We start from the raw sequence: 57,671 nt of genomic DNA, 5'->3' as shown, positions 1-57,671 counted from the left end.
CGCACCGCGTGGTGAATCCGCCCGGCGACAAGGCGCGTCAGCCGCGTTACTCGACGCCGTTCTTCCTGCATCCGAATCCGGATTTCCTGATCGATGTGCTGCCTTCGTGCATCACTCCGGACAATCCGAGCCGGTATCCGGAGCCGATTACGGCGCACGGCTACCTGGAAGAGCGTCTGGCCGAGATCAAGCTCAAGTAATGCTTGTCAGCGCGGAGCGGTCCGGCCGTTCCGCGCTTTGTAGAGCCGAGCTTGCTCGGCTGGTTTTGATTCATTGCGTGGGAAGGAAGAGCAGCCGAGCAAGCTCGGCTCTACAAAGATGCGTCGTCAGGCCATCCAGAAAAACACCGCCGCCATCCGCTTCTTTTCAAGAGTCTGTCCCCAGTAGCCCGTCGCACTGTGAATCAGGTTGGCGCGATAGACGAGCAGACGGTTGTAGCGATGCGGGATCGCGATGTCTTCGGCGAACGCATTGACATCGACGAAGCGCGTACCCAACGCTTCCACCAGGTTGTTGTGCGGCGGCTGCACGATGTTGCCGCCACGCTGGCCACCCGGTAGTCGCTGACGATAGAAGCTGGTGCCGCACTCATCCGGGACATTTGGATTCAAATAGAGCACCGCCGCATAGCGGCACAGAGCGCGTGAATCGGTATGCGGGCGGGGCTCGCACTCGTTGTAACCGACCACCTGCACGCAATTGTGGTTGAGCGTGCCGCCATCGCTCGTGGATTCGACCCATAGCTTCGTCGCACCCGTGGCCTTCTTCACCCATTCTTCCAGCGGCGCGAGTTCCGCCGGCTCCAACGCCGGCATGGCGCGCAGCCCCGGCCAGCTTTCCGGCTTGTGCGGATAACCCTCGTACCAGTCGGTGCGAGCCAGGAAGCGGGCGCGCACTTCATCGGCGTTGGGCAGGGCGTCATCCAGTACCCAGTAGTCGCGGCCTTCGGTCGGCTTGCGATAAGGCAACACGGGAAGGCGTTGTACAGGTGGGCCGGGTCTCATGTGCGGGTCTGCAGTGATGGATTTGCCTATTCTGGCAGCTTGCCGGCGGAGGAATCGCCTCGGGCGCTGGTAAACTGCGCGCCCTCCGCATTACCGAGAACCATTCATGCGCCGCAAGATCGCCGCCGGAAACTGGAAGCTGCATGGTGACCGCAAGTTCGCCTTCGAGCTGCTGGATGCCGTGGTTGCCGCCGGCGCTCCGACTGGGGTCGAGTGCATCATCCTGCCGCCGCTGCCGTACCTCGGCGAGCTGACCGAGCGCTATGGATCGAAGGGCCTGCAGTTCGGTGCGCAGGACGTCAGTGCGAACCAGAAGGGTGCCTATACCGGTGAAGTCTCGGCGGCGATGCTGATGGATGTCGGTGCTCGCTATGGTCTGGTCGGCCATTCCGAACGCCGCCAGTACCACCATGAAAGCAGCGAGCTGGTGGCCCGCAAGTTCTTCGCGGCCAAGGCTGCCGGCCTTACGCCGATCCTGTGCATCGGCGAGACCCTGAGCGAACGCGAGGACGGTCAGACCGAATGGCGCCTGCAAGAACAGCTCGCGCCGGTACTGAAGGACGGGGCTGCCGCACTGGAAGGCGCGATCATCGCGTATGAACCGGTTTGGGCCATCGGAACCGGCAAAACCGCGACGCCGGAACAGGCGCAACAAGTTCATGCATTCATCCGTGGCGAAATCGCCCAATACGATGCTAGAATCGCTGGCTCGCTACCGCTCCTGTACGGCGGAAGCGTAAAGGCCGACAATGCCGCCGCGCTGTTCTCACAGCCCGACGTCGATGGAGGCCTGGTAGGTGGGGCCTCGCTGGTCGCCGCCGACTTCAACGCCATTGTCGCTGCGGCGGCGTAACCTTCGAGTTCCTACGATGCTGTTGTTCCTCAACGTCATCTATGTGCTGATCGCGATCTCCATGATTGCGCTGATCCTGATGCAGCGCGGCGCGGGTGCGCAGGCTGGTTCGGGCTTTGGCGCGGGCGCGTCGGGCACGGTGTTCGGTTCGCGCGGTGCTTCGAACTTCCTGTCGAAGTCGACCAAGTGGCTCGCGATCACGTTCTTCGCTATCAGCCTGTTCATGGCCTGGAATGCGGGCCACAACCGCGGCGCCGGGGTTTCGGCGGCCGAGGAGAAGGGTCTGATGTCGAAGGTGCCCGCCGCTCCGGCTCCGGGTGGCGCGACGGTCCCGTCGGCCCCGGCCACGGTTCCGGCAGCTCCGGCTCCGACGGTGCCAACGGCGCCCGCGAACAACGCGGCTCCGGCGACCACGGCACCGGCTCCGCAGCAGCCGACGCAGCCTCCGGTTGGCGGCTGAACGCAGCAAACGCGGTACCATATGCAACTTCTCAACCCGGCACGGATAGCCGGGTGCCGGTCGGCGCCGAAGTTTCGGCAGCGACAGGAAGCTGGCCCGGTCGGCAAGTACGGGTGAGTGGTCGGATGGCCAGATTCAAAAAACGTTTCAAGCCCAGGTGGCGGAATTGGTAGACGCACTACCTTGAGGTGGTAGCGACTTAGGTCGTGGGGGTTCGAGTCCCCCCTTGGGCACCAAACTTCTGAAGGGGTTCGCACGGCGTGCGGCCCCTTCAGCGTTAGCCAACAACGGCACCCAGATGCCGAGCCAACGCCGCGTCGACGCGGCATAGCCGAGAGAACGCGAGTGCTGGCCGAATACCTGCCGACCCTGCTGTTCCTGATCGTCGCCGGTGGCATCGGCGTCGCCCTGCTGGTAGTGGGCCGCCTGCTCGGCCCTCAGCGCCCCTCTGTCGAGAAGCTCTCGCCCTATGAATGCGGCTTTGCTGCATTCGAGGACGCGCGCATGCAGTTCGACGTGCGCTACTACCTCATCGCCATTCTGTTCATCGTCTTCGACCTGGAAATCGCCTTCGTGTTTCCGTGGGCGCTGGTATTCCGCGAGCTCGGCGTGTTCGGGCTGGTCGAGATGGGCGTCTTCCTGGCGCTGCTGGTGATCGGTTTCGTTTACGTGTGGAAGAAGGGCGCGCTCGAATGGGAGTGATCCAGACTGTTTCGGGCCTGATGCACAATCCGCTGCCGGAAGGGCGGCTGGATGATCTGCTGCTGCCCGAAGACCAGAACCCGGTGATGCAGCAGGGCTTCGTCACCACCAACCTCGACACGCTGTGGAACTGGGCGCGTACCGGTTCGATGTGGCCGATGACCTTCGGTCTGGCCTGTTGCGCGGTCGAGATGATGCATGCCGGCGCCGCGCGCCTGGATCTCGACCGCTACGGCGTCGTGTTCCGTCCGTCGCCGCGCCAGTCCGACGTGATGATCGTGGCCGGCACCCTGGTCAACAAGATGGCCCCGGCGTTGCGCAAGGTCTACGACCAGATGCCCGACCCGAAGTGGGTGATCTCGATGGGCTCGTGCGCCAACGGTGGTGGCTACTACCACTACTCGTATTCCGTGGTGCGCGGTTGCGACCGCATCGTGCCGGTCGACATCTACGTGCCGGGCTGCCCGCCGACCGCCGAAGCGCTGATCTACGGCATCCTGCAGCTGCAGAAGAAGATCCGTCGCGGCACCAACTTCGGCGACAACAAGCAGGGCGTGCGCTGATATGGAAACCGCATCCTCTTTTGCCGAACGCCTTCGCGCACGTTTCCCCGAAGCGCTGGTTGCCGTTGCCGAGCCGCGTGGTGAAGTGACGATCGACGTCGCCGCCAGTGCGTGGCTGTCCGCTGCACAGGCGCTGCGCGACGAATTCGGTTTCGAACAGTGCGTCGACGTCAGCGGCGTCGATTACCTCAGCTACGGCAGCGACGAGTGGGACACCGACGTTTCGTCGGAAGGTTTCTCGCGTGGCGTCGAAGGCAAGAGCGCTGGCCGCTTCGTCTGGGGTGAAGCCCCGAACGGTGCCGCCAATGCGCCGGAACGCCGCTTCGCCGCGGTCGCGCATCTGCTCTCGTACCAGCACAACCAGCGCGTGCGCCTGCGCACCTTCGCCGAGAACGACGACCTGCCGGTCGTGGCCTCGCTGACATCGGTGTGGGCCGGCACCAACTGGTTCGAGCGCGAAGCGTTCGACCTGTACGGCATCGTGTTCGAAGGCCATCCGGACCTGCGCCGCATCCTGACCGACTACGGTTTCGTCGGTTATCCGTTCCGCAAGGACTTCCCGCTGATCGGCAACGTCGAAGTGCGTTACGACGCCGAGAAGAAGCGCGTGGTCTACGAACCCGTTTCGATCGAGCCGCGCGTACTCGTGCCGCGCGTGATCCGCGACGACGCGCGCTATGAAACCGCCGCCGGCGAAGCTGCGCAGAAGGCGGAGGTGAAGAAGTGAGCTCCGTGCTTTCCAATTCCAACGGTTCCGGCCTTCTCAATGCCGAGATCCGCAACTACACGCTGAACTTCGGTCCGCAGCACCCGGCTGCGCACGGCGTGCTCCGCCTCATCCTCGAGATGGATGGCGAAGTCGTGCAGCGCGCCGATCCGCACATCGGTCTGCTCCATCGCGGCACCGAGAAGCTGGCCGAGTCCAAGCCGTTCAACCAGTCGATCGGCTACATGGATCGCCTGGATTACGTGTCGATGATGTGCAACGAGCACGCCTACGTGCGTGCGATCGAAACGTTGCTCGGCATCGAGGCGCCGGAGCGCGCGCAGTGGATCCGTACGATGTTCGACGAGATCACGCGCATCCTGAACCACCTGATGTGGGTCGGTTCGAACGCGCTCGACCTCGGTGCGATGGCGGTGTTCCTGTACGCGTTCCGCGAGCGCGAAGAGCTGATGGACTGCTACGAAGCAGTCTCCGGCGCGCGCATGCACGCGACGTATTACCGCCCGGGTGGCGTGTACCGCGATCTGCCGTCGCAGATGCCGCGCTACAAGGAATCGCCGTGGCGCAAGGGCCAGTCGCTCAAGCGCTTCAACGAGTGGCGCGAAGGCTCGCTGCTGGATTACCTCGAGCGCTTCACCGAGGACTTCCCCAAGCGCGTCGACGAATACGAAACGCTGTTGACCGACAACCGCATCTGGAAGCAGCGCACCGTCGGTATCGGCGTGGTCTCGCCCGAACAGGCCTTCGCCTGGGGCATGACCGGCCCGATGGTCCGCGGTTCGGGCATCGCCTGGGATCTGCGCAAGAAGCAGCCCTACGCCAAGTACGCCGAAGTCGACTTCGACATTCCCGTCGGCGTGAACGGCGACTGCTACGACCGTTACCTGGTCCGCGTCGCCGAGATGCGCCAGTCCAACCGCATCATCCAGCAGTGCGTGAAGTGGCTGAAGGCCAATCCGGGCCCCGTGATCGTCGACAACTTCAAGGTCGCTCCGCCCAAGCGCGAAGAGATGAAGGACGACATGGAAGCCCTCATCCACCACTTCAAGCTGTTCTCCGAAGGTTACTGCGTCCCCGCCGGCGAAACCTACGCCGCTGTGGAAGCGCCCAAGGGTGAATTCGGCTGCTACCTGGTTTCCGACGGCGCCAACAAGCCGTTCCGCTGCAAGCTGCGTGCGCCAGGTTTTGCGCATCTGTCGTCGATGGACGAAATCGTCAAGGGCCACATGCTGGCCGACGTTGTGGCGATGATCGGTACCTACGACGTCGTGTTTGGTGAGATCGACCGATGAAGGCCACTGGCAATTTCGAAAACGCGCGCAACGTCGATCCGATGGTTGTGCTGTCGGACAAGACGCGCGCCCACATCGACCACTGGCTGAGCAAGTTTCCGCCGGATCGCAAGCGTTCGGCCGTGCTGCAGGGTCTGCACGCCGCGCAGGAGCAGAACGACGGCTGGCTGAGCGACGAACTGATAGCCGCTGTCGCCAAGTACCTCGACCTCCCGCCGGTGTGGGCCTACGAGGTCGCTTCGTTCTATTCGATGTTCGAAACCGAGAAAGTCGGCCGCAACAACGTCGCTTTCTGCACCAACATCAGCTGCTGGCTCAACGGCGCTGAAGACCTGGTCAAGCACGCCGAGAAGAAGCTGGGCTGCAAGCTGGGCGAATCCACCGCCGATGGCCGCGTCTACCTCAAGCGCGAGGAAGAGTGCGTCGCCGCGTGCTGCGGCGCGCCGGTGGTCGTGATCAATGGCCATTACCACGAGAAGCTCGACACCGCGAAGGTGGATGAGCTGCTCGACGGTCTGAAGTGAGGCACCGGTAGATGGCACACGGTCACCACGATTATTCCGAGGGCTATGGCCCGGTAGGCCCGGTTCCGCAGGAGCACAACGTCGTCTACACGACGCTGCACTACGAGAAGCCGTGGTCGTACGAGAACTACCTGAAGACCGGCGGCTACAGCGCGCTGCGCAAGATCCTGACCGAGAAGATCGATCAGGCCGCCGTGATCGAGATGGTCAAGCAGTCCGGCCTGCGCGGCCGCGGCGGCGCGGGCTTCCCGACCGGCCTGAAGTGGAGCTTCATGCCCAAGGGTTCGGGCACGCAGAAGTACATCCTGTGCAACTCGGACGAATCCGAACCGGGCACCGCCAAGGACCGCGACATCCTGCGCTACAACCCGCATGCGGTCATCGAAGGCATGGCGATCGCGTGCTACGCGACCGGTTCGACCGCGGCGTACAACTATCTGCGTGGTGAGTTCCACCACGAGCCGTTCGAGCACATCGAGGAAGCCCTGGCCGAGGCGTACAAGCACGGCTGGCTGGGCAAGAACGTTCTCGGCTCCGGCATCGATATCGACATCTACAACGCACTCGGTGCGGGCGCTTACATCTGCGGCGAAGAAACCGCGTTGATGGAGTCGCTGGAAGGCAAGAAGGGTCAGCCGCGCTACAAGCCGCCGTTCCCGGCCAACTTCGGCTTGTACGGCAAGCCGACGACGATCAACAACACCGAAACCTATGCCTCGGTGCCTGCGATCATCCGTAACGGTGCGGAGTGGTTCCTCAATCTGGGCAAGCCGAACAACGGCGGTCCGAAGATCTTCTCGGTGTCGGGCCACGTCGCCCGTCCGGGCAATTACGAGATCCGCCTGGGCACGTCGTTCGCGGAGCTGCTGCAGCTCGCTGGTGGCATGCGCGACGGCCGCAAGATCAAGGGCGTGATCCCGGGTGGTTCCTCGATGCCGGTACTGCCGGGCGAGACCATGATGGGCCTCACCATGGATTACGACTCGATCCAGAAGGCCGGTTCCGGCCTCGGTTCGGGCGCCGTGATCGTGATGGACGACACCACCTGCATGGTGCGCGCCTGCCAGCGCATCTCGCGCTTCTACTTCAAGGAAAGCTGCGGCCAGTGCACGCCGTGCCGCGAAGGCACCGGCTGGATGTACCGCATGCTGACCCGCATCGTCGAGAAGCAGGCCACGCTGGAAGACCTGCAGATGCTGCGCGCCGCCGCTGGCCAGATCGAAGGCCACACCATCTGCGCGTTCGGCGAAGCCGCCGCGTGGCCGGTGCAGGGCTTCCTGCGTCATTTCTGGGATGAGTTCGAATACGCGATCGTGAACAAGCGCTTCCTGGTCGACGACCAGCGCGCCGGCACCGTCGCGGAGAAGGTCGCCGCATAACATGAGCGCACAGCCCATCAATCCGAATCTTCCGCCGGACCACGTCACCGTCTTCATCGACGGCGTCGAAACGGCCGCGCCGAAGGGCTCGATGATCATCAATGCCGCCGACAAGGCCGGCATCGCGATCCCGCGTTTCTGCTACCACGACAAGCTCAGCATCGCGGCCAACTGCCGCATGTGCCTGGTCGAAGTCGAGAAGATGCCCAAGCCTGCGCCGGCCTGCGCCACGCCGGTGATGGATGGCATGAAGATCACCACGCGCAGCGAAAAGGCTCTGAAGTCGCAGCGCAACGTGATGGAGTTCCTGCTGGTCAATCATCCGCTCGACTGCCCGATCTGCGATCAGGGCGGCGAGTGCGAACTGCAGGACCTGTCGATGGGTTATGGCCGTTCGGTCAGCCGCTTCAGCGAACGCAAGCGCGTGGTGCCGGACGAGGACATGGGTCCGCTGGTTGCCACCGAGATGACCCGCTGCATCCAGTGCACGCGTTGCGTGCGCTTCACCGCGGAAGTCGCCGGTACTTACGAACTCGGCGGCATGTACCGCGGCGAGAACCTGCAGATCGGCACCTTCGACGGCAAGCCGCTGACCACCGAACTGTCCGGCAACGTCATCGACGTCTGCCCGGTCGGTGCGCTGACCAACAAGGTGTTCCAGTTCAAGGCGCGCCCGTGGGAACTGACCGCACGCGAATCGTTGGGTTACCACGATGCGCTGGGCAGCAACTTGTTCCTGCACGTGCGTCGTGGCGAAGTGCTGCGCAGCGTGCCGCGCGACAACGAAGCCGTGAACGAATGCTGGCTGTCGGACCGCGATCGTTACTCGCACCAGGGCCTGTACGCTGCTGATCGCGCGACCAAGCCGTTGATCAAGGACGGCGACGACTTCCGCGAAGCCTCGTGGGACGAAGCGCTGGCCAAGGCCGCGAAGATCCTGCGCGACAATGGCGCCGACAACCTCGGCGTGCTGGTCCATCCGTCGACCTCGAACGAAGAAGGCGCGCTGCTGGCCCGTCTGGCCGAGGCGCTGGGCACCGGCAACATCGACCATCGCATCTCGCAGCACGACCTGTCGGATGCCGCCATCGCCGAAACCTTCGGCATGCCGGTCGCCGATCTCGCCAATGCCGATGCGATCGTCATCGTCGGCAGCAACCTGCGTCATGAAGTCCCGCTGCTGCACGCCCGCGTGCGCAAGGCGTGGACGCGTGGCGCCAAGGTGCATGTCGTCAATCCGGTCGACTTCGATTTCACCTTCAACGCCGCGAGCAGCCGCATCGTCGCGCCGTCGCAGATCGCCGCGACGCTGGCCGATGCCGGCCTGCGCGATGCGTTGAAGGACACGACGCGTGCTGTCGTGATCGTCGGTGGCGTGGCCGAGAACGGCCCGTACGCCGCTGCGATCCGCAAGGCCGCGGCTGAATTCGCGACCGCTACGAACGCGAAACTGTGCCGCATCCCACAGGGCGCGAATGCTGTCGGCCTGGCCAAGCACGGTGTGCTGCCGCGTTCGCGCGATGCGCAGACCATGCTCGCGCAGCCGCGTTCGGCCTACGTCCTGTACGGCATCGAGCCGGGCCTGGATTTCGCCGATACCGCTACCGCCAACAAGGCGCTCAAGTCCGCGCAGGTCGTGGCATTCAGCCATTTCGCCTGCCGTTCCACGCGCGCCGTGGCCGACGTGATCCTGCCGATCGGTCTGCTGCCGGAAATCGAAGCGACGCTGACCAATCTCGAAGGTTTCGAACAGTCCACCGCCGCCGGCGGCAAGCTGCCGGGCGACGCACGTGCCGGCTGGCGCGTTCTGCGTGCGCTGGGTGGTGACCTGGACGTTGCCGGTTTCGACTTCACCGATCTGGCCGGCCTGCGCGCGGGTATCCATCGCCAGGACGTGCGTCCGGCGGCGGGTGCTGCCACGACGGTTGCAGGCGAAGGCCTCGAACTGGCGGTGAGCACCGCGATCTATCGCAGCGACGCCGTCGTGCGCCGTGCGGCCAATCTGCAGTCGCATCCGCTCAACGTCGAACCGCAGGCCGTGTTGCATCCGGCCGACGCGGACGCGCTGGGTTTCCGCGACGGCGTGATCGGCAAGTTCACGGGCGCTGCCGGCACGGCAACGCTGCCCGTCGTCGTCAGCGACAAGGTCGCGCGCGGCACGGTCTGGATTGAAAGTGGCCACGGTGCCACCGCGCCGCTCGGCGTCGGTCGCGTGCAGGCGGGGAGGGCATGATGCAAGCCGTTGATACTTTCCGCGACTGGATGGTCGGCCTCGGTGCCGGCGGCACGGTTGCGTGGATCGTGCTGAAGGTCCTGCTGATCGCCATGCCGGTGATCATCACGGTCGCGTTCTACGTCGTGTGGGAACGCAAGCTGATTGGCTGGATGCATGTGCGTCGCGGCCCGATGTACGTGGGCAAGGGCATCCTCCAGGCCTTCGCCGACGTGTTCAAGCTGCTGTTCAAGGAAGTCATCCAGCCCACGCGCGCGCAGCCGTTCCTGTTCAAGTTCGCACCGTTGCTGGCGCTGGCGCCGGCCTTCGCGGCCTGGGCGGTGGTGCCGTTCGACGCGAAGCTGGTGCTCTCGAATGCCAACGCCGGCCTGCTGTACCTGCTGGCTATGACCTCGATGGGTGTCTACGGGATCATCCTTGCCGGATGGGCTTCGAACTCGAAGTACGCGTTCCTCGGTGCAATGCGCGCCGCCGCGCAGATGGTGTCCTACGAAATCGCCATGGGCTTCGCCATGGTCGGCGTGCTGATCGCCGCGGGCAGCCTGAACCTCACCGACATCGTGATGGCGCAGTCCGGCAACGCCGGCGCGTTCGAATGGTTCATGTGGCCGCTGGCGCCGCTGTTTGTGGTGTATTTCATCTCGGGCGTGGCCGAAACCAACCGCGCGCCGTTCGACGTGGTCGAAGGCGAATCGGAAATCGTCGCCGGTCACATGGTCGAGTACTCGGGTTCGGCGTTCGCGCTGTTCTTCCTCGCCGAATACGCGAACATGATCCTGATCAGCTTCCTGGTCTCGATCTTCTTCGTCGGCGGCTGGCTGAGCCCGTTCCAGGGCCTGGGCATCCCGTTCCTGTCGGTGGACGGCTGGTGGTGGCTGCTCGCGAAGGTGTTCTTCTTCGCCAGCTGCTTCATCTGGTTCCGCGCTTCGTTCCCGCGCTACCGCTATGACCAGATCATGCGCCTGGGCTGGAAGGTGTTCATTCCGCTGACCATCGCGTGGATCTGCGTCACCGCGCTGCTGGCGTACTTCAACGTCTTCACGCCGGGGCAGTGAGTACAGGCATGAATCGCATCGTTTCCTATTTCAAGAGCCTGCTCCTGATCGAGCTGTGCCAGGGCCTTTGGCTGACGCTGAAGTACCTGTTCAAGCCGAAGTACACGCTGATGTACCCGATGGAGAAGACGCCGCAGTCGCCGCGCTTCCGCGGCATCCATGCGCTGCGCCGTTACCCGAACGGGGAAGAGCGCTGCATCGCCTGCAAGCTTTGCGAAGCCGTGTGCCCGGCGCTGGCTATCACCATCGACTCGGAGAAGCGTGAGGACGGCACCCGCCGCACCACGCGTTACGACATCGACCTGTTCAAGTGCATCTTCTGCGGCTTCTGCGAAGAGTCCTGCCCGGTCGATTCGATCGTGGAAACCCATATCCACGAGTATCACTTCGAGAAGCGCGGCCAGAACATCGTGACCAAGCCGCAGCTGCTGGCGATTGGCGACCGGCTTGAGGCCGAAATCGCCGAACGCCGCGCCACCGACGCCGCGTTCCGCTGAGGCCTGCCATGGATTTCGTGCAGATTGCTTTCCTTGCCTTCGCCGCGATGGCCACCATTGCGGCACTAGGCGTCATCACCGTCCGCAATCCGGTACATGCCGCGCTGCTGCTGGTGCTGACCTTCTTCTCCGTTGCCTGCACCTGGATCATCTCGGGCGCCGAGTTCCTCGGTATCGCCCTGATCCTGGTCTACGTCGGCGCGGTGATGGTGTTGTTCCTGTTCGTCGTGATGATGCTGGACATCGACGTCGCGCCGTTGCGCGAGGGCTTCGTCCGGTATCTGCCGGTCGGGCTGATCGTTGCCGTGGTGATGTTGGCCGAGATGCTGACGCTGATCGGCGCCAAGGCCGCGATGGCGACGCCGTTCGCCGACAACGCGGCCAACGCCGGTGACATCCCGAACACTAAGTGGCTGGCGCAGGCGTTGTTCACCGACTTCATGCTGCCGTTCGAAGTCGCTGCGGTCATCCTGACCATCGCCGTCATCGCCGCCGTGATGCTGACGCTGCGTCGTCGTCCGGGTGCGCGCCACCAGGATCCGTCCGCGCAGGCACGCGTACGTGCCAGCGATCGAATCCGCATGGTCAAGATGGATGCCGTGAAGCCGCAGGCTCCGGCAACCGGTGAGGAGACCCAGCCATGAATCTGCTTGGTGAAGGCGTGGCCCTCGGCCACTATCTGGCGCTTGGCGCTGCGCTGTTCTGCATCAGCATCGCCGGCATCGTGCTGAACCGTAAGAACGTGATCATCCTGCTGATGTCAATCGAGCTGATGCTGCTCTCGGTCAACATCAACTTCGTCGCCTTCTCGCGCCATCTCGGCGATGCGGCGGGGCAGGTGTTCGTGTTCTTCATCCTGACCGTGGCCGCAGCGGAAGCCGCGATCGGTCTGGCGATCCTGGTCACGCTGTTCCGTAACCGCCGCACGATCAACGTCGGTCAGATCGATTCGCTCAAGGGCTGACCCAGAGTCGCTGACAGCCCCGCGGCACCTCATGTCGCGGGCTGCCTAGAAAGCAAGCATTGGAAAACCGATGGCCATCTCCAAAACCCATCTGCTGATCATCGTGCTCGCACCCTTGCTGGGTGCGATCCTCGCCGGCCTGTTCGGTCGCCGCATCGGCCGCATCGGCGCCCACAGCGTCACCATCACTGGCGTTGCGGTCAGCTGCGCGCTGTCGATGTACGTGCTGTGGCAGCTGGTGTCGCAGGGCGCGGCGCCGTTCAACGAGAACGTCTACACCTGGTTCCAGGTGGGCGGCCTCGACGCGCATGTCGGCTTCATGATCGACAAGCTGACCGCGATGATGATGGTCGTGGTGACCTTCGTGTCGCTGCTGGTGCACGTCTACACCATCGGCTACATGGAAGAAGACCCCGGTTACCAGCGCTTCTTCAGCTATATCTCGCTGTTCACCTTCTCGATGTTGATGCTCGTCATGAGCAACAACTTCATGCAGCTGTTCTTCGGCTGGGAAGCGGTCGGCCTGGTCTCGTACCTGCTGATCGGCTTCTGGTTCAAGCGCCCGACCGCGGTGTTCGCCAACCTCAAGGCGTTCCTGGTCAACCGCGTCGGCGACTTCGGCTTCCTGCTCGGCATCTCGGCCGTGCTGTGGAAGTTCGGCACCCTCGATTACGCCACCGTCTTCGCCAACGCTCCGACCATCGTCGGCCAGGTCATTCCGGTCCTCGCTGGCCATGAGTGGTCGGTCGCCACGGTGATCTGCATCTGCCTCTTCATCGGCGCGATGGGCAAGTCGGCGCAGGTGCCGCTGCACGTCTGGCTGCCGGACTCGATGGAAGGCCCGACCCCGATCTCCGCGCTGATCCACGCCGCGACGATGGTCACCGCGGGCATCTTCATGGTCGCGCGCATGTCGCCGCTGTTCCAGCTGAGCGAAACGGCGCTGAACTTCGTGCTGTTCGTCGGTGCCACCACCGCGTTCTGGACCGGCCTGATCGGTATCGTGCAGAACGACATCAAGCGCGTGGTGGCGTACTCGACCCTCTCGCAGCTGGGCTACATGACCGTCGCGCTGGGCGTGTCCGCTTACTCCGCGGCCGTGTACCACCTGATGACCCACGCCTTCTTCAAGGCGCTGCTGTTCCTCGGTGCCGGCTCGGTGATCATCGGCATGCACCACGAGCAGGACATGCGCCGCATGGGTGGCCTGCGCAAGTACATGCCCATCACCTACATCACGATGGTGATCGGCACGCTGGCCCTGGTCGGCACGCCGTTCTTCAGCGGCTTCTACTCGAAGGACACCATCATCGAGGCGGCCGCCGAACACGCGCACGAAGCGCACAACTGGGTCGCGACCTACGGCTACTGGGCCGTGCTGCTCGGTGCCTTCGTCACCTCGTTCTACAGCTTCCGCCTGCTGTACATGACCTTCCACGGGAAGGAACACTTCCATGATCCGGCTCCGGATCATTACGTGGCTCCGGAAGCGGACTCGACCGAGCACGAGGAAGCGCTGGCACACGAACACGGCGACGACCACGGTCATGGCCACGACGACCACGCGCATACGCCGCACGAATCGCCGTGGGTCGTGACCCTGCCGCTGATCCTGCTGGCGATCCCGTCGATCCTGATCGGTTTCTTCACCGTCGGCCCGATGCTGTTCGGCACCGACATGCTGGGCCATGTGAAGCAGCTGCCGTTCTTCCTGGGCGCGATCGACCTCCCGGCCGCGCAGGACACCGTCGGCAAGCTGGCCGAGGAGTTCCATGGTCCGGTTGCATTCGCGCTGCACGGCTTCACGGCTCCGGCGTTCTGGCTGGCCTTCGCAGGCTTCCTGCTGGCGACCTATCTGTACCTGATCAAGCCAGAGTTGCCGGCCAAGCTGCGCAAGACGTTTGCCCTGCCGGTGCGCGTGCTCGAAGAGAAGTACGGCATGGACACGCTCTGGATCGACGGCTTCGCCGGTGGCGGCATTCTGATCGGCAAGCTCTCGCGCTGGTTCGACACCAACATCATCGACGGCCTGGTCAATGCCAGCGCCCGCATCACCGACTTCACCGCGCGCCTGGTGCGCCGCGGCCAGACCGGCTACCTCTACCACTATGCGTTCGCGATGATCCTCGGCCTGATTGCTTCACTGGCCGTGCTCATTCGTTACTGGCGCTGATAAGGACCTCGCAACGTGACTTCCTGGCCCTTGCTTAGCCTCCTGATCTGGCTGCCGATCATCGGCGGCTTCTTCACCCTCGCATTCGGCAACGAGCGCGCGAACGGCGCCCGCTGGTTCGGCCTTGCCGTCGCATTCGTGACGCTGCTGCTGAGCGTTCTGCTGTTTACGGGCTTCGACTACCCGAACCCCGGCATGCAGTTCGGTGAAGAGCATGCATGGATCCCGGCCTATGACATCCGCTACAGCCTCGGTGCGGACGGCATCTCGGTCGCGCTGATCGGCCTGACCACGCTGACCTCGCTGCTGGTGCTGATCTCGGCCTGGGGTTCGGTCGACAAGCGCGTCAGCCAGTACTACGCCGCGTTCCTGATCCTAGAAGGCCTGATGGTCGGCGTATTCTCCTCGCTCGACTCGATGCTGTTCTACGTGTTCTTCGAGGCCATGCTGATCCCGATGTTCCTGATCATCGGCGTCTGGGGCGGCCCGCGTCGCGTATACGCGGCGGTGAAGTTCTTCCTGTACACGTTCATCGGCTCGATCTTCATGCTGGCCGCGCTGATCTACATGTACCTCAAGGGCGGCAGCTGGCAGATCGCGGACATGTACGCGTTGCAGCTCACGGCCGAAGAGCAGAAGTGGATCTTCCTTGGCTTCCTCGCGGCTTTCGCGGTGAAGGTGCCGATGTTCCCGGTCCACACATGGTTGCCGGACGCGCACGTGGAAGCACCGACCGCGGGTTCGGTGATCCTGGCCGCGATCATGCTGAAGATCGGTGGATACGGCTTCCTTCGTTTCACCCTGCCGATCGTGCCGGACGCCGGCACAGACTGGGCCATGTTCGTCATCGCGCTGAGCCTGATTGCAATCGTGTACGTCGGCTTGGTCGCCCTGGCGCAGGACGACATGAAGAAGCTGATCGCCTATTCGTCGGTTTCGCACATGGGCTTCGTCACCCTGGGCACGTTCATCGCGTTCGCGCTGGTACGCGACTACGGCAACTACGATGCTGCCCGTCTCGGCCTGCAGGGCGCGATGGTGCAGATGATCAGCCACGGCTTCATCTCGGGCGCGATGTTCACCTGCGTCGGCGTGCTGTATGACCGCATGCACAGCCGCATGATCAAGGATTACGGCGGTGTGGTGAACGTGATGCCCTGGTTCGCGACGTTCTTCGTGCTATTCGCCATGGCCAACTCCGGCCTGCCGGGCACCTCGGGCTTCGTCGGCGAGTTCATGGTCATCCTGTCGAGCTTCCAGAAACACCCGCTGATCGCATTCGCTGCCGCGACCACGCTGATCGTCGGCGCCGGTTACACGCTGTGGCTGGTCAAGCGTGTGATCTGGGGCGAGATCGGCAACGCCCACGTCGCCGAGATGGAAGACATCAATTTCCGCGAAGCGATCGTGCTCGGCGTGTTCGCGATCGGTGTGCTGGTGCTGGGTATCTACCCGAAGCCGCTGACCGATCTGATGGAACCGTCGATCGCCAACCTCGCCACCCAGATCGCAACTTCCAAGCTGTAAGGCGCGCACCGCGCGACTGCCGCCAGAGATCCAGACATGCAGATGAACACGCCCACCACCGCCGACCTGATGCCGCTGCTGCCCGAGCTGGTGCTCGTCGGCGCCGCATTCGCCTGGCTGATGCTCGACCTGTTCCTGGACTCGCGCCGCCGCGTGATCACCCACGTGCTGTCGATCGCGACGCTGGTCGCGGTGATCGCGATGATCGCCGCCGGCGTGGGCGGGCAGGGCACGGTGCTCAACGGCATGTTCGTGCGCGACACCGCCGCCGACGTGATGAAGCTGGCCATGCTGACCGTCAGCGCCTTCGCCCTGATCTACGGTTGGCCGTACCTGCGCCAGCGCAACCTGTATCAGGGCGAGATCGCGGTGCTGATGTTGTTCGCGATCGCCGGCATGATGCTGCTGGTCTCCGCCGGCAGCCTGGTGATGGTGTACCTGGGTCTGGAAATGCTAGCGCTGTGCTCGTACGCGTTGGTCGCGGTGGATCGCGACAGCCCGATCGCCTCCGAAGCGGCGATCAAGTACTTCGTGCTGGGTTCGCTGGCTTCGGGTCTGATCTTGTACGGCATGTCGCTGATCTACGGTGCGACCGGCTCGCTCGATCTCGCCACGATCGGCACGGCTGCTTCCGCCAGTTCGAACGCGACCCTGCTGATCACCGGTGTCGTGTTCACCGTTGCCGGCATCGCCTTCAAGTTCGGCGCCGCGCCGTTCCACATGTGGCTGCCGGACGTCTATACCGGTGCTCCGACCCCGATCACCCTGTTCATCGGCTCGGCGCCCAAGCTGGCGTACTTCGGTATGGCGCTGCGCCTGCTGGAGACCGGCGCTGGCCCGCTCGACGATCGTTGGCGCCTGCTGCTGGCCGCGCTGGCCGTCGCCTCGCTGGTGATCGGCAACCTGAGCGCGCTGGTGCAGAGCAACTTCAAGCGTCTGCTCGCATATTCGACCGTCTCGCACGTGGGCTTCCTGTTCCTCGGTCTCGCCGGTGGCGGTCCGCAGGGCATGGCGGCGGCGATGTTCTATGCGATCAGCTATGCGGTGATGTCGGCCGCGGCCTTCGGTGCGATCGTGGTGATGGCCGGCAAGGGTTTCGAGGCCGACAACATCGACGACTACAAGGGTCTCAACGCCCGCAACCCGTGGCTGGCCGGTCTGATCCTGTGCGTCATGGCTTCGCTCGCCGGCGTTCCGCCGTTCCTGGGTTTCTGGGCCAAGTTGGCGGTGCTGCGCGCGGCCTTCGAAGGCGGCCTGTGGTGGCTGGCCCTGACCGGTCTGGTCTTCGCCGTGGTGGGTGCGTTCTATTACCTGCGTGTGGTGAAGGCGATGTATTTCGAAGAGCCGCAGGGGGAGCAACACGAGCCCAGTGACGATCGTCCGCTGCGCGTGCTGTTCGGCGTGAATGCGCTGGCGCTGCTTGCGCTGGGCTTCGCCTGGAACCCGATCATGGCGTGGTGCAAGTACGCCTTTGGCGTATAAAAACAGCTGTTTTTCCGTAGTTTTTCGCGCAACCTGAAATTTTGTTCAAATGACCGCTTGCAAGAATTTTCACATGCAGTCATAATTCCGCTCCTGCTGCGGGGTGGAGCAGTCTGGCAGCTCGTCGGGCTCATAACCCGAAGGTCGTAGGTTCAAATCCTACCCCCGCTACCAAGGTTAGAAATACGGCTCACTGCTCAGGCCGTATTGGTGTCAGAGGTTGTTTTAGAGGTATGCGGGACTGGCTCGGGTTTCCAATCGGCGTAGCCAGCCCCCGCTACCAGCTTCGGCTGGAGAAGGGCCTCTCAGGAGGCTTTTCTTTTTGGTCGCAAGGCTCGGGCTTTGCAGTGTGCCGGCTCCACGGCACGCTGCACCGAAATCCAGTTGTAACGGACAAGGGGCCCGTTGGGCCCCTTGTTGTTTTTGCGTTTCAGGATTGCGCAAGACACCACGAATACCCGCCTGCGCCGACGATCGGTACTCGCGGATTCCAAGGGAAGACATGACGGACAAGGCCAACGAAATCACCGCAATGCTGGCTCCGACGGTAACGTCGCTGGGTCTGGAATTGCTGGGCGCCGAATACCTGCCTTCGCCGGGCGGCGCGATGCTGCGTCTGTACATCGACGTGCCGGCGGATGCGGTGGGCGAGGGTGGCGAGCCGCGCTCCGTGACCATCGAGGACTGCGAAGCGGTCAGTCGCGAAGTCTCCGCGCAGCTCGACGTCGAGGACCCGATCAGCAGCCACTACACGCTGGAAGTGTCCTCCCCTGGCATCGACCGCCCGCTGTTCGGCGCCGCGCAGTTCGCGCGCTTCGCAGGCGAGTCGGCCAAGGTCGTGCTGCGTCTGCCGCAGGACGGTCGCCGTCGCCTGCAGGGCGGGATCGTGCGCGTGGCCGGTGAAGACATCACGTTCAACGTCGACGGCAACGAGTTCACGGTGCGCGCCGACAACATCGAAAAAGCCCGCCTGATCCCCGACTGGGTCGCGCTGGGCATCGAAAAAACCAAGCCGGGAAAGGCTCCGGCGAAAGGCAAGAAATCCACCAACAAGCCGGCGGCGAGCAAGCCGTCCCGTGCGGAGTAAGTAGAGATGAGCAAGGAACTTCTGCTGGTCGTTGATGCGGTCGCCAACGAGAAGGGCGTCCCGCGCGAAGTCATTTTCGAGGCGATCGAGGCCGCGCTGGCTTCTGCCGCCAAGAAGCGCTATCACGACCAGGACGTGCTGGTGCGCGTGTCCATCGATTCGAAGGACGGCAGCTACGAGACCTTCCGTCGCTGGGAAGTCGTCGCCGACGACGTCGTGATGGAATCGCCGGACCGCCAGATCCGCATGATGGACGCCATCGACGAAGCCGAAGGCGTCGAGCTTGGCGACTACATCGAAGAGCAGATCGAGAGCCCGGACTTCGGCCGCATCGCCGCCCAGGCCGCCAAGCAGGTGATCGTGCAGCGCGTGCGTGAAGCCGAGCGCGCGCAGGTCGTCGACGCCTGGAAGGATCGCGTGGGCGAGCTGGTCACCGGCGTCGTCAAGCGCGCCGAGCGCGGCAACATCTACGTTGACCTCGGCGGCAATGCCGAAGCGATCATCCCGAAGGACAAGGGCATCCCGCGCGACGTGCTGCGCGCCGGCGACCGCGTCCGCGGCTACCTGTTCGACGTCCGCACCGAGCCGCGCGGCCCGCAGCTGTTCATCAGCCGCGCCGCCCCGGAATTCATGATGGAACTGTTCAAGCTCGAAGTGCCGGAAGTGGGCCAGGGCCTGGTGTCCATCAAGGCCTGTGCGCGCGATCCGGGCGACCGCGCCAAGATCGCCGTGCAGGCGCACGACAACCGCACCGATCCGATCGGCGCCTGCATCGGCATGCGCGGTTCGCGCGTGCAGGCGGTGTCGAATGAACTCAACGGCGAGCGCGTCGACATCGTGCTGTGGTCGGACAACCCGGCGCAGTTCGTCATCAACGCGATGGCGCCGGCCGAAGTGCAGTCGATCATCGTCGATGAAGAAAAGCACTCGATGGACCTCGCGGTCGCCGAAGACCGCCTGGCCCAGGCGATCGGCAAGGGCGGCCAGAACGTGCGCCTGGCCAGCCGCCTGTCGGGCTGGCAGCTCAACGTGATGACGCAGGACCAGGTCACCGCGAAGTCGGAATCCGAGCAGGCCTCCGCGCGTCAGCTGTTCATGGACAAGCTGGAAGTCGACGAGGAAATCGCCGGCATCCTGGTCTCGGAAGGCTTCAATACGGTCGAGGAAATCGCCTACGTCCCGGTCGGCGAACTGCTGGCCGTCGAGGGCTTCGACGAGGACATCGTCGAGGAGCTGCGTTCGCGCGCCCGCGACGCGCTGCTCAACGAAGCGCTGGCCGCCGAGGAAGAGCTCGACGAACACCAGCCTGCCGCCGACCTGCTCGAGCTGGAGGGTATGGACGAGGAACTCGCGTTCACGCTCGCCTCGCGCGGCGTCGTGACGCGCGACGACCTGGCCGATCTCGCCACCGACGAGCTGACCGACATCGATGGCGTCGATGAAGACCGCGCCAAGGCACTGATCATGGAAGCGCGCAAGCACTGGTTCGAATAAAGCGTTAAGCAGCCGTAGGGCGGGTCCCAGACCCGCCACCTGCGAAAGTGCGGCGGGTCGAGACCCGCCCTACAATCGCCACCCTGGATCGTCCCTCTAGATCGCCGCGGTGGCCAAAGGAAACCGGAAACCGAATGTCGCAGCAAACCACCATCCGCAAGCTCGCTGAACTGGTGAATACGCCGGTCGAGAAGTTGCTGGAGCAGCTGGCCGAGGCCGGCATGACCTTCAGCGGCCCCGACCAGGTCGTGACCAGCATCGAGAAGGTCAAGCTGCTTGGCTTCCTCAAGCGCTCGCATGGCAAGGCGGACACCGCCGAGGCCGGCGAGGCGCCGAAGAAGATCACGCTCAATCGCAGCCGCAAGGAAGAACTGACCGTCGGCGGCGGCAAGAGCAAGGCGACTGTCGATGTCGTCGTGCGCAAGAAGGTCACGCTGGTCAAGCCGACCGAGCAATCGGCTGGGCCGGTGACCGACGAGCGCGCCGAGATCCTGCGCAAGCTGGAAGAATCCAAGCAGCGCAACCTCGCCGAGCAGCAGAAGCTCGCCGAAGTCGACAAGCGTCGCGCCGATGAAGTCGAACGCGTGCGCGTCGCCGCCGAAGAAGCCGCGCGCGCCAAAGCCGAACAAGAGGCGCAGGCCAAGCTCGCTGAAGCCAGTGCTACGGCGGGCGATGAAGACGCGCCGGTGCGCAAGCCGCCCAGCAGCCATGGTCACGGCCATCCCAAGCCAGCGCCGGCGCGCGCGCCGGAAGCGCCGCGTGGCGCGCCCGCGCACAAGACCCGCGGCTCGCACGCGATGGTCGCGACGGTCGAGGACGACGACCGCACCAACCGCTTCGCCGGCCAGATGCATCTGAGCGCCACCGACCGTGCGAGACGATCGACCGGTGCCCGAGGCAAGGCCAAGCCGCAGCGTCGCCACGCCGAACAGGCGCGTTCCGGCAGCGGATTCACTCGCCCGATCGCTCCGGTCGTGCGCGAAGTCGCCATCGGCGACACCATCACCGTTGCCGACCTCGCGCAGAAGCTCGCGCTCAAGGGCGGCGACGTGGTGAAGGCGCTGTTCAAGATGGGCGTGATGGCCACCATCAACCAGTCCATCGACCACGACACCGCCGCGCTGGTGACCGAAGAACTCGGCCACACCGTGGTCAAGGCCAGCGAGAACACCGCCGAAGACGCGCTGCTCGCCCATGTCGAAGAGACCCAGGGTGACAAGACCTCGCGTCCGCCGGTCGTCACGATCATGGGTCACGTCGACCACGGCAAGACCTCGCTGCTCGATTACATCCGCCGCACCAAGGTCGCCTCGGGCGAAGCCGGTGGCATTACCCAGCACATCGGCGCGTACCACGTCGAAACGCCGAAGGGCGTCGTCAGCTTCCTCGACACCCCGGGCCACGCGGCGTTCACGCAAATGCGTGCGCGCGGCGCCAAGCTCACCGACATCGTGGTGCTCGTGGTTGCCGCCGACGACGGCGTGATGCCGCAGACGCGCGAAGCCGTGCAGCATGCCAAGGCCGCGAAGGTTCCGCTGATCGTCGCGATCAACAAGATCGACAAGTCCGACGCCGACCCGCTGCGCGTGAAGAACGAGCTGCTGGCCGAAGAAGTCGTGGCCGAAGATTTCGGTGGCGACACGCAGATGGTTGAGCTCTCGGCCAAGACCGGCCTGGGCGTGGACAACCTGCTCGACGCGATCCTGATCCAGGCTGAAATGCTCGATTTGCAGGCCGTGCCGACCGGCCGCGCCACCGGCGTGGTGATCGAATCCTCGCTCGACAAGGGCCGCGGTCCGGTTGCGACCGTGCTTGTGCAGCAGGGCGAACTCAAGAAGGGCGACTACCTCGTCTGCGGCGTGCAGTACGGCCGCGTGCGTGCGCTGTTCGACGAAACCGGCTCGCAGGTCAACTCCGCCGGTCCGTCGATCCCGGTGCAGGTGCTGGGTCTGTCGGGCGTGCCGGATTCCGGCGACGACTTCGTTGTGGTCGAGGACGAACGCCTGGCCAAGGACGTCGCGCAGCAGCGCGACGCCAAGCGCCGCGAATCGCGCCTGGTCGCCCAGGCGGGCAACCGCATGGAAGACATCATGGCCCAGATGGGCGAAGGTGCCGGCCAGCAGACGCTCAACCTGGTGGTCAAGGCCGACGTGCACGGTTCGGTACAGGCCCTGCGCGAAGCGCTCACCGGCCTGTCCACCGACGCGATCCGCATCAACGTGATCGGCGGTGGTGTCGGCGGCATCACCGAATCCGACGCGACCCTGGCCGCGACTTCGAAGGCCACGGTCATCGGCTTCAACGTCCGTGCCGACGCCTCGGCGCGCAAGGTGATCGAAGGCAACGGCGTCGATCTGCGTTACTTCTCGATCATCTATGACGTGATCGACCAGGTGAAGCAGGTGGCGTCGGGCATCCTGGGCAAGGAGATCCGCGAAGAGATCATCGGCACCGCCGAGGTCCGCGATGTCTTCCGCAGCTCCAAGTTCGGCGCGGTTGCTGGCTGCATGGTGGTCGAGGGTGTGGTCAAGCGCCACAAGCCGATCCGCGTGCTGCGCGACAACACCGTCATCTTCGAGGGCGAGCTGGAATCGCTGCGTCGCTTCAAGGAGAACGTCGACGAAGTGCGCAACGGCACCGAATGCGGTATCGGCGTCAAGGCGTACAACGACATCAAGCCGGGCGACCAGATCGAATGCTTCGAGCGCATCGAGGTCCAGCGCACCCTCTAAGGTGCCGACGTCATGCCTAGCAAATCGTTCCATCGTACCGACCGCGTTTCCGCCCAGCTCCGTCGCGAGCTGGGCGCGATCGTGCACACGACCGTGCGCGAGCACGGCCTGCCGTCGGTCAGTGTTTCCGACGTCGAGGTCACGCGTGACCTCGCGCATGCCAAGGTCTTCGTGACTGCGCTGCAGGAAGAGCGCTCTAAGGAAGCCGTGAAGGCACTGAAAGAGCTGGCGCCCCAGATTCGTTTTCAACTGGGCAAGGCGATGAAGCTCCGTCATGTGCCGGAGCTGCACTTCCATTACGACGACTCCGTCGATCGCGGCGAGCGCATCAACAACCTGCTGCGCGACAACCCGTCGGTTTCTGGCGAAAACGACCCGGATTGATGCCGCAAGGCGCCGGAAGCGTGTTCCGTTTTGTAGAGCGGAGCTTGCTCCGCTGCTTTTTGACGTTTGGCTGTGACGCAGCGGAGCAAGCTCCGCTCTACAAGGCGCCGTCATTGTGGCCAAAGCCGTCCCGCAGCCAGCAAACCGGCTTCAACAATCCCGCACCATGAGCAAGAAACCCCGCACGATCTTCCGCAAGCTCGACGGCATCCTGCTGCTCGACAAGCCGCCAGGGCTGAGCTCGAACCAGGCGCTGCAACGCGTGCGCCATCTGTTCCGTGCGGAGAAGGCGGGCCACACTGGCAGCCTGGATCCGCTCGCGACTGGACTGCTGCCCGTCTGTTTCGGTGAGGCCACCAAGATCGCCGGTCTGCTGCTGGGCTCGAGCAAGGCCTACGAAACCACCGCAGCACTGGGCCTGACCACCGACAGCGACGATGCCGATGGCGCGCCTCTGCTCGAGCGCCCCGTGCCGGTCGACCTCGACGACGCACGCATAGAAGCCGCGCTGGCTCCGCTGCGGGGCCAAATTCGCCAGCGCGCGCCGATCTTTTCCGCACTCAAGCAGGGTGGCGAGCCGCTTTACGCGAAGGCCCGGCGCGGCGAGGTCATCGAGGCGCCCGAACGCGACGTCGTCGTCCACCAGTTGCAGGTCCTGGGGCGTGAAGGCGACCGCATCCGCCTGCTGGTCGAATGCGGCTCCGGAACGTACGTGCGCAGCCTGGTCCGCGATTTCGGCGAGACCCTGGGTTGTGGCGCGCACGTCGCCACCCTGCGGCGCCTGTGGGTCGCCCCCTTCACCACCCCGCGGATGTTCACCCTGGACGAGCTGCAGGCCATCGCCGAAGGGCAGGGCGAAGCGGCGCTCGACGCCTGCCTGCTGCCGATCGAGCTCGGGCTGAGCGGGTTTCCACGCGTGCTCCTCGATGCCACGCAGGCCCGGCGTCTGGGCCAGGGACAGCGACTGCCCCTAGACGGCACGGAGGCCGCGGAATGTGTCGCGATCTACGACGAGACGGGCCGCGTCCTCGGGCTGGGCGAGGTCGATTCCGACAGCGTCCTGAGCCCAAGCCGCTTGTTCACATGGACCACCGAGGCGGCGCTCGGCGGGCGTGAACCATAGGGCCGGGGTCCGAAACTGCCCATCGGGGCTCGCCGGCGGCCCCCTGTTCCCCCGCGCTGCGGCGCGTTTAACACCATCATTACCAGGTTTTCTCGCGGCGCCGTCGCAATCCCCCAGCCCCGCTGCTACAATCCGCGCGCTTTTCAAGCACTTTGAAAAGCTTCACCACTCAGCAAACGGCGGACCAGGCGGTGCGTCGGCAAAGCTTTTGCCGATTCGCGTTCTGCAGGCTTCGCATCTACAAGGCAAATACGATGTCTATCGACACCAGCAAGATCATTGGCGAACACGCACGCGGCGCGGCCGACACCGGCTCCCCGGAAGTCCAGGTGGCTCTCCTGACCGCCCGCATCGAGCAGCTCACCGGCCACTTCAAGATCCACAAGCAGGATCACCACAGCCGCCGCGGTCTGCTCCAGATGGTTAACCGCCGTCGCAGTCTGCTTGACTACCTCAAGCGCAAGGACAACGACCGCTACAAGGCTCTGATCGAAAAGCTCGGTCTGCGCCGATAAGCAACACAACCGCGGCGCAGCGATGCGCCGCGGTTTTTTTTGCGTTATCCCGAGCTGTAATGGGCTCAGGGCAAGCTCAACGAGGGACCTGTTTTTCCCTGGATCCATAAAGCAGATCAGGCAAAAGCAGGTCCCTTGGCTCGTTCGGGACATGACAACGAAATCCAAGGCTGTCGCTTAGACAGCCGACCGCGCTGGCAGGGGCCCGCGTGGAACGAATCAAGAAACCAGGAATATCCAACGTGGCAAAAATCACCAAAACCTTCCAGTACGGCAACCAGACCTACACCCTTGAAACCGGCGAGATCGCCCGCCAGGCCGGCGGCGCCGTCATGGTTTCCGTCGACGGCACCGTGTTGCTGGTCGCTGCCGTCGCCGCCAAGTCGGCGCGCGAAGGTCAGGACTTCTTCCCGCTCACCGTCGACTATCAGGAAAAGTTCTACGCCGGTGGCCGCATCCCGGGTGGCTTCTTCAAGCGCGAAGGTCGCGCGACCGAGAAGGAGACGCTGATCTCGCGCCTGATCGACCGCCCGATCCGTCCTCTCTTCCCGGAGGACTACAAGAACGAAGTCCAGATCATCGCGACCGTCATGTCGCTGAACCCGGAAGTCGACGGTGACATCCCGGCGCTGATCGGCGCGTCCGCCGCGCTCGCGCTGGCCGGCACTCCGTTCCAGGGCCCGATCGGCGCCGCCAAGGTCGGTTACAAGAACGGCCAGTACCTGCTGAACCCGACCGCCACCGAACTGGCTGATTCGCAGCTCGAACTGGTCGTCGCCGGTACCTCCAACGCGGTGCTGATGGTCGAATCCGAAGCGAAGATGCTGTCGGAAGACGTGATGCTCGGCGCCGTGATGTTCGGTCATCGCGAGATGCAGAAGGTCATCAACGTGATCAACGAGCTCGTCGTCGAAGCCGGCACCAAGCCGTCGACGTGGACCGCTCCGGAAAAGAACACCGCCATGATCGGCGCCCTGAAGGAAGCCGTCGGCGGCCAGCTCGCCCAGGCCTTCCAGGTCCGCGACAAGCTCCAGCGTCGCGACGCCATCTCGGCGATCAAGAAGGACGTGATGGCCTCGCTGGCCGGCCGCGCTGAATCCGAAGGCTGGAACGCGGGCGAGATGTCGAAGGAATTCGGCGAACTCGAGTACCAGACCATGCGTGGCTCGGTGATCGACACCAAGATCCGCATCGACGGCCGCGCCCTCGACACCGTGCGCCCGATCGCTTCGAAGGTCAGCGTGCTGCCGCGTACCCACGGCTCCTCGCTGTTCACCCGCGGCGAGACCCAGGCGATTGTCGTGGCGACGCTGGGCACCGCGCGCGACGGCCAGATCATCGACGCCGTCTCGGGCGAGTACAAGGAACACTTCCTGTTCCATTACAACTTCCCGCCCTACTCGGTCGGTGAGTGCGGCCGCATGATGGGCCCGAAGCGTCGCGAGATCGGCCACGGCCGTCTTGCCAAGCGCGGCGTGCTGGCAGTGATGCCGACGATGGAAGAATTCCCGTACACCATCCGCATCGTCTCGGAAATCACCGAATCGAACGGCTCCTCGTCGATGGCCTCGGTCTGCGGTTCGTCGCTGGCGCTGATGGACGCGGGCGTGCCGATCAAGGCACCGGTCGCCGGCATCGCTATGGGCCTGGTGAAGGAAGACGACAAGTTCGTCGTCCTGTCCGACATCCTGGGTGACGAAGATCACCTGGGCGACATGGATTTCAAGGTCGCCGGCACTGCCGAGGGCGTGACCGCCCTGCAGATGGACATCAAGATCCAGGGCATCACCGAAGAGATCATGAAGACCGCACTGGCCCAGGCCAAGACCGGTCGCCTGCACATCCTCGGCGAGATGGCGCATGCCCTCACCGCGCCGCGCAGCGAGCTGAGCGAGTTCGCCCCGCGCCTGCTGACGATGAAGATCCACCCGGACAAGATCCGCGAAGTGATCGGCAAGGGTGGCTCGACCATCCAGGCCATCACCAAGGAAACCGGCACCCAGATCGACATCCAGGACGACGGCACGATCGTCATCGCCTCGGTGAACGCTGCAGCTGCACAGGCCGCCAAGGACCGCATCGAGCAGATCACCTCGGACGTCGAGCCGGGCCGCATCTATGAAGGCAAGGTCGCCAAGATCATGGACTTCGGTGCGTTCGTCACGATCCTGCCGGGCAAGGACGGTCTGGTGCACGTCTCGCAGATCTCCAACGAGCGCGTCGAGAAGGTCTCGGACAAGCTCAAGGAAGGCGACGTGGTCAAGGTCAAGGTGCTGGAAGTCGACAAGCAGGGCCGTATCCGCCTGTCGATGAAGGCCGTCGAAGAAGGCGAGGGCGTGCCGGCTGAGTAAGCCGTCGCTCTAAACGCGTCGAAACGAAAAAGCGGGCTTCGGCCCGCTTTTTCTTTATTGGCTGCCTTCGAGGGAGTTTGTCGAGGCGGGTGAGCGCGTGTCGGCCGCCTCAGCCGTTGTTCGACGCGTTGAATCAGGGCTTCGGCGTTTGTTCCTTGGCTTCGCGTCTCTTCAATGAGCGTTCGAGGAACGCGAGTGCGCGACCGCGCAGTCGCATCGAATGCGAAAGAATCCATTCGCAAATCTTTCTTTTTGATTCACTGCCCTACGTGCAATGCGTGTGCGGCACATGACAATGCTGCGCTACATGGCAGCATGCGAATGCTGGGTATTCGCGCAATAACCTCAGCTCACAAGCAACTGCTGAATGCGAATGCTGCAGCGAGTGCGGTTCTGCAAAGCTTGCGTCGTGCTCCAGCCGCGCGCAATGCGCGGCAATGCAACGACCTCTCTCCACTACAAGGACTTTCCTATGCAAGACGCAGCAAGCCGGCTACTTCGCCGGCCGCTTTCGCTTTCCATTCTGCTGGCATTGCCCGGCTTCGCCTTCGCGCAAGCCACGACTCCCGAAGCCGTGCCAAAGGCGACCGATGTGGATGCGGTGCTCGTCACCGGCTCACGCATTCCCCGCGCCACCGTCGAAGGCCCATCGCCCGTTACCGTCATCACGCATGACGAAATCGATTCGCGCGGCTTCCGCAGTGCATTCGACGCGCTCTCTTCGCTGACCCAGAACACCGGCTCGGTACAGGGTGAAGACTTCGGCAACACCTTCACGCCGGCTGCCAACGTGGTCAATCTGCGCGGCTTCGGCCCCAATCACACGCTGGTGCTGATCAACGGCCGCCGTCTCGCTGACTATCCCGTCGCCTACGACGGTTCGGTGAATGTGGTGAATCTGTCCAACATTCCGAGTGCGCTGATCGATCGCATCGAAGTGCTGGCTGGCGGCGCGTCGGCGATCTACGGTTCCGACGCGGTTGCCGGTGTGGTGAACATCATCCTGAAGCAGCGCTTCGAAGGATTGGACATCAACGCGCGCGTCGGCGGCACGCAACAAGGGGGCGGCCAGAATCAGCGCCTGCAACTGGTCAGCGGCAAGTCCACCGACAACTTCGACGCGGTATTCGGCATCGAGCTTTCGCATCGCAAGCCGATCTGGGGCCTGCAGCGCGACTTCATGGATTCGTACCTGGACGACCCCGACGGCACGCCGCCCGCCGCCACGGTGGTGACCTCCCGCAAGAACGCAGGTACGGGTCGTTATATCGATCCGGGCGCGGCCAACTGCGATGCCAACAGTGCGCTGTACCACGGCTCGGTGTTCCGCACGCAAACCCGTCTGGGTTTCTACTGCGGAAGCAACGAGGCGCAGCCGACGTTCTGGACCGTACAGACGGAAAAGAAGAACGCCGATGCCTATGGTTCGCTGACCTGGCACCTGGGCGAACATGCCGATGTCTTTGCGGACCTGGCCCTGGACGTAGCCGACATCGCCAACAACACGCGCGCGCCCAGCTGGACGTCCGAGCAGGCGACCAACGGCTACTTCTACAACCAGGCCAGTGGCCAGTACGAAACCTGGTTCCGCCGCATTGCGCCGGAGGAAATCGGTTCGGCGCATGCCAACAACCGCAAGTTCCTGGAGCGCTCGTGGGCCTTTACCGTGGGAGCGCGTGGTTCGTTCGGTGAGTCGGCCTGGGATTACGAAGTGGCCTACAACCAGGCTCGCAGCACCGACTACACCAAGCGGCGTGCGTTCCTCACGGGTATCAATGAGTTCTTCCTCGGTCGGAAGCAGGGCGAGGACGCCGATGGCATCGGCATCTACAACCCGGATCCGGCGCGTCTGTTCACGCCATTGACGACGGCCGATTACAACGCCCTGACTGCCAGCTACACCAACCGAAATGCGGCGTGGCTGCAGAACCTGAGCTTCAGCGTGAATGGCGAACTGTTCGATTTGCCCGGTGGCAAGGCGGGCGTGGCAGGCGTGCTCGAAGCCGGCAACCAGGGCTACAGCAACCACCCATCGGAATTGCTGGGGCAGGGCGTGTTCTGGAACACGCTGGCCGGTGTGCCGGCGCGTGGTGATCGCGATCGTTACGCGGCGGGCGTGGAAGTGAATCTGCCGCTGTTGACGCAGCTCACTGCCACCGCGGCTGCGCGCTACGACGAATACCGCTTCTCCGGACATTCGCTCGGCAAGGCAACCTGGAACCTGGGTCTTGAGTACCGGCCGATCCAAAGCCTGTTGCTGCGCGCGACTGCGGCGACCAGCTTCCGCGCACCGGACATGAACTATGTCTTTGCAGCCGAAACCCGCGGCTACATTCCAGGGCTGACCGACTACTGGCGTTGCCGCACGGCCGGGCAGGACGTCGACAACTGCGACTTCGCAGGTATTCCCATCGATTTCACCAGCACCGGTAGTCCGGACCTGAAGCCGGAAAACGGAAAGTCGCACGGCTTTGGCGCAGTCTGGTCACCGTCGGAGAACTTCGACCTGTCGCTGGACTATTACCGCATCAAGCTCGAGGACGAAGTCACCAATCTCGATGCCGACGGCATCCTGCAGACGGAATCGGATTGCCGCTTCGGATCGACCGAGAGCGGAGAGGCACGTGATATCAATTCGTCGCTGTGCCAGGACGCGCTGAGCCGGGTTATCCGCAATCCCCCCAATGCTGCGGTCGAACCCAATCAGGCACGTCGCGTCCTGATCAATGCGATCAACGCTTCGACCGAGACCACAAGCGGCATCGACCTGAAGAGCAATGTGCGTTGGGACGCGGGCAGGTATGGCCGCTTCGGTACTTCGTTGGCCTATTCGCTGGTGATCGATCACGACTTCCAGCAGTTTCAGACCGATCCGGTGCAGGACCGCCGCAACTCCCTCGACAGCTTCGACTGGCGCAGCAAGCTCAACGGTAGCGTGACTTGGAGCATCGGCCGGTGGGATACCACGTTGTTCGGTCAACGCTACGGCTCTCTGCCCAAGAGCGATGGCAGCGGACGCATCGCGCCGTATGCGCTGTACAACGGCAGTGCACGTTATCGCTTCAGTGACGCCGGCTCTCTCGCCCTGATCGTCAACAACCTGCGCAATTCGCGTCCGCCGGCGGATCGGAATGGTGGAGGCTGGCCGTTCTATCCCGTGGGCAATTACGACCCGTACGGGCGGCAGTTCTGGCTGGAATTGAGCTATCGCATCAAGTGATTGCGTAATACGAAAGCCCCGCCGGAAGGCGGGGTTTTTCTTGGTTCTGAAGTTCGAAGCGCACGAGCTTGGTCGTCATTCGCCACTTCCCCTCACCCTGCGTCGCTGCGCGACGCTGTCCCTCTCCCCGCAAGCGGGGCGAGGGGGCCGTGCGGCTGGGGCCAGTAGTGGGCGAGTGTCTTGCTTTTTCCTTCTCCCCGCTTGCGGGGAGAAGGTGCCCAAAGGGCGGATGAGGGGCGGGAAATGAAAAAGCCGATTTGCTTGGTTGGATACGGAGCAGTCCGATGCCGTGAGTTAATGCGTCGGCGCGGGGGGCGCGGGCCGCAGTGTGGCGGCTGTAGCGGGTGATGCCGCCGTGCCAGGTGATGCACCCGTGCCGGGTGATGCACCCGCACCAGGCGATGCAGCCGTACCAGGCGATGCAGCCGTGCCAGGTGATGCAGCCGTGCCAGGCGATGCAGCGGTACCCGGCGACGGGGATGTCGCAGGTCGCGCTGCTGTCGCCGGAGCTGTCGTCGCGGCCGGTGGTGTCGTCGCAGCCACAGGTCGCGCGGCGGCGCTGATCGCATCGTTGATGCCCGTGCGCCGCGAGCCTTCGTTCGTCAGTTGCGCTTGCAGTCGCGTATTTCGGGCAGCAGCGGGATCGGGCTCCGCTGCCGGATTGAGTGTCGCACTGCGGATGCGGTCGGCCTGCGCCTGCGCGGCCATCTGGTTGAGCGGCAGGTAATCGCTGCGGAAGTTCAGCTCGACTGACGAGTTGAGGTCGAGATCGGTATTCATCTCCTCAGTGGACTGCGAACGCTGCGTCGACACATAGCCGATGTTGTTCTCGATGTCCGCACTGGCACTCCATGGGCCCACGCCGAAGCTACCGCCGGCGCGGATGCGGTTCTGCACGCTGGTCTGGCTGCCCTGGTCCTGGTTGGCGGCGCTGCGTGTGTCGATGTGGAAACGCATCGAGGCGTTGATCTTGCCGCTGTCGATGACGATGCGGTTCATCCCCATCATCACCATCGTGGCGAGCATCTGCTGGCGTTGACGGGCGAGATGGCGACGCGCGAGCGGCACGAGCTGCTCTGGGCTGCTGGCGTCGAGCGGGTCCTCCGGTGCCATTCCGAGCGTCGCCCGGATCTCTTCGGCGCCGGGCATCGATGCGCCACTACGCAGGCGCAAGCGTGTATTGGCGACTTCATCGGGATCGGGCGTCTCGCCCGGTTCGACTTCGGGCGCGTCGTACTCGATCGCCTCCGGAAAGTGATCTGCCACCCACTGCCGGACCTGCGCCAGACCAAACTGCGTGCGTTCGAAGCCCTCGGCCGACGACGACACCGCGTTCAGCAATTGCACGTACTGCTGCATCTGCTGGCTACTGGAGTCGAGCATGGCGCGGAACACGCCATTGATAAGGTCGGTGACGAAACGTGGGAACGACACCGCGTTGAGGATGTTGTGCGTAGTCTGCGCGACGCGATCGGCCGCGGCGGCGAACTCGGGCTGGTCCTGCGCACGCGCCAACGGTGCAGGACGACGCGCGGCGCCGTGCGCGAGTTCGGCATCGGCATCGCCTTCTTCTTCGATCAGCTGCGCGGCGAGGGCGGAAACGCGCACCATCGAGCGCGCCAGCGATTGGCGTTCAACCGGAGTCAGGGTGTGGTATTGCGGTGACTGTTCGAGCACATTGCGCACGGCGCCACGGATCCACGACGGAGGTGCGTCGCGTGCTGCGGGGGGCGGGGTGGCGAGGACGGCCCTCATCGCGGACTCACGCCGCGATCGGCAGGGCCGGTGCGGTGCCGGCAGGTGAGATGGGCACGTGCGGCGCGGCATCCAGCCAGCGCTGGGCGGACATGACCAACGCGGTGTCGTCGGTACTGGTCATGTCGAGCGCGATGTTCGACTCCCCGTAGTGGCTGGCGAGCCACAACAACACCGACTGTCCGGCGCGACCGCGTTCGGCATGGCGCTGCACATCGCCTGCATTCGAGGCGGTGCCTAGCTGCGCGCCGCTGTTGGCGGAAACGGCCAACAGCGACCACAGCGAATGCACGCCGAATGCGGCCTGCAGCATGCGGTCGCGCAGGAACCCGAGTGCGGAGTTGATGGTATCGACCATGTCGCGTGCGGCGATCGACGCCATCGGGTCGACGCGCTGGGCCAGGAATTCGGCGAGCGACTGCGCGGTCGTCGCCAGCGTCACGCCTTCGCGCAAGTCGCTGCCGTCCGCCTCGGCCACGATTGCGGCGCACATGGCCGACATCAGTCGTTCGAAATGCGGTGGTTCCAGCACACGCGCGAAGATCGCCTCGCGCTCGGCCTGTTCCAGTCGCTCGTGGCGGCCGCGCCAGAACCGGTTGAGCTGCGTGGCGATCGGTCCGAGCGGTTGCGTGATCGTGCCGCTGGCGAACAGCCCCGTGATCAGCTCCGCGCAGCGCAGCAGCCCCGCCTGTTCGAGCTCCCCAGCGAAGTACAGTGGACCGGCCGCCTGCAACTGCGCGGCATCCATCGCATTGGGTGCACCGTCGGGCAGGTCGATCGCACCCGGGTCCGGCAACGACATCGCGCGAGCCACGGCGTGCTCGTGCGTGGCGACGGCCGAAAGCGCGGTAGCCACAGCGCGCAGCAGATCGCCCTGCGCGCCGCTCCACGGCATGCACACATCCGGCGGTGGCGGCTTGAGGCGCATGGCGATGCGCTCAGGCCGGTGTCGTCGCGGCTGCGCCAGCCCCCGCACGCGGCGGCGGCACGTTCGGATCCACCGGCGTCGAGTTGCCCTGGATCGCGGCGAGCATCGCTGGCGATGCGAGCTTCTCCATCGGGAAGTAATCGCTCTTGAAGTTCACCCGTACCTCGCCGGTGAGCTTGGCCTTCATGTCCTGCTTGGATTCGGATTCCTCGCTGACCGAGGACGAGACCGTGGTCATGTGCCGCTGCACGTTCTCGTTGTGGGTCGATGCGCCGCTCCACGGCAGGCCGATGCTGGCCTTGGTGCTGTTGCGGTTCATGCTCGACTGGGTATCCGTCAGGCCCGCATTGGCGTCGCGCATCATTTCGTCGCTGGCGCGGAAATCGAACACCACCTTGGCGTTGATGAGCCCGTCGGTGACCACGATGCGATTGATGCCCAGGATCACCATCGACGACAGCATCTGCTGGCGACTGCGTGCCATCTGCAGCCGCGCAGCCTGTACGAAGCGCGCCTCCTGCTCCTGATCGGAGATATCGTTGATCGGGTTGGCGAGTCCCAATTCCTGGTTGATGCGCGCCATCGCGGCATCGGCATCGTCGACGTCGCGCATCGCCAGCGTGTTGCCGCCGTTCTCACCCGGCGCAACCTGCAGGACGTCAGGGAATTTGTCGGCGACGTAGGCACGCGCGTTGTCGAGAGTGATGTTGTCCTGCGCGAACTGGTCGACCGATTGCGAGACCGACTTGAGCAATTCCCCGTAGGCCTTCATCTGCTGGATCGAGGCATCGATGATGGCCTGGAACACGTTCTGGATCAGACCGCCGACGAACTTGGGGAAGTCGACCGCCTCCATCAGCTTGCGTGCATTGGTGCCGAGCCGACTGGTCGATGCGTCGACGAAATCTGCGCCTGCCGAAACGCCAACCTTGTCGGACGCCTTGGACTTGGCCTGATCCACTGGATCGGCCAGGGCGCGCGCAGCGGGAGCCGCCGTTGGCGAAGTGGCCGGTGAAGCCGTCGTGGGTGCGGCATCATCGCGACGAAGCACGCCGCCACTGGGTCCGAGTTCCTGGCGCGCAAGATCGTCCGGGTTCGCCATGTACGAAGCCACGCGCACCATGTTGCGTGCGATCTCGAGTTGCTGGTCCGGCGGTAGTGCGCGGTAACCGGGCGAGGACTGCAGCATTCGCCGCACGTGTGGGCGTACGACGTCGAGCGTCGCATCACTCAGCCAGCTCGGCTCGTTGCTGGCAGGGCCGGTGCTTCCGGTGCTGAAAGAGCGCGGGGCGGCAGCTAGCATGGCGGGCTCCGGTCGAAGTTCGTCAGACGGTGGTCGTGGGCGCGGCAGGCGCGGCGGCCGGTGCGGCTGCGGGAGCGGCGTTGGATGATGCAGGCGGTCGCGAAGCCAGCGTCTTCACCATGCCCGGCTGCGCATTCATCTGGATCGCGGCGATCGATTCGGGATTCGCGAGTTTTTCCAGCGGCAGGTAGTCGCTCTTGAACTTGACTTCCATGGTTCCCGCAAGCGTGGCCTTGGTTGTGAGGCTCGCATCGCCCGAGGTCTGCGTGACCGACTGCATCTGGATCAGTGGCTGGCTGACGCTCTTGTAGTCGCCCTTGGTGTAGAAGCTCGCGTCGCGTTTCGTCTCGTATACGCGACCGTCGGGCATCCGCACCAGATTGCTCGAAGGCCCGGTGCGCACGATCGAGCCGTTGGCGACGGACTCGGTAGTGACGGACGCGTCGCTGTAGTCGAACGATTGCGCCGTCGTCTGGAACTGCATGTTGTCGCGCGCCTGGAAGTCGTACATCACCTTCGCGCTCAACTTGCCGTCGGTGACCACGATCCGGCTGATGCCCAGCATCACCATGGTCGCGAGCAGTTGCTGGCGGCTGGTGGCGATCTGCGTGCGCGCGGCGGGCACCAGCAACGCTTCGACCAGTTCGTCGTCGACCCGGTCGACGGGTTGTTCCAGCGGCAGCGACTGGTTAATGCGCGCGAGTGCAGCGGCTTCATCGATATCGGGGCGGAACGTCACCCGCGGCTGCGGCGGCCCTGCGGGCGTGTCGCCGAAGCTGCTGCCGAAGCCGGACATGCCGCCGAACGGGTCATTGCCGCCCATCTCCAGCTGGAACACATCGGGGAACTGTTGCACCAGATGGTCGCGGCCCTGGTTCTGCGTGGTGTTCTCGTCGCGGAATTCGGTGAGGCTCTTGGATACATCGGCGACGAGCTTGGCGTAGGCCTCCATCTGTTCGATCGAGGTCTGCACGATGGAATGGAATACGCCGTTGATAAGCCCCGCGCAGAACTCGGGAAAGTTCACCGCCTGCAACAGCGCACCGGCCTGGGCCACGCCTTCGCGTGCCCCCTGCGCGCTGAACTTGCCGCTGGTGTCGACGTTGGTGCCGGTGGTCGTGCTGCTGCTTTCGCCGGCAAGCGCGCGCACCTGCGCGCCGGGACGAGCAATCTGGCCCCCGGGCGCAACCATTTCCTCGCCGATGCGCACCATCCCTTGCGCCAGGTTGCGCTGCGCCTCGGGCGATAGATGGCGAAAAGCCTCAGTGCGCTCGAGCAGTGCGCGCACGGCCTGGCGTACCGGCGTGCGCGCGTCCACAGGGGCGGTCGCCGCGCGGGCCGTACGCTGCGAGGGCGGGAAAATGGAAGCGTGCGCGGTAGGCATGATCGGCTCCGTACGGCATGTGGTGTCGCGTTGCGATGTCGACGGTTACTGCAGTCCGCGCGCCTCTTCGAGCGTGTCGCGCATTTCGAACTCGATCGGCCGCACATACAGACTGATGCGGGCCGGCGAGCTTGGATTGACGCGGATGCTCAGCACCGAGAAGTGCCCCTGTTCCTCGGCACCCATGCCGAATGCATCCAGCCAGCGGCTGAGTGCCGCCAGTTGGCGCGGGCGTTCGGCCAGACCGAGTTTGAGCAGGTCGAGGAAGCGCGACGGCAGGTCGGGAATCGCGGCGAGGAGGACTTCGAGCTTGAGCTCGGCGCCTTCGGGCGTTTCGCGGATGCCGACCAACACGCCGCCTGGCGGCAGTTCGAAGCGTCCGCCGAGCGCGACGCCCACGATGCGCATCAGGCTCGGCAACTGATGACCGATTCCCAGCCGGTTCATTAGCGGCCCGAGCGCGGAGATCATCAGCGGCCCGCGATGCAGGAAAGTCACGCGCTGGCTGCCGGTGTCGCGCTTGCAACCGATCGAAGTGAAGATCGGCATCAGCGTGGGCATCTCAGTCATCACCTGGCGCGTGAGCATGGCCAGCCCCGGCGAGAGCGCGTCGATCTGTGCCGGCAGGAGCTCGTAGTAGATCTTCGCCGCGTACAGCCCGTCCTCGTCGAAGGCACTGCCGAACCACGCGCCATAGTTCATCCACGACAGGCCGCCGAAGCCACGCCATTCCTCGCTGCGCGAATCGAACCACTTGAGCGCGTCGCGGCCGAAGATCGGCGAGACCAGGCGACGCATCTCGCGCGTGGCTTCATCGCGCCGTGCGAGCGGTGAGGCGTTCGGTCCCAGCGGTTCGATGGTGAAGCGCAGCGTATTGGGCTCGGCTTCGGAGAACGACGGCTCGTAGGGCACCGCTCCCGGTGCGAGCGAATTGCGCGCGTACGAGAGGTCGTCGTCGGGCAGGTAGAAGGTGCGATCGATCAGGCCGTCGAGGAACGGCATCGGGTCGCGCGTGCCCAGTGCACGCGCGGCCGACTGCAACGAACGCGTGACCAGGTGCTTGACCGGTTTCGCATCGGACTGCGATTGCGAGAGGTATTGGACGCTCATCGGAAGGCTCCTGGAAAGGGACAGGCCGGATCTGTGCGCACGGGTTACATGCCCGGCAGGCTGATGCCGGCGCTGTCGAGCACGTCGCGCGCCACCTGCGGTATGCCGCGGTTCTCGACCGGACGGCTGGTGATGACCGGCGACTCGGCCGATTCGGCGTAGTGCTGGATGCTGTCTTCCTGCACACCGCCGACTGCCAGCCACTGCTCGCAAGCCTGCACCAGATCCCAGTCGTTGGGATCGACCATCGGCTGATCGCTGCCGCGCATTTGCGGGTTGGTCAGCGCGCCGATCGAGATCACTTCGCCATAACGGCCGGACAGCCGTTCGTGATGGTTGGCCAGCCAACGAATCACCACGGCACTCGAGCGCGCCTGGGTGCGATGACGATGCGTGTTACGCGGACCGCCCAGATAGTTGGCATTGACCTGATCCATCACCTGCCACATGTCGCGCGCGCCGAAGCACGCCCGCAGTTCGGGATCGGAGAGCAGGTCGCGATATTCCAGAATCGTGGTCTGCAGTTCGGCAGCGGCGAAACGCACGATGCCGAAGCTGTGCACCGACAGATTGGCGGCCAGATCGCGACCGGCCTTGCGCACCTGTTCCTGCGAGACCGCGACAGGGATCTGGCTGCGCAGCATGCGATCGACGCTGAGCTGGCGCCCGAAGGCCGATACCGCGGCGATGAAGCGCAGCCACAGTTCCTTGAACTCGACGTTGGCCGGTGTGTTGGGATCGCCCTCGTTGCGTCCGAGGACCTGGCGATAGAGATCGAACCGCTCGCCCTGCGTCATCCGCTCACCGGCTTTCTTCAGGTAGCTGTAGAGGTAGTCGCCGGCCTTGCCGCGGGTAATCGGCAGCAGGCCCGTGCGGAACAGATCCACGCACTTCTCCACGACCTGCGGCATGTTCATGTCTTCGCAGCTGGCGGCGAACGCTATCGCTTGTGCGCCCAGCAGGTTTTCGCGCTCGGCTACCTGGTCGGCGCTGTCGTCCCATTCCGGCAACGAGATTTCGGTCGACGAGATCGGTGCGCCTTCGAGCACGCCCGTCTGCATCTCGTAACCGTTCTGGATGCGGCTGGCCAACCAAGAATCGTTGGCGCTGACGTTGGCGCTGGCCAAGCGACGGACCAACGCGGCGACGCTGCGTGCGCTCAACGCGCACACGACGTCGTCGGGGCCGGGGCGGAACTCGAAGTCGGTGCTGACCGGGTCGCGACGCTCGTTGGGATCGCCGCCGGGGTGCTGGCTGCCGATGATGTCGCCGTCGATCAGGCCGGCCGCGATCTGCGATTTCAGCGTGACCTTGTACTGCTGCGAGAGCTGCGCGAACGCGGCGTCGAACAGTGCGCGGTTCTCGCGGTATTCGCCCTGCGCGGCGCTGATCTTCTGTACGAAGCCCTTGCGCCCGTCCTCGATGTTGTTGTCGAGCTCCAGCAGACCGCAGATGCCTGCGATTTCGCGCTCGCGTTCCTCCAGGCCTTCCACCGGACCGTTGATCAGGCGCTGCGAACCCATCAGGCCGTGGATGTGGATGAACTGATTGTTCTCGGCCAACTCTTCCCACGGCCGCTGCCGATAGGTGGAGGCGACCACGCGATAGAACGGGTCGGCGGTGACGTCGCTGGCCAGCGTGCGCTTGATCGTCTCCAGTTCCTGCAGCTGGGCCGGCGTCAGGCCGTCCAGGTTCTTGTTGGCCAGGATCGATTCGTACTTGAGCAGGCGTGCGCGCAATCCCTCACGGGTCTTGTGCTCGCGTTCGCCGAGGTCGACCAGAAGGATGCGGTTCATGGCGGTTCTCTCGTCGTGTGAAGGGGTGTGGGATGCAGCAGAACGCGACGCGCGCGTAGGCGTGGACGTCGATGACGTGCCCGACGAGGGCGCGGCGGATGCCGGTGCCTCCGTGGGCGATGTAGCGGTGGTCCGTGTCCCGAGCTCGACGGCCGCGGAAGAACGGGCCGGCGCGGCAGCAGCCTTCTCGGTTGCGCCTCTGCGCGGTGTCGTCGAACTTCGTTTGGTCGCCATTTCAGGCCTCCTTGTTGTGGCTCAGGCCACGGCCGTCTCGGGTGGAACGTCGGACGTCGCGCCGCCATCGGCTTCGCGAAGTTGTTCGTCAACATGCGCATCGAGCGCATGCATTGCCGCTAACGCATCGATGACGCCGGCTCCGCAGTCGGTCACGCCGGGCTGCGCGAACGGGCGCGCGCTGGCCATCAGGACCGTGCGTGCCTCTTCGCTGGTCAGCGGCCAGGCGCGACGTTGCGCGCGCGAAGCGAGAAGGGCGCAGACCGCGGCCACGAAGGGCGCGGCGAAACTGGTGCCGGTGGCGGTCTGATAGCCGTCGAGTCCGCAGGTGACGATGTCGCGGCCCGGGGCGCACACCGCGACATGCGTGCCGCGCGTGCTGAAGGAAGCGGGCCGCATCGCGGCGTCCACCGCGCCGACGGCGATGACGCCCTCGTGTGCGGCGGGATAGAAGCTTTCGGTCAGCCCGGAGTTGCCGCTGGCCGCCACCAGGATCACGCCGCGCGCCAGCGCATACCGGATCACTTCCTGGTGCGGCTTCGGCGCATCGCCGGACAGTGCGGAGTCGGGCGTGCCGAAGCTCATGTTGATGACCTTCACACCGAGGTCGATCAGCCGCTTCATGCCCGCGTCGATGTTGTCGAGCGCGCCGACGCCGAAGCGCTTGCGGTCCGCGCCCACCGCCGCGCCGAGCACGCGCACCGGAGTCAAACCACACAGGCCGGCACCGCCGGGCGACATGCCGCGTCCGCGCGCGACGAGGATCCCCGCGCAGCCGCTGCCGTGGCCGACATCGTCGTCCGGGCGCTCGCCACGATTGCGATAGTCGCCCACTAGCGTGAGGCCGCCGACGGTTGCCGGATCCAGGTCGACGCTGTCGAAGCCGGCGCGCACACGCGTGTCGAGTTCGGCATGGTGGATGGCGACGCCGGTGTCGGCGAGCCCCACGACCACCGCGGGATCGCCGCTTTCCATGGCGAGGGCCTGCGGCAACTTGATGGCGTTGTGCGCCCACCCAGGATCGGCAGCGCGATGATGCGGATCGGTGGCGATGCGCGCCGCGTCGAACGGCGCATGACACAGGTAGTCCGGCGCGACGCGTTCGACCATCGGCAGCTCGGCGAGGGCCTGGAGCAGTGTGGGTACGCCTTCGGGATCGCGCACCTGCACGCGCAGCACGCGGGCCACGCCACTGAGCTGTTCGGCATCGTCGAACCGGCGTGCACCGGTGACATTGCGCTCGGCGCGACGCACGCGCGCACTGTGCAGCCGCGCAACGCGGAGTGCACCGCCGTGATGACGCAGCAGGCGATCGATCGCGCCGCGGTCGATGTAGTCGGCGATCGGCGTGCCATAACCCTGTACCGCGCGCAGGCCTGGCACGTGCTCGGGCATCTCGCCCAGCTTCAGCGTCAGCAGAAGACGGCCCGGCACCATGGGTGTAGTCATGGCGTGCTCCAGCGGCCGAGTTGGCCTTCGCTGAGATGCACGCGGGCTTGTTCGCCGTCGCCGAAATGCACTTCGGCTTCGCAGCCCAGTTGGGTGGCGAGTGGTGCGAGCACGATCTCACCGTCGCTGGCGGCGACCACGGGCACGGCGGTTCCTGCGGCGAATACCATCGGCAGGCGGCCCGCACGCAGGCCCGGTGCCTGCATGTACACACGCTCGGTGCCGCTGCCGTTGCTGCGTTCGACGTGGGAGACGCGCGGTGCAGCAGCTCGCAGCAACGCCTGCTGCAGGCGGTTGACCGGCATGCGCGACAGACGGGCGATGACATCGGTGCCGGCTGTCTGCTTGAGCTCGTTGAGCTGGGTGATGGTGCGTACGCCGATGCGTTCCAGGCGCCGCTGTTCCTCGTCGGAAATTTCGTCGCCCAGGGCTTCCTTGAGGTTGAACTTCGGATCCTCGGCCTTGAAGTCGACCGCGTTCTCTTCGACCATCGACTTGGTGATCGTGGTAAGCGCGAGCTTGATCGTGCTGGCTTCCGCTTCGCCCGGGCCGGCGGGACGCACGTAGACGTCGTCGTCGACCATCTGCACGAACGCACGCAAATCGATCGTCACATCCTTGACCGCGAAGGTGAGCGGCATCTTGCCGACGCGCGCCTTGATCGCCATCGATGCCTGCGCCTTGTCCAGCTGCTCGGTGAGCGCCTGGATGAACAGGTCGAACGGAACGCCCGAGTCCTGAACCAGCGGTGGCATGCGTGCGCTCATGCGGCGGCCTCGTCGGCTTCACTCGCGCTGTTGCCATCGCTGCTCCAACCGATCGACAACCGCGACGGCGAGGCGATCCAGGCATCGATACCGCTACTGCGCGGCACGTCCGCCAGCAGCACGCAGCCGCCGTCGCGGAAGATCGGACGGAGTTCGAGCGGGAGCACCATGTCGACGTTCGCCAGGCGCACGCCGCCACGCACTTCGATGTCGGTCAGACCGTCATGCAGTTCGCCGAGCAGGGCGGAGAGTTCGCGCAGCATCACGCGCCTCCCTCATTCGTTACGGCCGGTGCCGGTGTGGCCGGTGCAGCGGCGGCTGGGGTTGCAGGTACCGCCGCACGCATCGCCGGCGAATTGCGCTGGACCAGCGCGACCTTCGCCGCGTCCGCAAGGCGGTCGAGCGGCAGCGTCTCGCTGACGAAATTGAGTTTGACCTCGCCGAACAGGTCCGCACGCACGCTGGATTCGTTCTGCGCATTGACCGCGAGCGTCGACACCATGGTCGATGACTGCCCGCCGTAGGTGAGAGCGCCGCGCTCGCCCCAGTTGGCGACGGCCTTGGGATCGCTGCTGGTGGCGTACTGCACACCGGCGGCATCGCGCGCGGCGGCCCGGAACATGACTTTGGCGCTGATGCTGCCGTCTTTCACCGCCACGCGGTTCATGCCCAGCAGCACCATCGTGGCCAGCAGTTGCTGGCGTTCGCCGCCGATGTGGGTGCGTACCTGCGGCAACACGCGCTGTTCGATCAGTTCGGTGGTGAGCTCCTCACCCTCGATGCCGAACTCGCTTAACCATGCGGGCATCAGGCCTTCGGACACGGGAGCCAGTTGCGGTTCGCTGCGCGTGGCGCCATCGGGCAACAGCAGCGTGAGGTCGCCGGGGTAACGGGTGGCCAGCCAATCGCGTGCCTGGTTGGCGGTGACGTTCTCTTCGGTGAACTGGTCGACCGTCTTCGCGACGGCGGACACCAGGCTCGAGTAACTCTCCATCTGCCGGATCGACGCGTCCACAATCGCATCGAACGTGCCGTGCACGAGTTGCGCGACGAAGCCGGGGAAGTCGATTTCGTTGACCATCGCGCCAGCGCGGCGCGCGATGGTTTCGGTGGCAGGTGGTTTGGTCGACGTTGCGGGCGCCGCGCCGTTGGACGCAGCCGGATCGCCATCGGCGAGTGCGTGCGATGCCGCGTAGCCTCCGCGCTGCGTGGCGGAGCCATTGCGCGGAGCGGCTACCCCCGGCGGGAAGATGCCGCCGCCGCGGGTAGTGCCGTTGCCTGGAGAGAGGCGCGCGGACATGGTCGCGCCTCAGGCTGCCTGCGTAGCGTCGAGCCAGCGATTGGTGCGCTCGTAGCGCCCATCGCCGAGCAGTTTCAGCTCGATGCGTGCGGCCGGCGCGCCCTGCGCGAGGCCGCTGAAGCGCACATCGATGCCGACTTTCACCGCAGCGACGCCGCCGATGTCGGGCAGGTCGTCGATGCGTGCCAGCACGTCGACGCCATAAGTGAGGTTGGCAGGCGTGCCAGCAACGATCGCCACGTCGCCGACCGAACCATCGGCTTGGCTGCGGAATGTCACCCGCAATGGCAACGGTGCGGCTTCGCCCTCGATCGCGGGCCATGCGCCCAGGTCGATGACGACGTCGGTGGGTGCGAGCGAATTGACCGCGGGGATCGACACGCTCGGTGCCTTGCGGCCTTCGAGCTGATCAAGTGCCCAGCGGCTCGCGCCGGCGCTGCCACGCACGGTGCTCATGCGGGTGCCGGGGACGCGTGTGGGTTCGATGGGTTCGGAACTGGCGCCGTCCGCCGACAGCGTGCGTGGACGCGGCGGTGCTGCCAGGCGCAGGCCGCGGACGCCGAGCGATTGCGAGGTCGTGCTCGCTGCCGTTGCTGGCAGATACAGCACGCGCCAGTTGCCGTAGTCGGGTTCGGCCATGTTGCCGAAGTCGGCGGCGAACTGTTCGAACGGCAGCCAGCCAGCGCGCCCGCGGTTGGGCGGATTGAAGACCACCGGATCGTTGTCGAAGGCGACTTCGGTATCCCACGGATTGAGTACCTTCACTTCGACCGACGCCGGGTTGGACAAGTCGCCGCGAATGCCGGCCAGCACCACCGCATGCGGTGCGCCGACGATCACGACCCACAACGGCCCGCGATCGCGCAGCCATTGCGCCCATTGCGTCGGCGAGTGGTAGATGCTGGCGTTCGATGGCTGCTCGATCGCGACGAATCCGTAGCGCCCGCTCACGCTGGTGAGCAGGTTCCAGTCGTAGGAGGTGGACAGCGAACCGCCGACCTCGCGTGCCAGCGCTTCGGGATCGACCGAGCGGACACCACGGAAGCCCAGCAGCATTGCCATCGACGCGGCCCAGCAGGCGTTCTTGTCGGGTTGCGGAATCAGGCGGACGTCGTGATCGACGCCATCGTCCGAGAAGGCACGCGTGGTGCGGTAGGAGAACGTCGTCGCGCGGCCTTCGATCCAGTCGATCTTGGTGGGCGTGATGAAGCAGCCGCGATTGACGCTCACGCCGCCTGAGGCTTCGATTGGTCCGCGCGTGACGTGCACGCCGCAGACGAAGGCTTCCAGACCATTGCCTTCATCGCGCACGGTGTACACGGGCGATCCGCTCGCACCGGCGACCGCGAGGATGTCGTAGTCGATCGTGTCGGGCGTAGCCTGGTTCTGCGCGTGGCCGCCATGCAGGTGCTGTTTGTTGCGATCCGCTACCGGGCCGAGATTTCGATGCAGGTTCGACCCCGACGAATAGCCGCACACGGCCAGCGGCATCGAGTTGGCCGGTGTGGCCTGCATGAAGCGGAAGTACTGGCCGTTGGGTGCCGCGATCGGCGCGTTGTCGATCACCGCCAGATCGTTGTCCCAGTTGCCATCGCCGGTATAGCGCGGTGCCACGCGCCACTGGCTCGAGTCGATGGTTGCCTCACCGAACGGTGTCGTGCCCGCGCCGTTGCGTCCCGGAACGATCTGCACCGTGCTCATGCCGTGCAGGTTGTGCGCGCAGGTCAGGATCTTGTTGGGTCCGATGTAGAAGCCGGTGCCGGTGTACGCCGTGCCGTCCGGCGCGGTCATGCGCAGGAAGCAGATCGCCGAATGCGGGAACGCGGACGTGTCCTGGACACCGACGTACCACTCCTCGCGCTGCTGACTGAAGGCGTCGTTTGTGCACTGCAGGGCGGTGCCCGGATTGGACGGGTCGTAGTAGGGCGTGATCAGTTCCTGCGCGCGCACCGGGGCGGAGCGCTGCTTCGCATCGAACGAGAACGTCGTCGCACGGCCTTCGATCCAGTCGATCTTGGCGGGCGTGATGAAGCAGCCGGTGTTGACGCCTTCGTCGGCGCGCAGGCCGCTGACGTGCACCGCGCAGATCAGGGCTTCCAGGCCGTTGCCGTTGTCACGCAGCGTGTAGACCGGCGAGCCGCTGGCGCGCTTGAGGGTCAGGATCGGGTAGTCGATCGTCTCCGGCGTCACCATCTGGCGCGCGTAGCCGCCGTGCAGGTGTTGCTTGAAGCCGTCCATCGCGGCGGTCAGCTGCGGCACGGCATCGGAACGCGACGAGTAACCGCACACCACCAGCGGCATCTGATCGCTCGGCGTCGCGTTGAGGAAGCCGAAATAGCGTCCGTTGGGCGCGGCGATGGCGACGTTGTCGATCACCGCCAGGTCGTTGTCGTAATTGCCCGCACCGGTGTAGCGCGGCGCCACACGCCACGAGGACGACGTGGCATTGCAGCGGCCGAACGGCTCGCTGCCACGGCCGTTGTTGCCGGGGATGATGTCGACGTTGTTCTCGCCGTGCAGGTTGTGTGCGCAGGTCAGGATGCGGTTGGGACCGATGTAGAAGCCGGTGCCGCGGCTGGTGACATTGCCGGCGGCGTCCTTCATCTCCAGCAGGCAGATCGCCGAATGCGGGAAGCTGGCGGTGTTCTCGACGCCGACGAACCACTCCTCACGCGCCAGGCTGAAGGCGTTGTTCTGGCAGGTCAGCGCCGACGACGGGTCGGCCGGATCGTAGAAGGGCGTGAGGATTTCCTGGGCAACAGCGTGCGCAGGGCGGCGAAGTCCCTGCGAGGTCGCGGCCGGCGTGGCGCCGGTCGACGAGTTCTGCGCCAGCGCATCGGCGGCTAGGCGCACGCAACCCATGTAGTAGTCCCAGTCCCAGTAGCTGCTCGGGCAATCGTGGTTGTCGCCGGGTGTGGCTTCGATGTGGCCGATGATGTGCTGGCGATCCAGCGGGATGCCGTATTGCGAGCACAGCCACGTCACCAGGTGCGCGGACGCCTGGTATTGCGGTTCGGTGGGCGGAAGATCGCGACGGTTCAGGCGGTAGGGCTTGTTCGCGTTGTGCTCGATGCCGATGCTGCGCGAGTTGGCGCTGGAGGCGTGATACGCCGTGTCGGCATTACGCACCATCTGCACGACTTCGCCATCGCGACCGACGATGTAGTGCGCGCTGCTTGGACCTGCCTGCCGCCCGGTCTTCGGATCTCTGCGCTCGCCGTCCTGGAACCACGAGATCGTGCCGTTGATATTCGGACCGCCGGCGGTGATGTGGATGACGATGCGGTCGACTACCGCGCCGCTGCGGCGCCCCGTGCGGTAATTGCGGGTGTGCGCCGCGACGAAGCGGCTCGCACCCGGATAGTCGGGCGTGGGCGTGGTCAATGCGCGCACCGCGCCGCGGTAAGACTGTTCGGTCGCGAACTCTGCTTCCACCGGCTCCGGATTGCAGTCGAAGCTGTCGGCGTCGCCGTTCGAAGCGGCATCGCCGTTGGAAGCGGCATCGTCATCGGACAGACTGCGCGCCGCGCCCAGCGAGAAGCTCAGCGACTGGCCCCAGGCCGCGGCCTGCGAACGGATCCAGGCCAGCTTGGCCGGCGTGATGCGGCAGCCGAGGTTGGTGGTGTCGCTGGCGCCGGCTACATGCACACCGACCATATGCGTGCGCGGCGTGTCGGAATTCTCGATGTAGTACACCGGCGAGCCGCTGGTACCGCCGAGCGACTGCAGGTCGTAGTCGAAGGTTTCATCACTGGGCAGGCTGCGGATGTAGCCGCCGTGCATGTGCTGCCGGTCGGCGTCGATCACGTCGTTGACGAACTGGTCGACCGCACCCGTCGGCGAGGAGTACGCCGCGTACCCGGAGACCACCACGCCTTCCGGACGGGACTGGGTGAGCTCCTCGACCAGTTCGAAGTAGTCCGGCGACGAAACCGCATTCGCGGCCGGCACGCGGATCAGTGCCATATCGAAGTCGCGGCTGCTCGACGTGTACGACGGATGCTTGACCATGTCGGCCGCGCGGACGCGGAAGCGCCCGAACGGTTCCTGCGCGGAAGCCGTGCCCGCGCCGTTCTTGCCGCGGACGATGATCAGCTCGCTCTGTCCATCGACCACATGCGCGGCCGTCAGCAACAGATTCGGTGCGATGAAGAACGCGGTGCCGTGCTGGGCGCCCTCGGCGCTGCCGTCGGCCCTGCGTGCCTGGCAGATCGCGCTGTGCGGAGCGACGGTGGTGTCGCCGACGCCGATCAGCCATTGCGCGCTGGAGACGAAGAATCCGATCTGTGTGCGCAAGGCATCGAGCCAGTCGCTCGGTTGGTAATACGACGACACCACGCGCAGTTCGCGTGCGCTCGGGGCGCGGCGGGGCTGGGATGCCGAGAGCGCATAGCCGTTCGGTCGCTGCGCGTTGTAGCGCAGGCTCTGCGCCGTGGCCGGCGGCGTTGCGGACGCTGCCGTGGGTGTGGTCGCAGGCGCTGTTGGCGCAGCGGCCGGTGTGGGCGCAGCCGCAGCCGGCTGATGCCAGAGGTCATCGGAAAAGCCGTCGCTATAGGGCGCCGCGCCGGTCGCACCATTCGTGGCTGCTGCTCCATTGCCATTGCCGTTGACCCGCGGCGCGGTGTTGGTAGCGTTGCCGTTCACGGCGACAGCGGCGTCGCCGCCCCATGTCAGCGCGGACTTGCCGGCACCGTACCCGCTGGCGTCGCCGTTGGAATTGCCGTTGCGCGCGGTGCGGCGCAGGCCGCGTTCGGTCAGGCCGGCAAGACTGACGTACATGGTGCCGCTGTCTGGAGCGCGCACCGTGATCGGGCGGTTACGGTCGTTTTCGGCGAACGTGGCCAGGCCAAAGTACAGGCGCGGCTGACCCACGAAACGCGCCACCACCTGCGGCGGCACCAGGTACACCGATTCGCCGCTGCTGGTTGTGCCACTGGTCAGCAGCGAGCTGGCGAAGAAGTTGCTGCGCGTGCGCTTGGCCTGGTTTTCGGTCTTGAACAGATCCGGGTCTGTGGCCAGGCCGATCTCGTAGAGAGGCTGGTCGGCGCGCACGCCGAAGCTGAGCACGCTGAAGCGATCGTTGATCGAATCGCGGATTGCGCGGATGCGGGTCATGGCGAACTCCTAGCGACGCTTGCGTGCAGGGGTGCGCACGGCGGCCTGCGCCGTGGGCGAGGGGATGGGGATGGCGATCGGTGTCGTCGGTAGTTCCGGGTTGCCGTCGTCCATGGCCGAAGCGATGTGCTCCCAGAAGCGCTGCTGCGCATCGATGCCGATGGACTCCAGGTGCGGCTTCATGAAATCGAGCACCGATTCGAGGTTGCGGAAGAACGCCCGCTGTCCGGTCTCGATGTGTTCCACCGAGCCGCGCCACTCCGCGATCGCGCTGTCGCCGTCTCCCCGCTCGCACCACACGCGAACGATGAATACGGCCGTGCGGTCCTCCAGCAACGCCATCGCGGCAGCCTCCGAGCGAACTCGGCCCGACTCTCCGCCGGGGACATCACACGTGGGTCACGCGTCGATCACCGTTGGATCACGTGGCTAGTGGGGCGTGTGATGTCCGGAACAGGCGCGCGGTGATTCAGGCTGCCGGATCCCGGTGACCTGGAGAGGGTGGACGGACAGTCGACGCGACGCAGAGTCACCCATGTCGATTGGGGCAACTTGAATTTGTCGTGATTCCGGCGAGCGCCGGAGGCGCTCCACAGCAGCGAAGCTGGTAATCCAGCTCTTCGATAACTCACTGGAAAAGCTGGATCCCGGCGTTCGCCGGGAGGACGAGTCTCAGTTTTTCAGCGCTGTTTTGGTCGTGCACGAGAAGTCGCCCCTCAGGTGAGGGCCATTCGTGTGACGTCCCGAAGCCGCGAAATTCGGCGTGACGTCGCTACGCGACGATCTCGCGCTGCAATAGCTGCAGGCTAAGTTGCAGCTGCGAGTCGGCAGCCGCGAGGTGACAGCGTGCGATATGGATCATCGCGTTGGTGTCTTCCCCGGGTGTCGGTTGCAGCGGGGTGGGCGAGGGCGCTGGCCAGGATGGCAGCGAGGATCGCCCGGCCATTGCCTGCGCCTCGGGCGCCTGTCCTACCGCGCTGTCGGCGATGCGCCGGTAAAGCGCCTGCGTTTCGCGCATGGGCTGGATGGCGAGCTCGCGCCGCAGCAGTTCGCGGCAGTGCTCGTACTGGCGAAGCGCCAGTGCGCGCTGGCCACTGAGCACGAACAATTGCATCAGTTCGCGATGGATATCCTCACGCAGCGCGTCGCTGTCCAGGATCGCCTGGGCATGGCGGATGCCCTCGGCGTAGTCGCGGCGGATGGTGGCGATCTGCATCAGGCGACCCAGCGCGTTGAGATAGTTGCGGCGGTACTTCTCGCGCTCGCGCAGGGCCCAGTCGTCGGTGACGTCGAGGAGGATGTCGGACTTGTACAGCTGCACGCCGCGGCGCAGGGCCTCGATTTCCTCATCGCTCAGGCGTTCCGGTGGCTTGGACAGACCGGGTCCGAGCAGGCGATCGAACTCCTCCACATCCAGCCACACACCTGCCGCGCTGTTGAGCCCGATCGCGCCGCGCCGGTCGCTGAGGATCAATTCGCCGTGCTGGTAGGGAGGGCGCTCGATCAGGCGGCGCAAACGCCACAGCGCGGTGTTGAACGACCCCGTCGATCCGGACGACGAGCCGCGTTCCGGCCACAGACTGGCCAGCAGTTCCGAGCGACTGAACGTGCGTCCATGGCCGAGCGCGAGGTAGGCCAGCAGGCTGGCGCTACGTCCTGCGACGGCTTGCGCGCCATCGCCCACATTCCCGAAATCGACCGACAACGAGCCGAACAGCCAGATCCTCAGCATGGCGCAATCCTTGCGTAAGTGCGTAAGAGTGGTTCGGATCACGCCCTGTGCTGAAGCGCGCGTTGTATCGCCGTTCCCCGCATGGTGGTGCGGCCATCCCCGTTCGGCCGCCTTCTGAGGTACGCGATGACACGCGCGAAGCGGCCGCGATGCAAGGGGGGCACCGGCCGCGGGCACAACAGCCCTGCTGTCAACGCGTCTTCACACTCACTTATGCCCGCGCCCGCGATCGTCGGCTAGCGGGACCTTACCGCGTAAGCTCAGAATCGCTGGCGGGTAAGTGATCCTTACATCTGGACCGTTACGGGGAGGGAGCCCATGACTACGCTGTCGCAGCGCATCCGCAAGGCCCGCACCAAATTGGCACTGACCCAGGCGCAACTCGCGTCGCGTATCGGCGTCAAGCGCAGTGCCGTGACGCAATGGGAGCATCCTTCGGGCACTTCACCCAGTGTGGAGCACCTGATCCAGATCGCCACCGAAACCGGAGCGGGCTTCGAATGGCTCGCGACCGGCCGTGGCGACTGCCTCGTCGACGTGGCCGCCACCACGCCCGCACTGGTCGTCACCGATTACGCGCACGACCAGTACGAAACCGAGGCGCTTTCGCACCTGCGGCGCTTGCCGATGGCGACCAAGCGCATGGCGGTGGCCATCCTCGATGCCATGGCGCGCTGAGCGTCTTCGCCGCACGAAGAAGGGCCCGCATCCAACGTTGCTTCCATTGCCCGGGCTGCCTGAATCAGCAGGCGCATGGCACAAAGTGCGAGCCAGCTCACGGGCTGACGCTTCTTCACCGACCAGCGGTTCGCCGCGTTGTTGGCGGTAACGGATGATTTCCGCAGGAGGGCGTCATGGATCTGCTGGTCCGCGCGACTCGTTACCCCGATTGGGATCCTGGTGTCGTACTTGCAACGCGCCTTGCCGGCCAGATGGGCGCGGGTCTGACCGCGATGCACGTAGTGCAAGGCGGGATGCCACCGGTTTGGGATTACGACGCCGCGGTTCTGCTGAGCGAGTACGCGGCTGCGATCGAGGAACAGATTCATGAGGCGCGGGCGGCCGGGACATTCTTCGAGGCCTGGGCCGAATCGATGGGTTCCGTGTTCCCGCAATGGCTGGTGACGCAGGGGCACATCGGTGATGCGCTGCGTTACACCGGGAATTGGCACGACCTGGTGGTGCTTGCGCGCGACGTCGATGATCCATGGGGCCGCCCGCCGGCACTGGCGTCGATCGTGTTGCATGCCGGGCCGCCCTGCCTCGTGGTGCCGCAGGGCAGGGGCCGGCTGGATCTGGATTGCATTGCCATCGCCTGGAACGGCTCGCTCGAGGCGATCCGTGCGCTGCATGGAGCCCTGCCGCTGTTGCAGCGTGCGAAGCGGATCGTGTTGTTGATGGGGAGGCACCGAACGACGCTGCCCGAGGGCGCCGTCCCGGAGTTCGCGCTGGAAGCCTGGTGCCGTCGGCACGACTTCGCGGTGGAATTCGAAATGCTCGAGGACGTCCCCGACATGGGGGCCCTAATCCATGATGCGGCCCGCAACAACGGCGCCGATCTGCTGGTGATGGGCGCCTACGGACGCTCGCGCTTCGCCGAGCGCATTCTGGGTGGCGTCACTCGCTACATGCTGCAGCAGACCGATCTGCCGGTGCTGCTGCGGCACTGATCACACGTGGTACGCGAACGTCGCCAGCGCGTGTAGCGGCTGTCGATCCAAATCGGGGCACTCCGTAGCGACTTGCGTGGCCTGATCGGCAGGCGGAAGCTGTGGCGATGGTCGGCATAGATGAACTGCGGGGTCTTGCCGTCGCTTTGGGCATTGGCCTGCTGGTCGGCATCGAACGCGAGCGCCGCGCGAGGGAGCGCGCAGAGCGCCGTGCGGCCGGCGTACGCACGTTCGCGCTGATCGCGCTGGCGGGTGCGATAGCGGAGCGGCTGGGCGCTGTGGGTGTCGCCATAGCGGGTGGTTTCGTAGCGCTGGCAGCGCTGGCGAGCTATCGCAACAGTCGTGCCGACGAGCCGGGATTGACTACGGAAGTCGCGATGCTGGTGGTGTTCCTGCTCGGCGTGCTGGCGATGCGTGAAGTCGTGCTGGCCGCCGGACTGGGCGTGGCCGTTGCGTTGTTGCTCGCGGCGAAGTCGCGCGTGCATCGCTTCGTCAGCACGGTGCTGACCGAGCAGGAGCTGCACGATGCGCTGCTACTCGCCGCTGCGGCGGCGATCGTGCTGCCGCTGTTGCCGGACCGCGTCATCGATCCCTGGCACGTGCTTAATCCTTACAAGCTGTGGCTGCTGGCCGTGATCATCATGACGATCACCGCCGCCGGACATGTCGCGTTGCGTGCGTTTGGGGCACGCACAGGTCTGTTGCTGGCCGGGCTGGCCGGCGGTTTCGCCTCGAGCACCGCGACGATTGCAAGCATGGGCGCGCGCGCGAAGAAGAACCCGGAACTGGCGATGGCGTGCGCGGGTGCGGGCGTGGTGTCGAATGTAAGCACGGTGGTGCAGCTGGCGGTGATTTCCGGTGCCCTGTCGCCGCCGCTGCTGCGTGCAATGTGGCCCGCGATCGTTGCCGCAGGTGCCGTGATCGTGGTGTTCGCGTTGGCTGTGACTTGGGCCTCGCGGCGGGTGGAGGTTCATGACACGCAACTGGTGGGACGGCCCTTCGAGCCGAAGCACGTGCTTGTCTTCATCGCGATCGTGGCGACGGTGATGCTGCTGTCGGGGGCGATGCTCGCGTGCTTGGGGGACGCCGCGCTGGAATGGACGCTCGCGGCTTCGGGTATCGCTGATGTGCATGCCGCAACCGCAACCGCCGCGCAGTTGGTGGCCGTGGGACGCATCGACGCGGCAGCTGCAGTGCCCGGTGTCGCTTTGGCCTTTGCGGCAAATTCGACGATGAAGCTGGTGCTGGCGTTTGCCACCGGAGGCCGCGCTTATGCGCTGCGTGTGATGCCGGGAGTGGTGGGGATGGTGGTGGCGTTTTGGGCGGTGGTCTGGTGGTTCTAGATGGTTCGGGGTGTCGCGAAAGCTGCCCCTCATCCGTCCTGCGGGCCCTTCTCCCCGCCCAGCGGGGAGAAGGGCAAGACTTTGCGAAACAACCCAGGATGAGGGCCGGTACGTCGACGACGAACTATTTCGTCACCACCAGCTTCCCCTTCATCAACGCCACGTGCCCTGGAAACGAGCAGAAGAAGCTGTAGTCGCCGCCGGCCTTGAGTTTGGTGCCCGCAAACGAGGTCTTCGTACTCGCACCACCACCGACTACCGACGTCGCGGCAATTACTTTCGGATCGCCCTTGGGTACGTAGCCCGCGGCCACGCCAGCCTTCATGCCCGCGGCCGTGATTGCATTGATGTCCGCTGTCTGAGCGATAACAGCGTTGTGGCCCATCACCTGCGCAGTCAGCTTGCCGATGTGCGTGAGTTCGATAGTGATCTTCGGGCACGACGCCGACACCGTCGCGGTCTTCAGGTCGTACTGCATCGCATCGTTGCCCTTGAGCTTCACCGTGCAGTTGGAAGCGGCGTGCACGGGTGCGATGCCGGCTGCAGCAAACAGGAGCAGAACCTTCGAAACGGATTTCATGTGGAAACTCCGGCAATGGAAGGCAGACGGGTCTGTTGGGCGGGCTTCGCTTGGATTGAAACGCGATGACGCCCGACGGCAAGGATAGTGCGGAGCACTTCACGCGAGGTGACGATGAAGCCAGTGCCGCCCCGGGTGCGATCTCATGAAACCCGCCAGCGCTCAGGGATGACTGCCCACCCCATGCGGCTCGATGTAGCCGGTCGCGATCCCCGCGGCCACCAGCAGGATCAACACCACCGACAGCGCGATGCGCTTGGTCAACGCGTTCACGGTGCGCTTGGTGGTGCCCATGTCGACGAGCATGTAGTACAGCCCAGCGCCCAGGTTGTAGAGGATCAGTCCGAGGAAGGCGACGATCACCAGCGTTTTCATGACAGCGATCCAGTGGCCGTAGCGGCCGCAGGGGGAGAAGAGGGAAGGGTGCGCAGCCAGCGCCAGCGGACCACCAGGGCCACGGTGACCACCAGCAGGAACAACCCGTAGGCCACCGAAGTCGCGAGCACCTGCTGCCACATGTGACCGAAGGTCGGATCGGCGTTGGCCATGCTCCAGTACATGCCAATGGCCGCGGCTACCAATGCCAGCAGCAGGCTGGCCGAATCGAACAGCGTGCGCGCCAATCCGCGCGGACGGCGCGGGTAGATCCAGAACAGCACCGCCAGGATCGTGAACCAGGGCAGGAACAGGATCAGGGCCAGATTGAGCTCGACCAGGGGGTTCATGGGTGGGCAATGCGGAGCGGGGAGATGGCCGCCATCCTATGCGGACCGTATCAGCCGTCCTAGAATCACAATCGGAGAAAAAAACCGTATCAGATGGATTGATAGGGACGCGCCACATCCCCTCACCCTGCTTCGCTGCGCGAAGCGGTCCCTCTCCCCGCAAGCGGGGCGAGGGAAAACAGCCTGGCAGCTTCGACCCGCCCATGCTTTCTCCCTCGCCCCGCTTGCGGGGAGAGGGACAGCGTTGCGAAGCAACGCAGGGTGAGGGGCCGGGACCGCAGCAGGACAAACCATGAAACGCTACGAAGCCCTAGCCGAAGACATCGCCCGCTCCATCCGCGCCGGCCTGCTCAAACCGGGCGAGCGGCTGCCTTCCGTGCGTCAGGCCAGCACCGCCCGCAAGCTCAGTCCCGCGACCATCTTCCAGGCCTACTACCGCCTCGAAGCCCAGGGGCTGATCGAATCTCGAGCCCGCTCCGGCTACTACGTCACCCGTGCGGCCACGGCGTTGCCGCCCGAACCGGAGACGGCCTCGTGCCCCGACGGCGAATCGCGCGAAGTCGACGTCAGCGAACTCGTATTCGAAGTCCTGCAGTCGGCGATGACGCGCGACGTCGCGCCGCTCGGCTCGGCCTTCATGAGCCCGCTGCATTTCCCGCTGGATCGCATCGGTCGCGCGATGGCCACCGCCGCGCAGCATCTCGATCCGTGGAGCACCGTCGACGACCTCACCCCCGGCAACGCCGCTCTGCGCCGGCAGATTGCGCTGCGTTACCTGATCGACGGCATGGACATCGGTGTCGACGAAATCGTCATCACCAACGGGGCGCTGGAAGCTCTCAATCTCTGCATCGCCGCAGTGACCAAACCCGGCGATGCCGTGGTGGTGGAGTCGCCATGCTTCTATGCCTGCCTGCAATCGCTGGAACGCAACGGCCTGCGTGCCATCGAGGTGCCCACGCACCCGCGCGACGGCATCGACCTCGATGCGCTGGAAACCGCGATTGCCCGCCACGGCCCGCGCGCCTGCTGGCTGATGCCCACGTTCCAGAATCCGCTCGGCAGCACCATGCCGGAGGAGCGCAAACGCGCACTCGTCGAACTGCTCGCCCGGCACGAAATCCCGCTGGTCGAAGACGACGTCTACGCCGAGCTGCATTTCGCGGCCAAACGGGCGGTACCCGCTAAGGCCTTCGATCGCGACGGTGGCGTGATGCATTGCAGCTCGTTCTCCAAGAGCCTGGCCCCCGGCTACCGCATCGGCTGGGTGGCCGCCGGCCGTCATGCGAAAGACATCGCACGCCGCAAGCTCACCACCACGCTCAATACCAACGTGCCGGCGCAGATCGCCATCGCGAAGCATCTGGAGCGCGGCGGCTTCGATCGTCATCTGCGCCGTCTGCGTCGCACCCTGGCGGAACAGCAGGCGCAGTACATCGCCGCGATCGCCGATGCGTTTCCGAAAGGCACACGCGTCACCCGACCCGCAGGTGGTTACTTCCTCTGGCTGGAACTGCCCGAAGGTGCCGATGCATTGAAACTGCAGCGTCGCGCCACACAACAAGGAATCAGCATCGCCCCGGGACCGATGTTTTCGGCGAGTCGCGGCTTCGCGAATTGCATCCGTCTCAACTGCGGGCATCCGCTCGACGGGCGGATCGAAGTGGCGCTGAAGACGTTGGGGAAACTGGCGGAGAAGTGATCGCCCGCCAGCTTCAGTCGACGGGTTTGACCCGCCGAAACACGGCGAGCAAAGCCAGGTCGTAGGCGATCTTCAACGTCCCACACAACAACAGTGGCGCCACGAGATAGCCCGCGGCGAGCATGGCCCCGCTCAAGGACGGACTCAGCGCCGCGGCCAGGCTGCGAGGCACCAGTGTGAACCCCGCGGCGGCCACGCGTTCCGGCGGGGAAACCACGGACATGACATAGGCCGAGCGCGTCGGAACATCCATCTGCGACAACAACGAGCGCAGCAACAGCAATCCCAGCGCGATTTCCAGCGTCGGGGCGAACGCGGCCCCGATCAGTGCCAGGCTCGATGGTATGTGCGTGAACACCATGGTGTTGAGCAGGCCGATGCGGCGGGCAATCCAAGGTGCCGCAAGTTGCGACAGCGCCGTCAGCAGGCCCGCCCAGAAGAAAAAGCTGCCAGCCGCAGCCAGTGACAGATCGAAGCGCTTGAACAGCCACAAGGCGAGCAGTGACTGCACCAGCAGGCCGCCGGCGAATGCGTCCACGGAAAACAGCATCGCCAGCTTCACGACGATGGGTCGCGATTTGCCCAGAGCCGCTGAAGGTTGACTCACTACCTGATCCGGACCCGGCAACTTACGGTAAAGCAGCCAGATGACAACGCCGGCACAGGCATACGCACCGAACATGAAGCGCATCGCCGCGAGCATATCGATGCCAGATTTGCCCAGCTGCTCCGGAAGTGCCGCAACCAGCGAGCCTACGGCCGCGCAAAGGGCACCTATCAGGCTGTAACGGGCGAACAACCGTGTTCGTTGCTCACCTTCGGCGGCATGCGCCAGGCGCGCATGTTCGAGCGGCAGGAAAACGCTCACGTCGCCCGAACTCGGATTCAGAGTCCCGACAAAGGCGACGACGAGCAACGGCCAGAAATCCGAAAGCAGGGCAAAGGCCAGGCCGGTCAGCCCCATCAGGATGGCCGCGATCCGCAGCAGGTACGCGCCATGCAAGCGATGGCCCCACGTGCCCACCAGCAGAGTCATCAATGCGGAACCCAGCAACGTCGCCGTACTAAGCAGGCCTACGTGCACGATTTCCAGGCCCAGACCCAGCAGGTAGGCCGGCAGCAACACCGCGACGTAGCCGTCGACGAACGCGCGAATCCCACGCCCCAGCAACAGGAGCCTTGCTTCCCGGCCGTGATCGGCGGATGCGTTCAAGGGAGTCGGCTGCCAAGAACAGGTCCCGGCATCTTAGCCGCGGTTCGTCGCCGCGCCGTTCTCTCAGCTCAACCGTGGTGCGCCTAGCGGAACCAGCCTGCGGCAAAAGCCACCAGCACGCCGACCGCTACCAGTGCAGCCACTACCCACGGCCATTTGGACGAGCCCGTCGCATTCCGTCGCGAAGCCTGACCCGCACCGTCCGTTGCCGAGCGGGGCAGCGCGCCAATGCGGAAGCGCAGCTCGTCGAACGCGATCTCATCGCCTACCCGGGCAACGGCCAGCGTGATCCGCTGCCCATTGAGGAAGCTGCCATTGGTGGACTTCAGATCCTCGACTTCGATCCCATAATCAAGCGGCCGCAGCTTCGCGTGCTGTCGCGAGATGCCACGATTGTCGAGAACGATGTCGCACTCCGGCGCCCGCCCGACCATGGTCGGCGCCAGCAGGTGATAGCTGCGGCCGAAGACGGCGCCGGTCACGCCACGGAGTACGTATTCGGGGTCCGAAAGATTGCTGCTCATGGGTTGCGACGAACTGAGGTGGCCGGACGTTAGCAAGGGCTTATTTTGGCCACAAGCGCGCTTGTCGCTATCGGTGCAATTGATGCGCCAGGCGGCGTGACGTAGTGCACCATATCCCCATGGATCGGAGCCCGTTGTCACTCGCGCTTGATCAGGGAGGCAGCGCCAGCCGCGCGCTGGTGTTCGATGGCGAAGGCCATGAGCTGGCATCGGCACGGGTCGAAGTCGCGGATCATCGGCCGCAGCCCGGATGGGTCGAGCAGGATCCGGATGCGGTCGTCGATTCGCTACGGCAGGTGGCCGAAGCGGCCGTGATGCAACTCGATGCGGAGCAACGCGGGCGGGTTCAAGCCTGTGGCCTGAGTTGCCAACGTTCCAGTCTGGTCTGCTGGGACCGCGATAGCGGTATCGCCTTGTCGCCGATCCTCAGCTGGCAGGACACCCGCGCGGCGCAATGGCTGGCCGACCGGGCGCTGGATGTCGAAGCGATCCGTGCCACGAGCGGTCTGTACCCGAATGCGCATTTCGGCCTCAGCAAGATCCGCTGGTGCCTGGATCACCTCGAGGCGGTGAAGCAGGCGGCCGGAAGCGGACGCCTGATCATCGGGTCGCTGGCGGCCTTCCTCGCTTTCCGGTTGCTGGAGCAGCGGCCCCGCCTGGTCGATCCGGCTAACGCTTCGCGCACCCTGCTGTTCGATCT

49 protein-coding genes and 2 tRNA genes (2 of these 51 running past the window's edge) are annotated in these 57,671 nt (G+C 65.0%); 32 read left to right on the top strand and 19 right to left on the bottom strand.

What is annotated here, in order from left to right:
- Positions 1-200 carry the final stretch of an isopenicillin N synthase family dioxygenase gene (locus ACYVGK_RS09525; RefSeq protein WP_460733465.1) on the top strand. 739 nt of this gene lie to the left of the window's left edge, so only the last 200 of its 939 coding nucleotides appear in the window; its start codon lies off the left edge, out of view; its stop codon occupies positions 198-200.
- 126 nt (positions 201-326) lie between these two features.
- Here ACYVGK_RS09525 and ACYVGK_RS09520 read toward each other — a convergent pair whose 3' ends face one another.
- Entirely contained in the window at positions 327-971 is a 645-nt protein-coding gene (locus tag ACYVGK_RS09520; RefSeq protein ID WP_460733122.1) for a DUF6445 family protein, read from the bottom strand.
- A gap of 139 nt (positions 972-1,110) precedes the next feature.
- On the opposite strand from ACYVGK_RS09520, the gene tpiA reads away from it, so the two are divergent.
- The 26 genes from tpiA to ACYVGK_RS09390 all read left to right on the top strand — a co-directional run bounded on the left by tpiA (position 1,111) and on the right by ACYVGK_RS09390 (position 30,341).
- The gene (gene tpiA / locus ACYVGK_RS09515) at positions 1,111-1,857 is read left to right on the top strand and encodes a triose-phosphate isomerase (RefSeq protein ID WP_460733121.1); all 747 of its coding nucleotides are present in this window, start codon (positions 1,111-1,113) and stop codon (positions 1,855-1,857) included.
- A 16-nt stretch (positions 1,858-1,873) separates the two neighbouring features.
- The gene (secG, locus tag ACYVGK_RS09510; protein WP_460733120.1) at positions 1,874-2,317 is read left to right on the top strand and encodes a preprotein translocase subunit SecG; all 444 of its coding nucleotides are present in this window, start codon (positions 1,874-1,876) and stop codon (positions 2,315-2,317) included.
- Between the two features lie 151 nt (positions 2,318-2,468).
- Positions 2,469-2,553: transfer RNA gene (locus ACYVGK_RS09505), tRNA-Leu, on the top strand.
- A 109-nt stretch (positions 2,554-2,662) separates the two neighbouring features.
- On the top strand, positions 2,663-3,019 hold the full coding sequence (locus tag ACYVGK_RS09500) for an NADH-quinone oxidoreductase subunit A (RefSeq protein WP_460733119.1): 357 nt from the start codon (positions 2,663-2,665) through the stop codon (positions 3,017-3,019).
- Positions 3,010-3,582, top strand: a complete 573-nt coding sequence (locus ACYVGK_RS09495; RefSeq protein ID WP_460733118.1) for a NuoB/complex I 20 kDa subunit family protein — start codon at positions 3,010-3,012, stop codon at positions 3,580-3,582. Before ACYVGK_RS09500 ends, ACYVGK_RS09495 begins: the two co-directional genes overlap by 10 nt.
- Before the next feature lies 1 nt (position 3,583).
- Complete coding sequence (locus ACYVGK_RS09490) at positions 3,584-4,309, top strand: NADH-quinone oxidoreductase subunit C (protein ID WP_460733117.1); 726 nt, start codon at positions 3,584-3,586, stop codon at positions 4,307-4,309.
- A gap of 5 nt (positions 4,310-4,314) precedes the next feature.
- A complete protein-coding gene (locus ACYVGK_RS09485) occupies positions 4,315-5,601 on the top strand; it encodes an NADH-quinone oxidoreductase subunit D (protein ID WP_460733116.1) in 1,287 nt (428 codons plus the stop codon).
- A complete protein-coding gene (gene nuoE, locus ACYVGK_RS09480; protein WP_187711832.1) occupies positions 5,598-6,125 on the top strand; it encodes an NADH-quinone oxidoreductase subunit NuoE in 528 nt (175 codons plus the stop codon). Before ACYVGK_RS09485 ends, nuoE begins: the two co-directional genes overlap by 4 nt.
- 11 nt (positions 6,126-6,136) lie before the next feature.
- Entirely contained in the window at positions 6,137-7,504 is a 1,368-nt protein-coding gene (gene nuoF, locus ACYVGK_RS09475) for an NADH-quinone oxidoreductase subunit NuoF (protein WP_460733115.1), read from the top strand.
- Between the two features lies 1 nt (position 7,505).
- Positions 7,506-9,737, top strand: coding sequence for an NADH-quinone oxidoreductase subunit NuoG (nuoG, locus tag ACYVGK_RS09470; RefSeq protein ID WP_460733114.1), 2,232 nt, complete (start codon positions 7,506-7,508; stop codon positions 9,735-9,737).
- A complete protein-coding gene (gene nuoH / locus ACYVGK_RS09465) occupies positions 9,734-10,792 on the top strand; it encodes an NADH-quinone oxidoreductase subunit NuoH (RefSeq protein ID WP_460733113.1) in 1,059 nt (352 codons plus the stop codon). Before nuoG ends, nuoH begins: the two co-directional genes overlap by 4 nt.
- An 8-nt stretch (positions 10,793-10,800) precedes the next feature.
- Positions 10,801-11,289: an NADH-quinone oxidoreductase subunit NuoI gene (gene nuoI, locus ACYVGK_RS09460; protein ID WP_460733112.1), complete on the top strand. Its 489-nt coding sequence runs from the start codon at positions 10,801-10,803 to the stop codon at positions 11,287-11,289.
- An 8-nt stretch (positions 11,290-11,297) separates the two neighbouring features.
- On the top strand, positions 11,298-11,933 hold the full coding sequence (locus ACYVGK_RS09455) for an NADH-quinone oxidoreductase subunit J (protein WP_460733111.1): 636 nt from the start codon (positions 11,298-11,300) through the stop codon (positions 11,931-11,933).
- Positions 11,930-12,253 carry an NADH-quinone oxidoreductase subunit NuoK gene (gene nuoK, locus ACYVGK_RS09450; RefSeq protein ID WP_460733110.1) on the top strand — a complete coding sequence of 108 codons (324 nt, stop codon included), beginning with the start codon at positions 11,930-11,932 and terminating at the stop codon, positions 12,251-12,253. The genes ACYVGK_RS09455 and nuoK overlap by 4 nt, the downstream gene beginning before the upstream one ends.
- A 70-nt stretch (positions 12,254-12,323) precedes the next feature.
- A complete protein-coding gene (gene nuoL / locus ACYVGK_RS09445) occupies positions 12,324-14,426 on the top strand; it encodes an NADH-quinone oxidoreductase subunit L (RefSeq protein WP_460733109.1) in 2,103 nt (700 codons plus the stop codon).
- 15 nt (positions 14,427-14,441) lie between these two features.
- Entirely contained in the window at positions 14,442-15,953 is a 1,512-nt protein-coding gene (locus ACYVGK_RS09440; RefSeq protein ID WP_460733108.1) for an NADH-quinone oxidoreductase subunit M, read from the top strand.
- A 42-nt stretch (positions 15,954-15,995) separates the two neighbouring features.
- Entirely contained in the window at positions 15,996-17,435 is a 1,440-nt protein-coding gene (gene nuoN, locus ACYVGK_RS09435) for an NADH-quinone oxidoreductase subunit NuoN (protein WP_460733107.1), read from the top strand.
- Between the two features lie 97 nt (positions 17,436-17,532).
- A tRNA-Met gene (locus tag ACYVGK_RS09430) sits at positions 17,533-17,609 on the top strand.
- A gap of 328 nt (positions 17,610-17,937) precedes the next feature.
- Positions 17,938-18,522 (top strand): ribosome maturation factor RimP, encoded by a 585-nt coding sequence (gene rimP / locus ACYVGK_RS09425; RefSeq protein WP_460733106.1) that lies wholly within the window; start codon positions 17,938-17,940, stop codon positions 18,520-18,522.
- Between the two features lie 6 nt (positions 18,523-18,528).
- The gene (nusA, locus tag ACYVGK_RS09420; protein WP_460733105.1) at positions 18,529-20,016 is read left to right on the top strand and encodes a transcription termination factor NusA; all 1,488 of its coding nucleotides are present in this window, start codon (positions 18,529-18,531) and stop codon (positions 20,014-20,016) included.
- A 134-nt stretch (positions 20,017-20,150) separates the two neighbouring features.
- Positions 20,151-22,748, top strand: coding sequence for a translation initiation factor IF-2 (gene infB, locus ACYVGK_RS09415; RefSeq protein ID WP_460733104.1), 2,598 nt, complete (start codon positions 20,151-20,153; stop codon positions 22,746-22,748).
- A gap of 12 nt (positions 22,749-22,760) precedes the next feature.
- Positions 22,761-23,132 carry a 30S ribosome-binding factor RbfA gene (gene rbfA / locus ACYVGK_RS09410; RefSeq protein ID WP_460733103.1) on the top strand — a complete coding sequence of 124 codons (372 nt, stop codon included), beginning with the start codon at positions 22,761-22,763 and terminating at the stop codon, positions 23,130-23,132.
- A gap of 166 nt (positions 23,133-23,298) precedes the next feature.
- Positions 23,299-24,255, top strand: a complete 957-nt coding sequence (truB, locus tag ACYVGK_RS09405; RefSeq protein ID WP_460733102.1) for a tRNA pseudouridine(55) synthase TruB — start codon at positions 23,299-23,301, stop codon at positions 24,253-24,255.
- 254 nt (positions 24,256-24,509) lie between these two features.
- Entirely contained in the window at positions 24,510-24,770 is a 261-nt protein-coding gene (gene rpsO, locus ACYVGK_RS09400) for a 30S ribosomal protein S15 (protein WP_460733101.1), read from the top strand.
- A 242-nt stretch (positions 24,771-25,012) separates the two neighbouring features.
- Complete coding sequence (gene pnp / locus ACYVGK_RS09395; RefSeq protein ID WP_460733100.1) at positions 25,013-27,121, top strand: polyribonucleotide nucleotidyltransferase; 2,109 nt, start codon at positions 25,013-25,015, stop codon at positions 27,119-27,121.
- A gap of 472 nt (positions 27,122-27,593) precedes the next feature.
- A complete protein-coding gene (locus ACYVGK_RS09390) occupies positions 27,594-30,341 on the top strand; it encodes a TonB-dependent receptor plug domain-containing protein (RefSeq protein WP_460733099.1) in 2,748 nt (915 codons plus the stop codon).
- A 294-nt stretch (positions 30,342-30,635) separates the two neighbouring features.
- Here the strand turns inward: ACYVGK_RS09390 and ACYVGK_RS09385 are convergent, their stop codons facing one another.
- The 13 genes from ACYVGK_RS09385 to ACYVGK_RS09325 all read right to left on the bottom strand — a co-directional run bounded on the left by ACYVGK_RS09385 (position 30,636) and on the right by ACYVGK_RS09325 (position 49,214).
- Positions 30,636-32,096: a hypothetical protein gene (locus ACYVGK_RS09385; RefSeq protein WP_460733098.1), complete on the bottom strand. Its 1,461-nt coding sequence runs from the start codon at positions 32,094-32,096 to the stop codon at positions 30,636-30,638.
- 7 nt (positions 32,097-32,103) lie between these two features.
- Complete coding sequence (locus tag ACYVGK_RS09380) at positions 32,104-33,024, bottom strand: hypothetical protein (protein ID WP_460733097.1); 921 nt, start codon at positions 33,022-33,024, stop codon at positions 32,104-32,106.
- A gap of 10 nt (positions 33,025-33,034) precedes the next feature.
- The gene (locus ACYVGK_RS09375) at positions 33,035-34,327 is read right to left on the bottom strand and encodes a hypothetical protein (RefSeq protein ID WP_460733096.1); all 1,293 of its coding nucleotides are present in this window, start codon (positions 34,325-34,327) and stop codon (positions 33,035-33,037) included.
- 22 nt (positions 34,328-34,349) lie between these two features.
- On the bottom strand, positions 34,350-35,711 hold the full coding sequence (locus tag ACYVGK_RS09370; RefSeq protein ID WP_460733095.1) for a hypothetical protein: 1,362 nt from the start codon (positions 35,709-35,711) through the stop codon (positions 34,350-34,352).
- A gap of 45 nt (positions 35,712-35,756) precedes the next feature.
- Positions 35,757-36,821, bottom strand: a complete 1,065-nt coding sequence (locus tag ACYVGK_RS09365) for a hypothetical protein (protein WP_460733094.1) — start codon at positions 36,819-36,821, stop codon at positions 35,757-35,759.
- A gap of 44 nt (positions 36,822-36,865) precedes the next feature.
- On the bottom strand, positions 36,866-38,617 hold the full coding sequence (locus ACYVGK_RS09360; RefSeq protein WP_460733093.1) for a hypothetical protein: 1,752 nt from the start codon (positions 38,615-38,617) through the stop codon (positions 36,866-36,868).
- A 255-nt stretch (positions 38,618-38,872) separates the two neighbouring features.
- Entirely contained in the window at positions 38,873-40,300 is a 1,428-nt protein-coding gene (locus tag ACYVGK_RS09355) for a S8 family peptidase (RefSeq protein WP_460733092.1), read from the bottom strand.
- Positions 40,297-41,055 carry a hypothetical protein gene (locus ACYVGK_RS09350; RefSeq protein ID WP_460733091.1) on the bottom strand — a complete coding sequence of 253 codons (759 nt, stop codon included), beginning with the start codon at positions 41,053-41,055 and terminating at the stop codon, positions 40,297-40,299. Before ACYVGK_RS09350 ends, ACYVGK_RS09355 begins: the two co-directional genes overlap by 4 nt.
- An 8-nt stretch (positions 41,056-41,063) precedes the next feature.
- On the bottom strand, positions 41,064-41,330 hold the full coding sequence (locus tag ACYVGK_RS09345; RefSeq protein ID WP_460733090.1) for a hypothetical protein: 267 nt from the start codon (positions 41,328-41,330) through the stop codon (positions 41,064-41,066).
- Positions 41,330-42,367, bottom strand: coding sequence for a hypothetical protein (locus ACYVGK_RS09340; RefSeq protein WP_460733089.1), 1,038 nt, complete (start codon positions 42,365-42,367; stop codon positions 41,330-41,332). The genes ACYVGK_RS09345 and ACYVGK_RS09340 overlap by 1 nt, the downstream gene beginning before the upstream one ends.
- A gap of 9 nt (positions 42,368-42,376) precedes the next feature.
- A complete protein-coding gene (locus tag ACYVGK_RS09335) occupies positions 42,377-47,482 on the bottom strand; it encodes an N-acetylmuramoyl-L-alanine amidase (protein WP_460733088.1) in 5,106 nt (1,701 codons plus the stop codon).
- Positions 47,483-47,491: 9 nt separating this feature from the next.
- Positions 47,492-47,824: a hypothetical protein gene (locus ACYVGK_RS09330; protein WP_460733087.1), complete on the bottom strand. Its 333-nt coding sequence runs from the start codon at positions 47,822-47,824 to the stop codon at positions 47,492-47,494.
- A gap of 430 nt (positions 47,825-48,254) precedes the next feature.
- Positions 48,255-49,214, bottom strand: a complete 960-nt coding sequence (locus ACYVGK_RS09325; protein WP_460733086.1) for an AfsR/SARP family transcriptional regulator — start codon at positions 49,212-49,214, stop codon at positions 48,255-48,257.
- Between the two features lie 318 nt (positions 49,215-49,532).
- Here ACYVGK_RS09325 and ACYVGK_RS09320 point away from each other — a divergent pair, with 318 nt between their 5' ends.
- The 3 genes from ACYVGK_RS09320 (at position 49,533) to ACYVGK_RS09310 (ending at position 52,227) form a co-directional block, all read left to right on the top strand.
- Complete coding sequence (locus ACYVGK_RS09320; RefSeq protein WP_460733085.1) at positions 49,533-49,892, top strand: helix-turn-helix transcriptional regulator; 360 nt, start codon at positions 49,533-49,535, stop codon at positions 49,890-49,892.
- A gap of 176 nt (positions 49,893-50,068) precedes the next feature.
- On the top strand, positions 50,069-50,884 hold the full coding sequence (locus ACYVGK_RS09315) for a universal stress protein (protein ID WP_460733084.1): 816 nt from the start codon (positions 50,069-50,071) through the stop codon (positions 50,882-50,884).
- 107 nt (positions 50,885-50,991) lie between these two features.
- On the top strand, positions 50,992-52,227 hold the full coding sequence (locus ACYVGK_RS09310) for an MgtC/SapB family protein (RefSeq protein ID WP_460733083.1): 1,236 nt from the start codon (positions 50,992-50,994) through the stop codon (positions 52,225-52,227).
- Positions 52,228-52,351: 124 nt separating this feature from the next.
- Here ACYVGK_RS09310 and azu read toward each other — a convergent pair whose 3' ends face one another.
- The 3 genes from azu to ACYVGK_RS09295 form a co-directional block, all read right to left on the bottom strand.
- A complete protein-coding gene (gene azu, locus ACYVGK_RS09305; protein ID WP_460733082.1) occupies positions 52,352-52,807 on the bottom strand; it encodes an azurin in 456 nt (151 codons plus the stop codon).
- A 162-nt stretch (positions 52,808-52,969) separates the two neighbouring features.
- Complete coding sequence (locus ACYVGK_RS09300) at positions 52,970-53,182, bottom strand: twin transmembrane helix small protein (RefSeq protein ID WP_460733081.1); 213 nt, start codon at positions 53,180-53,182, stop codon at positions 52,970-52,972.
- Entirely contained in the window at positions 53,179-53,532 is a 354-nt protein-coding gene (locus ACYVGK_RS09295) for a hypothetical protein (protein ID WP_460733080.1), read from the bottom strand. Before ACYVGK_RS09295 ends, ACYVGK_RS09300 begins: the two co-directional genes overlap by 4 nt.
- Positions 53,533-53,824: 292 nt before the next feature.
- Between ACYVGK_RS09295 and ACYVGK_RS09290 the strand changes: the two genes are divergently transcribed.
- Complete coding sequence (locus ACYVGK_RS09290; RefSeq protein WP_460733079.1) at positions 53,825-55,234, top strand: aminotransferase-like domain-containing protein; 1,410 nt, start codon at positions 53,825-53,827, stop codon at positions 55,232-55,234.
- A 13-nt stretch (positions 55,235-55,247) separates the two neighbouring features.
- On the opposite strand, the gene ACYVGK_RS09285 is transcribed toward ACYVGK_RS09290, so the two are convergent.
- Together ACYVGK_RS09285 and ACYVGK_RS09280 are read right to left on the bottom strand one after the other, a co-directional pair.
- Complete coding sequence (locus ACYVGK_RS09285) at positions 55,248-56,447, bottom strand: MFS transporter (RefSeq protein ID WP_460733078.1); 1,200 nt, start codon at positions 56,445-56,447, stop codon at positions 55,248-55,250.
- Between the two features lie 83 nt (positions 56,448-56,530).
- On the bottom strand, positions 56,531-56,971 hold the full coding sequence (locus tag ACYVGK_RS09280) for an FHA domain-containing protein (protein WP_460733077.1): 441 nt from the start codon (positions 56,969-56,971) through the stop codon (positions 56,531-56,533).
- Between the two features lie 119 nt (positions 56,972-57,090).
- Between ACYVGK_RS09280 and ACYVGK_RS09275 the strand changes: the two genes are divergently transcribed.
- Positions 57,091-57,671 carry the beginning of an FGGY family carbohydrate kinase gene (locus ACYVGK_RS09275; RefSeq protein ID WP_460733076.1) on the top strand. 868 nt of this gene lie beyond the right edge of the window, so 581 of the gene's 1,449 nt are visible here — the first part of the coding sequence; the start codon lies at positions 57,091-57,093; its stop codon lies off the right edge, out of view.

The sequence above is a fragment of the Lysobacter tyrosinilyticus genome, from assembly GCF_054779815.1.
This window is presented reverse-complemented; position numbering and strand designations above follow the sequence as displayed.

Excerpts from the sequence above, each read along its gene's own strand:
- ACYVGK_RS09295 (WP_460733080.1), bottom strand. The coding sequence starts at position 53,532 with ATGAACCCCCTGGTCGAGCTCAATCTGGCCCTGATCCTGTTCCTGCCC.
- ACYVGK_RS09455 (WP_460733111.1), top strand. The coding sequence starts at position 11,298 with ATGGATTTCGTGCAGATTGCTTTCCTTGCCTTCGCCGCGATGGCCACC.
- ACYVGK_RS09315 (WP_460733084.1), top strand. The coding sequence starts at position 50,069 with ATGGATCTGCTGGTCCGCGCGACTCGTTACCCCGATTGGGATCCTGGT.
- nuoH (WP_460733113.1), top strand. The coding sequence starts at position 9,734 with ATGATGCAAGCCGTTGATACTTTCCGCGACTGGATGGTCGGCCTCGGT.
- ACYVGK_RS09335 (WP_460733088.1), bottom strand. The coding sequence starts at position 47,482 with ATGACCCGCATCCGCGCAATCCGCGATTCGATCAACGATCGCTTCAGC.
- nuoE (WP_187711832.1), top strand. The coding sequence starts at position 5,598 with ATGAAGGCCACTGGCAATTTCGAAAACGCGCGCAACGTCGATCCGATG.
- rbfA (WP_460733103.1), top strand. The coding sequence starts at position 22,761 with ATGCCTAGCAAATCGTTCCATCGTACCGACCGCGTTTCCGCCCAGCTC.
- nuoN (WP_460733107.1), top strand. The coding sequence starts at position 15,996 with ATGAACACGCCCACCACCGCCGACCTGATGCCGCTGCTGCCCGAGCTG.
- ACYVGK_RS09355 (WP_460733092.1), bottom strand. The coding sequence starts at position 40,300 with ATGACTACACCCATGGTGCCGGGCCGTCTTCTGCTGACGCTGAAGCTG.
- ACYVGK_RS09495 (WP_460733118.1), top strand. The coding sequence starts at position 3,010 with ATGGGAGTGATCCAGACTGTTTCGGGCCTGATGCACAATCCGCTGCCG.
- azu (WP_460733082.1), bottom strand. The coding sequence starts at position 52,807 with ATGAAATCCGTTTCGAAGGTTCTGCTCCTGTTTGCTGCAGCCGGCATC.
- ACYVGK_RS09310 (WP_460733083.1), top strand. The coding sequence starts at position 50,992 with ATGGTCGGCATAGATGAACTGCGGGGTCTTGCCGTCGCTTTGGGCATT.
- ACYVGK_RS09345 (WP_460733090.1), bottom strand. The coding sequence starts at position 41,330 with ATGCTGCGCGAACTCTCCGCCCTGCTCGGCGAACTGCATGACGGTCTG.
- ACYVGK_RS09300 (WP_460733081.1), bottom strand. The coding sequence starts at position 53,182 with ATGAAAACGCTGGTGATCGTCGCCTTCCTCGGACTGATCCTCTACAAC.
- ACYVGK_RS09330 (WP_460733087.1), bottom strand. The coding sequence starts at position 47,824 with ATGGCGTTGCTGGAGGACCGCACGGCCGTATTCATCGTTCGCGTGTGG.
- ACYVGK_RS09370 (WP_460733095.1), bottom strand. The coding sequence starts at position 35,711 with ATGCCTACCGCGCACGCTTCCATTTTCCCGCCCTCGCAGCGTACGGCC.
- nuoL (WP_460733109.1), top strand. The coding sequence starts at position 12,324 with ATGGCCATCTCCAAAACCCATCTGCTGATCATCGTGCTCGCACCCTTG.
- ACYVGK_RS09350 (WP_460733091.1), bottom strand. The coding sequence starts at position 41,055 with ATGCCACCGCTGGTTCAGGACTCGGGCGTTCCGTTCGACCTGTTCATC.
- rimP (WP_460733106.1), top strand. The coding sequence starts at position 17,938 with ATGACGGACAAGGCCAACGAAATCACCGCAATGCTGGCTCCGACGGTA.
- ACYVGK_RS09340 (WP_460733089.1), bottom strand. The coding sequence starts at position 42,367 with ATGTCCGCGCGCCTCTCTCCAGGCAACGGCACTACCCGCGGCGGCGGC.
- nuoF (WP_460733115.1), top strand. The coding sequence starts at position 6,137 with ATGGCACACGGTCACCACGATTATTCCGAGGGCTATGGCCCGGTAGGC.
- ACYVGK_RS09365 (WP_460733094.1), bottom strand. The coding sequence starts at position 36,821 with ATGAGCGTCCAATACCTCTCGCAATCGCAGTCCGATGCGAAACCGGTC.
- ACYVGK_RS09375 (WP_460733096.1), bottom strand. The coding sequence starts at position 34,327 with ATGCTAGCTGCCGCCCCGCGCTCTTTCAGCACCGGAAGCACCGGCCCT.
- ACYVGK_RS09280 (WP_460733077.1), bottom strand. The coding sequence starts at position 56,971 with ATGAGCAGCAATCTTTCGGACCCCGAATACGTACTCCGTGGCGTGACC.
- ACYVGK_RS09290 (WP_460733079.1), top strand. The coding sequence starts at position 53,825 with ATGAAACGCTACGAAGCCCTAGCCGAAGACATCGCCCGCTCCATCCGC.
- secG (WP_460733120.1), top strand. The coding sequence starts at position 1,874 with ATGCTGTTGTTCCTCAACGTCATCTATGTGCTGATCGCGATCTCCATG.
- truB (WP_460733102.1), top strand. The coding sequence starts at position 23,299 with ATGAGCAAGAAACCCCGCACGATCTTCCGCAAGCTCGACGGCATCCTG.
- ACYVGK_RS09325 (WP_460733086.1), bottom strand. The coding sequence starts at position 49,214 with ATGCTGAGGATCTGGCTGTTCGGCTCGTTGTCGGTCGATTTCGGGAAT.
- ACYVGK_RS09490 (WP_460733117.1), top strand. The coding sequence starts at position 3,584 with ATGGAAACCGCATCCTCTTTTGCCGAACGCCTTCGCGCACGTTTCCCC.
- ACYVGK_RS09385 (WP_460733098.1), bottom strand. The coding sequence starts at position 32,096 with ATGAGGGCCGTCCTCGCCACCCCGCCCCCCGCAGCACGCGACGCACCT.
- nuoI (WP_460733112.1), top strand. The coding sequence starts at position 10,801 with ATGAATCGCATCGTTTCCTATTTCAAGAGCCTGCTCCTGATCGAGCTG.
- ACYVGK_RS09360 (WP_460733093.1), bottom strand. The coding sequence starts at position 38,617 with ATGAACCGCATCCTTCTGGTCGACCTCGGCGAACGCGAGCACAAGACC.
- ACYVGK_RS09380 (WP_460733097.1), bottom strand. The coding sequence starts at position 33,024 with ATGCGCCTCAAGCCGCCACCGCCGGATGTGTGCATGCCGTGGAGCGGC.
- ACYVGK_RS09320 (WP_460733085.1), top strand. The coding sequence starts at position 49,533 with ATGACTACGCTGTCGCAGCGCATCCGCAAGGCCCGCACCAAATTGGCA.
- nuoG (WP_460733114.1), top strand. The coding sequence starts at position 7,506 with ATGAGCGCACAGCCCATCAATCCGAATCTTCCGCCGGACCACGTCACC.
- ACYVGK_RS09390 (WP_460733099.1), top strand. The coding sequence starts at position 27,594 with ATGCAAGACGCAGCAAGCCGGCTACTTCGCCGGCCGCTTTCGCTTTCC.
- nusA (WP_460733105.1), top strand. The coding sequence starts at position 18,529 with ATGAGCAAGGAACTTCTGCTGGTCGTTGATGCGGTCGCCAACGAGAAG.
- rpsO (WP_460733101.1), top strand. The coding sequence starts at position 24,510 with ATGTCTATCGACACCAGCAAGATCATTGGCGAACACGCACGCGGCGCG.
- tpiA (WP_460733121.1), top strand. The coding sequence starts at position 1,111 with ATGCGCCGCAAGATCGCCGCCGGAAACTGGAAGCTGCATGGTGACCGC.
- infB (WP_460733104.1), top strand. The coding sequence starts at position 20,151 with ATGTCGCAGCAAACCACCATCCGCAAGCTCGCTGAACTGGTGAATACG.
- nuoK (WP_460733110.1), top strand. The coding sequence starts at position 11,930 with ATGAATCTGCTTGGTGAAGGCGTGGCCCTCGGCCACTATCTGGCGCTT.